49 protein-coding genes and 1 pseudogene (2 of these 50 running past the window's edge) are annotated in these 56,150 nt (G+C 68.7%); 17 read left to right on the forward strand and 33 right to left on the reverse strand.

The genetic code is table 11. The annotated features are described in order from the left end of the window. The 4 genes in view from tssM to tssJ are tightly spaced (at most 15 nt apart) and all read right to left on the reverse strand, a layout consistent with a single transcriptional unit that may run on beyond the window. Window positions 1-3,220: the 5' portion of a type VI secretion system membrane subunit TssM gene (tssM, locus tag DIE21_RS17315; protein WP_124498847.1), read on the reverse strand. The gene continues 410 nt to the left of window position 1, outside the view; only the first 3,220 of its 3,630 coding nucleotides appear in the window; its start codon is at window positions 3,218-3,220; the stop codon falls past the left edge of the window. Between the two features lies 1 nt (window position 3,221). Next, window positions 3,222-4,541 (reverse strand): DotU family type VI secretion system protein, encoded by a 1,320-nt coding sequence (locus tag DIE21_RS17320; protein ID WP_124498848.1) that lies wholly within the window; start codon window positions 4,539-4,541, stop codon window positions 3,222-3,224. A gap of 15 nt (window positions 4,542-4,556) precedes the next feature. Then, on the reverse strand, window positions 4,557-5,939 hold the full coding sequence (tssK, locus tag DIE21_RS17325; RefSeq protein ID WP_124498849.1) for a type VI secretion system baseplate subunit TssK: 1,383 nt from the start codon (window positions 5,937-5,939) through the stop codon (window positions 4,557-4,559). After that, on the reverse strand, window positions 5,936-6,451 hold the full coding sequence (tssJ, locus tag DIE21_RS17330) for a type VI secretion system lipoprotein TssJ (RefSeq protein WP_124498850.1): 516 nt from the start codon (window positions 6,449-6,451) through the stop codon (window positions 5,936-5,938). The genes tssK and tssJ overlap by 4 nt, the downstream gene beginning before the upstream one ends. Before the next feature lie 631 nt (window positions 6,452-7,082). On the opposite strand from tssJ, the gene DIE21_RS17335 reads away from it, so the two are divergent. Beyond that, window positions 7,083-7,469 carry a TssQ family T6SS-associated lipoprotein gene (locus DIE21_RS17335; protein ID WP_124498851.1) on the forward strand — a complete coding sequence of 129 codons (387 nt, stop codon included), beginning with the start codon at window positions 7,083-7,085 and terminating at the stop codon, window positions 7,467-7,469. Between the two features lie 47 nt (window positions 7,470-7,516). Further along, window positions 7,517-8,923 (forward strand): type VI secretion system-associated FHA domain protein TagH, encoded by a 1,407-nt coding sequence (gene tagH, locus DIE21_RS17340; RefSeq protein ID WP_124498852.1) that lies wholly within the window; start codon window positions 7,517-7,519, stop codon window positions 8,921-8,923. Window positions 8,924-9,106: 183 nt separating this feature from the next. On the opposite strand, the gene DIE21_RS17345 is transcribed toward tagH, so the two are convergent. The 12 genes from DIE21_RS17345 to DIE21_RS17400 all read right to left on the reverse strand — a co-directional run bounded on the left by DIE21_RS17345 (window position 9,107) and on the right by DIE21_RS17400 (window position 22,483). After that, window positions 9,107-10,552 carry an NAD-dependent succinate-semialdehyde dehydrogenase gene (locus DIE21_RS17345; RefSeq protein ID WP_124498853.1) on the reverse strand — a complete coding sequence of 482 codons (1,446 nt, stop codon included), beginning with the start codon at window positions 10,550-10,552 and terminating at the stop codon, window positions 9,107-9,109. Window positions 10,553-10,713: 161 nt separating this feature from the next. Beyond that, window positions 10,714-12,033 (reverse strand): cytochrome c, encoded by a 1,320-nt coding sequence (locus DIE21_RS17350; RefSeq protein ID WP_124498854.1) that lies wholly within the window; start codon window positions 12,031-12,033, stop codon window positions 10,714-10,716. A 15-nt stretch (window positions 12,034-12,048) separates the two neighbouring features. Continuing rightward, entirely contained in the window at window positions 12,049-14,268 is a 2,220-nt protein-coding gene (locus tag DIE21_RS17355) for a xanthine dehydrogenase family protein molybdopterin-binding subunit (RefSeq protein WP_124498855.1), read from the reverse strand. Window position 14,269: 1 nt separating this feature from the next. Beyond that, on the reverse strand, window positions 14,270-14,725 hold the full coding sequence (locus DIE21_RS17360) for a (2Fe-2S)-binding protein (RefSeq protein WP_124498856.1): 456 nt from the start codon (window positions 14,723-14,725) through the stop codon (window positions 14,270-14,272). Between the two features lie 129 nt (window positions 14,726-14,854). Continuing rightward, the gene (locus DIE21_RS17365; RefSeq protein ID WP_124498857.1) at window positions 14,855-15,154 is read right to left on the reverse strand and encodes a putative quinol monooxygenase; all 300 of its coding nucleotides are present in this window, start codon (window positions 15,152-15,154) and stop codon (window positions 14,855-14,857) included. A gap of 83 nt (window positions 15,155-15,237) precedes the next feature. Further along, window positions 15,238-16,296 carry an NADP-dependent oxidoreductase gene (locus DIE21_RS17370; RefSeq protein WP_124498858.1) on the reverse strand — a complete coding sequence of 353 codons (1,059 nt, stop codon included), beginning with the start codon at window positions 16,294-16,296 and terminating at the stop codon, window positions 15,238-15,240. A gap of 202 nt (window positions 16,297-16,498) precedes the next feature. Continuing rightward, on the reverse strand, window positions 16,499-17,119 hold the full coding sequence (locus tag DIE21_RS17375) for a TetR/AcrR family transcriptional regulator (protein WP_124498859.1): 621 nt from the start codon (window positions 17,117-17,119) through the stop codon (window positions 16,499-16,501). 123 nt (window positions 17,120-17,242) lie between these two features. Further along, window positions 17,243-18,253, reverse strand: a complete 1,011-nt coding sequence (locus tag DIE21_RS17380) for a DNA-binding protein (protein ID WP_124498924.1) — start codon at window positions 18,251-18,253, stop codon at window positions 17,243-17,245. Window positions 18,254-18,386: 133 nt separating this feature from the next. Further along, window positions 18,387-19,655, reverse strand: a complete 1,269-nt coding sequence (locus DIE21_RS17385) for an MFS transporter (protein WP_124498925.1) — start codon at window positions 19,653-19,655, stop codon at window positions 18,387-18,389. Further along, window positions 19,642-20,070: a chromate resistance protein ChrB domain-containing protein gene (locus DIE21_RS17390; protein WP_124498860.1), complete on the reverse strand. Its 429-nt coding sequence runs from the start codon at window positions 20,068-20,070 to the stop codon at window positions 19,642-19,644. Before DIE21_RS17390 ends, DIE21_RS17385 begins: the two co-directional genes overlap by 14 nt. A 260-nt stretch (window positions 20,071-20,330) precedes the next feature. Next, window positions 20,331-21,509 (reverse strand): chromate transporter, encoded by a 1,179-nt coding sequence (locus DIE21_RS17395; protein ID WP_124498861.1) that lies wholly within the window; start codon window positions 21,507-21,509, stop codon window positions 20,331-20,333. Beyond that, on the reverse strand, window positions 21,506-22,483 hold the full coding sequence (locus DIE21_RS17400) for a chromate resistance protein ChrB domain-containing protein (RefSeq protein WP_124498862.1): 978 nt from the start codon (window positions 22,481-22,483) through the stop codon (window positions 21,506-21,508). The genes DIE21_RS17395 and DIE21_RS17400 overlap by 4 nt, the downstream gene beginning before the upstream one ends. A gap of 382 nt (window positions 22,484-22,865) precedes the next feature. On the opposite strand from DIE21_RS17400, the gene DIE21_RS17410 reads away from it, so the two are divergent. Beyond that, the gene (locus DIE21_RS17410; RefSeq protein ID WP_124498863.1) at window positions 22,866-23,531 is read left to right on the forward strand and encodes a cation diffusion facilitator family transporter; all 666 of its coding nucleotides are present in this window, start codon (window positions 22,866-22,868) and stop codon (window positions 23,529-23,531) included. 183 nt (window positions 23,532-23,714) lie between these two features. Here the strand turns inward: DIE21_RS17410 and DIE21_RS17415 are convergent, their stop codons facing one another. Further along, on the reverse strand, window positions 23,715-24,905 hold the full coding sequence (locus DIE21_RS17415; RefSeq protein WP_124498864.1) for a helix-turn-helix transcriptional regulator: 1,191 nt from the start codon (window positions 24,903-24,905) through the stop codon (window positions 23,715-23,717). Window positions 24,906-25,186: 281 nt separating this feature from the next. On the opposite strand from DIE21_RS17415, the gene DIE21_RS17420 reads away from it, so the two are divergent. The 5 genes from DIE21_RS17420 (at window position 25,187) to DIE21_RS17440 (ending at window position 30,542) form a co-directional block, all read left to right on the forward strand. Next, on the forward strand, window positions 25,187-26,125 hold the full coding sequence (locus DIE21_RS17420; RefSeq protein ID WP_124498865.1) for an alpha/beta hydrolase: 939 nt from the start codon (window positions 25,187-25,189) through the stop codon (window positions 26,123-26,125). Beyond that, on the forward strand, window positions 26,122-27,249 hold the full coding sequence (gene ribBA, locus DIE21_RS17425) for a bifunctional 3,4-dihydroxy-2-butanone-4-phosphate synthase/GTP cyclohydrolase II (protein WP_124498866.1): 1,128 nt from the start codon (window positions 26,122-26,124) through the stop codon (window positions 27,247-27,249). Before DIE21_RS17420 ends, ribBA begins: the two co-directional genes overlap by 4 nt. A 172-nt stretch (window positions 27,250-27,421) precedes the next feature. Then, a complete protein-coding gene (locus DIE21_RS17430; RefSeq protein WP_124498867.1) occupies window positions 27,422-27,841 on the forward strand; it encodes a helix-turn-helix transcriptional regulator in 420 nt (139 codons plus the stop codon). 2 nt (window positions 27,842-27,843) lie between these two features. Next, on the forward strand, window positions 27,844-29,178 hold the full coding sequence (locus DIE21_RS17435) for a type II toxin-antitoxin system HipA family toxin (protein ID WP_124498868.1): 1,335 nt from the start codon (window positions 27,844-27,846) through the stop codon (window positions 29,176-29,178). Window positions 29,179-29,306: 128 nt separating this feature from the next. Then, window positions 29,307-30,542: an NADH:flavin oxidoreductase gene (locus tag DIE21_RS17440; RefSeq protein ID WP_124498869.1), complete on the forward strand. Its 1,236-nt coding sequence runs from the start codon at window positions 29,307-29,309 to the stop codon at window positions 30,540-30,542. A gap of 52 nt (window positions 30,543-30,594) precedes the next feature. Here the strand turns inward: DIE21_RS17440 and DIE21_RS17445 are convergent, their stop codons facing one another. After that, window positions 30,595-31,722, reverse strand: coding sequence for a 4-hydroxyphenylpyruvate dioxygenase family protein (locus tag DIE21_RS17445; RefSeq protein WP_124498870.1), 1,128 nt, complete (start codon window positions 31,720-31,722; stop codon window positions 30,595-30,597). 357 nt (window positions 31,723-32,079) lie between these two features. Between DIE21_RS17445 and shiA the strand changes: the two genes are divergently transcribed. After that, window positions 32,080-33,387, forward strand: coding sequence for a shikimate transporter (shiA, locus tag DIE21_RS17455; protein ID WP_124498871.1), 1,308 nt, complete (start codon window positions 32,080-32,082; stop codon window positions 33,385-33,387). 211 nt (window positions 33,388-33,598) lie between these two features. Continuing rightward, entirely contained in the window at window positions 33,599-34,900 is a 1,302-nt protein-coding gene (locus tag DIE21_RS17460) for a UDP-N-acetylglucosamine 1-carboxyvinyltransferase (RefSeq protein WP_124498872.1), read from the forward strand. A gap of 191 nt (window positions 34,901-35,091) precedes the next feature. On the opposite strand, the gene DIE21_RS17465 is transcribed toward DIE21_RS17460, so the two are convergent. Both DIE21_RS17465 and DIE21_RS17470 read right to left on the reverse strand, forming a co-directional pair. After that, on the reverse strand, window positions 35,092-35,505 hold the full coding sequence (locus DIE21_RS17465; protein WP_124498873.1) for a PIN domain-containing protein: 414 nt from the start codon (window positions 35,503-35,505) through the stop codon (window positions 35,092-35,094). Beyond that, entirely contained in the window at window positions 35,492-35,725 is a 234-nt protein-coding gene (locus DIE21_RS17470) for an AbrB/MazE/SpoVT family DNA-binding domain-containing protein (RefSeq protein WP_124498874.1), read from the reverse strand. Before DIE21_RS17470 ends, DIE21_RS17465 begins: the two co-directional genes overlap by 14 nt. 166 nt (window positions 35,726-35,891) lie before the next feature. Here DIE21_RS17470 and DIE21_RS17475 point away from each other — a divergent pair, with 166 nt between their 5' ends. Next, window positions 35,892-36,662, forward strand: coding sequence for an IclR family transcriptional regulator C-terminal domain-containing protein (locus tag DIE21_RS17475; protein ID WP_124498875.1), 771 nt, complete (start codon window positions 35,892-35,894; stop codon window positions 36,660-36,662). Between the two features lie 15 nt (window positions 36,663-36,677). Here the strand turns inward: DIE21_RS17475 and DIE21_RS17480 are convergent, their stop codons facing one another. The 5 genes from DIE21_RS17480 to DIE21_RS17500 all read right to left on the reverse strand — a co-directional run bounded on the left by DIE21_RS17480 (window position 36,678) and on the right by DIE21_RS17500 (window position 42,793). Further along, a complete protein-coding gene (locus DIE21_RS17480; protein WP_124498876.1) occupies window positions 36,678-38,978 on the reverse strand; it encodes an ATP-dependent DNA helicase in 2,301 nt (766 codons plus the stop codon). Beyond that, window positions 38,975-40,669 (reverse strand): VRR-NUC domain-containing protein, encoded by a 1,695-nt coding sequence (locus DIE21_RS17485; RefSeq protein ID WP_124498877.1) that lies wholly within the window; start codon window positions 40,667-40,669, stop codon window positions 38,975-38,977. Before DIE21_RS17485 ends, DIE21_RS17480 begins: the two co-directional genes overlap by 4 nt. A gap of 105 nt (window positions 40,670-40,774) precedes the next feature. Continuing rightward, window positions 40,775-41,662, reverse strand: a complete 888-nt coding sequence (locus tag DIE21_RS17490; protein ID WP_124498878.1) for a MipA/OmpV family protein — start codon at window positions 41,660-41,662, stop codon at window positions 40,775-40,777. A 207-nt stretch (window positions 41,663-41,869) separates the two neighbouring features. Continuing rightward, window positions 41,870-42,181, reverse strand: a complete 312-nt coding sequence (locus DIE21_RS17495; protein ID WP_034179544.1) for a hypothetical protein — start codon at window positions 42,179-42,181, stop codon at window positions 41,870-41,872. Window positions 42,182-42,481: 300 nt separating this feature from the next. Continuing rightward, the gene (locus DIE21_RS17500) at window positions 42,482-42,793 is read right to left on the reverse strand and encodes a hypothetical protein (protein ID WP_124498926.1); all 312 of its coding nucleotides are present in this window, start codon (window positions 42,791-42,793) and stop codon (window positions 42,482-42,484) included. Window positions 42,794-42,894: 101 nt separating this feature from the next. On the opposite strand from DIE21_RS17500, the gene DIE21_RS17505 reads away from it, so the two are divergent. From DIE21_RS17505 to DIE21_RS17515, 3 genes are all read left to right on the forward strand, one after another. Further along, window positions 42,895-43,143 (forward strand): hypothetical protein, encoded by a 249-nt coding sequence (locus DIE21_RS17505; RefSeq protein ID WP_124498879.1) that lies wholly within the window; start codon window positions 42,895-42,897, stop codon window positions 43,141-43,143. Between the two features lie 339 nt (window positions 43,144-43,482). Next, the gene (locus tag DIE21_RS17510; protein WP_124498880.1) at window positions 43,483-43,914 is read left to right on the forward strand and encodes a CBS domain-containing protein; all 432 of its coding nucleotides are present in this window, start codon (window positions 43,483-43,485) and stop codon (window positions 43,912-43,914) included. 68 nt (window positions 43,915-43,982) lie between these two features. Beyond that, window positions 43,983-44,483 carry a PRC-barrel domain-containing protein gene (locus DIE21_RS17515; protein WP_124498881.1) on the forward strand — a complete coding sequence of 167 codons (501 nt, stop codon included), beginning with the start codon at window positions 43,983-43,985 and terminating at the stop codon, window positions 44,481-44,483. Between the two features lie 46 nt (window positions 44,484-44,529). Here DIE21_RS17515 and DIE21_RS17520 read toward each other — a convergent pair whose 3' ends face one another. Genes DIE21_RS17520 through DIE21_RS17530 form a run of 3 tightly spaced genes read right to left on the reverse strand, consistent with a single transcriptional unit; the run spans window position 44,530 to window position 47,647 of the window. Continuing rightward, window positions 44,530-45,180 (reverse strand): DUF4142 domain-containing protein, encoded by a 651-nt coding sequence (locus DIE21_RS17520; RefSeq protein WP_124498882.1) that lies wholly within the window; start codon window positions 45,178-45,180, stop codon window positions 44,530-44,532. Between the two features lie 55 nt (window positions 45,181-45,235). Next, on the reverse strand, window positions 45,236-45,619 hold the full coding sequence (locus DIE21_RS17525) for a transporter (RefSeq protein ID WP_124498883.1): 384 nt from the start codon (window positions 45,617-45,619) through the stop codon (window positions 45,236-45,238). 36 nt (window positions 45,620-45,655) lie between these two features. Next, a complete protein-coding gene (locus tag DIE21_RS17530) occupies window positions 45,656-47,647 on the reverse strand; it encodes an ATP-binding protein (RefSeq protein ID WP_124498884.1) in 1,992 nt (663 codons plus the stop codon). Window positions 47,648-48,029: 382 nt separating this feature from the next. Between DIE21_RS17530 and DIE21_RS17535 the strand changes: the two are divergent. Then, window positions 48,030-49,057: pseudogene (locus tag DIE21_RS17535) on the forward strand (sigma-54 interaction domain-containing protein). 53 nt (window positions 49,058-49,110) lie between these two features. Here DIE21_RS17535 and DIE21_RS17540 read toward each other — a convergent pair. Together DIE21_RS17540 and DIE21_RS17545 are read right to left on the reverse strand one after the other, a co-directional pair. Next, window positions 49,111-50,910 (reverse strand): methyl-accepting chemotaxis protein, encoded by a 1,800-nt coding sequence (locus DIE21_RS17540; protein ID WP_124498885.1) that lies wholly within the window; start codon window positions 50,908-50,910, stop codon window positions 49,111-49,113. A 245-nt stretch (window positions 50,911-51,155) separates the two neighbouring features. Then, window positions 51,156-51,410, reverse strand: coding sequence for a DUF3562 domain-containing protein (locus DIE21_RS17545; RefSeq protein ID WP_124498886.1), 255 nt, complete (start codon window positions 51,408-51,410; stop codon window positions 51,156-51,158). A 99-nt stretch (window positions 51,411-51,509) separates the two neighbouring features. On the opposite strand from DIE21_RS17545, the gene DIE21_RS17550 reads away from it, so the two are divergent. Further along, complete coding sequence (locus tag DIE21_RS17550) at window positions 51,510-51,869, forward strand: hypothetical protein (protein WP_124498887.1); 360 nt, start codon at window positions 51,510-51,512, stop codon at window positions 51,867-51,869. 136 nt (window positions 51,870-52,005) lie between these two features. After that, the gene (locus DIE21_RS17555; RefSeq protein WP_124498888.1) at window positions 52,006-52,416 is read left to right on the forward strand and encodes a hypothetical protein; all 411 of its coding nucleotides are present in this window, start codon (window positions 52,006-52,008) and stop codon (window positions 52,414-52,416) included. 527 nt (window positions 52,417-52,943) lie between these two features. On the opposite strand, the gene DIE21_RS17560 is transcribed toward DIE21_RS17555, so the two are convergent. From DIE21_RS17560 to DIE21_RS17570, 3 genes are all read right to left on the reverse strand, one after another. Beyond that, entirely contained in the window at window positions 52,944-53,888 is a 945-nt protein-coding gene (locus tag DIE21_RS17560) for a universal stress protein (RefSeq protein WP_124498889.1), read from the reverse strand. 590 nt (window positions 53,889-54,478) lie between these two features. After that, the gene (locus DIE21_RS17565) at window positions 54,479-55,507 is read right to left on the reverse strand and encodes a DedA family protein/thiosulfate sulfurtransferase GlpE (protein ID WP_124498890.1); all 1,029 of its coding nucleotides are present in this window, start codon (window positions 55,505-55,507) and stop codon (window positions 54,479-54,481) included. 165 nt (window positions 55,508-55,672) lie between these two features. Continuing rightward, window positions 55,673-56,150 carry the 3' portion of a cupin domain-containing protein gene (locus DIE21_RS17570; protein WP_124498891.1) on the reverse strand. The gene runs 29 nt beyond the window's last position, so 478 of the gene's 507 nt are visible here — the last part of the coding sequence; its start codon lies beyond the right edge, outside the window; its stop codon occupies window positions 55,673-55,675.

Genomic DNA, 56,150 nt, shown 5'->3' on the forward strand with positions numbered 1-56,150 from the left:
AATAGACGTCGCGGATCACCGCGGCCTTCTCGAACGACGCAAGCATCGCGGCCGCCGACGGATCGGCATCCGCATTGCGGTTCGCGAAACGCCACGGGTGCGACGTCGTATCGACGATCGACTGCAGGTTCTTCTGGAAGAAATCGTCCATCAGGCCGCCCGGCGCGAACATCTGCGCGAAATCCGCCGGTGCGACGTCGCGCGACGATCCGCGCGCGAACGGATAGCGGCCGACGATCGCCTGCCGGCAGAAGTCGCCGACGTTCGCGCCGGCCCGCTGCGCGACGCTGCGCTGCTCGACGGTCGCGACGCTGCCGTTCGCGACGTTCGACAGGTCGTCGAGCACGTCGCGGAACGGCGTGGGCAGCCGCCCGGCCTGCGCGCGCAGCCGCGCGGGCGCGTCGGACGGCGGCGGCTGGGCGCCGCTGCGCAGCGCATCGTCGGTGGCCGTCAGGTACGTATAGAGCGCGTCGATCGACTTCAGCACCGCGTCGAACGCCTGCGCCTGGTCGCCGCTGCCCGGCGCGAACGCGCGCAGCCCGGCGAAGTGGCTGTCGACCACCTGCTCGGGGCTCGCGGGCGCCGCCGCGGACGGATTCGCGTCGCCTGCGCCCTGCCCCGCGAAGATCTGCGACAGCGAGCTGCGCGCCTCGTCGACCTTGTCCTGTGCGCGCGACGCGAGATTGCGCGCGCCGCCCGGCGCATCGCCGAGCGCCGTGTCGCGCGCAAGCGCGATCATCAGCCGGGTAAGCGGCGAATCCGCCGACGACAGCGCACGTGCGACCTGGATGCTCTGCGCAAGCGTCGCCGTGCGCTGCAGCTTGATGTCGGCGAGATGGTCGTCCCAGATCTTCAGGTAGTCGTTCAGGTACAGCTGCCGGATGTCGCGCGCCCACGCGGCGGCGTCGTTCGGCCCGGGAATCTCGGACAGCCCGAGGTTCAGCACCCACACCTCCTCGCGCCCGTACGCGTCGACCTCGCCGGCAAGGCGCGGCGAGAACACGTTGCGATAGCCGTTGCGCGTATAGAGGCCCGGCACGCCTTCCGACAGCGGCTTGCCGCCCTGGCGGCGGAACACCAGCGATGCGTCGGGCCCCACCGCGCGCGCGACGCTGAAATCGAACGCGGCAGTCGCCGGCCGCAGCGTGCGCGTGAGCTGGCGGTACAGCCGCTGCGAGAACGGCACCTGCCGCAGCCGGTCGCGCACGTCGGCCACGAGCCGCTCGTTCATCGGATACGGCGACACCGCCACCCGGTTGCCGAACAACGCGGCGAGATGCGCACGCAGCGCCGAGCGTTCGGCCGGCGAGAAGTCGGGCGGCAGCGAGCGCTCCATTTCCAGGTCGACGACGGCCTGCACGAACGCGGGATCGTAGTGCGCGCTGTCGTACAGCATCAGATAGGCCTTCAGCGCCGCATACGCGTAGTCGGTTTCGTCCGGACGCGCGTCACTCAGCGCGGCCTCCATCCGGCGCGCGGCGATCGGCAGCAGCACGTCGTCGAGCGCGCGCCGGTACACGGCGTCGACGGCCTCGTCGATCTTCTCGCCCTGAAAGAGGCCCCAGCGGTATGCGAGCGGCGGATGCGACCGGTCGACGCCGCCGGCATTCGCGAGCCCGCCGAGTGCGTCGAGTACCGGCAGCAGCCGCGCGACGTCGGCCGCATCCGAGAATTTCGCGCCGGCGATCTGCGCATCGACGGCGGGCACGCGCTGCGCGATCCGGTCGAGATACGCGCGATTGTTCGAATAGCTGCGCAGCCATGCGGCCAGCACGGCCACGCTCACGAGCGCAAGCAGCGCGTAGCCGGCGATCTGCAGCACGCGCCGCTTCTGATGCCAGCGCAGGTCGCTGCCGGCGAGCGCGGCTTCGCGGAAGATGTGCTCCTGCAGCAGCGACTTCAGGAAGAAGCTGCGCCCGGTCGAGCCGACCTGTGCGACCGGCGGCACGCCCTCGATCTTCAGGAAGCGCTTGATGCCGCTCATCACGCGGTCGAACGCGGTGCCCTCCTGCGTGCCGCTCGTCAGGTAGACGCCGCGCAGCATCGGCATCGGCTCGAAGCTCGACACGGAAAACACTTCGGCGACGAACTGCCCGAGCATGTCCTGCAGGTCGGCCACCTGCTGCGGCAGCAGGTACGCCATCTCGCGCTGGCGCGCATCGGTCTGCGCGGCGAGCAGCTCGGGCAGCCCGTCATTCAGCCGCTGGTGCAGCAGCCGGTATTCGCGGTCGAACGCGGCGCGCAGGTCGAAGCCCGGCGCCTCGCTCTGCGCGAGCGGGAACGTGAAACCCCACACCTGCGCGCATTCCGCGCGGCCGAAGCCGCCGAAATACTCGGCGAAGCCGGCCAGCAGGTCGGCCTTCGTCACGAGCAGGTAGACCGGAAACCGGATGCCGAGCTGCGCGCGCAGTTCGAGCAGCCGCTTGCGCAGCACCATCGCGTGCTGCGTACGCTCGGCTTCCGACGCGCCGACCAGGTCGGCGACGCTGATCGTCAGCATCGCGCCGTTCAGCGGCTGGCGCGTGCGGTATTTCTTCAGCAACTCGACGAAGCCCTTCCACTCGGCTTCGTCGAGCGCGCGATTGCCTTCGTGCGTCGTATAGCGGCCGGCCGTGTCGATCAGCACCGCGTCGTTCGTGAACCACCAGTCGCAGTGCCGGGTGCCGCCCACGCCGCGAATCGCCGCGCGGCCGAATTGCTCGGCGAGCGGAAAGCTGAGCCCGGAATTGACGAGCGCGGTCGTCTTGCCCGAGCCCGGCGCGCCGATGAACACGTACCACGGGAGCTGGTACAGATACTGGCGCGACATCCGGTCGAACCAGCGCGCCCGCCCCTTGCGCGCGGTATCGGCCTGCCCGAAGCGGACTTTCTTCAGCAGCGTCGCGGCCTCGTCGAAGCGGCTGCGCAGCTCGTCGAGCTGGGCCTTCGCCGGATCGTCGGCGGTGGCCGGCCCGGGCGCGGCTTCACGCAGCTGGTTCAGCAACTGCGCGTTCAGGCGGCTCGCGTGCCAGCTTCGCCACGCGACGCGCGCGCCCCACGCGCCGAACAGCACCGCGATCGTCACCGCGCGCGCCCAGGCGCTCTCGAGCGGCCGGACCTCGGCGAACGCGAACAGCGGCCCGGCGAGCCACACGAAGCACGCGAGCACGACCAGACCGGCAACGGTCCAGATCTCCCGCGACGGCAACGGCCGGACGAAACGGGCGACAGCCTGGTTCATGTCAGTGCGCCCCCTGCGTCGCGCCGACGGCGGCGCTGCCGGGCGCCGGCAGCAGCGTGATCTCGACGCGCCGGTTCAGCGCGCGGTTCGCGGGCGTATCGTTCGGCGCGACCGGATCGAGCGTGCCGCGCCCCTCGGCCGCGAGCCGCTCCGGATGGTCGAGGCGCGCGGCGATCATGCCGCGCACGGCCTCCGCGCGTTCGCGCGACAGGTCCCAGTTCGATGCGAAGCGTGCCGTATGCACCGGCGTGTCGTCGGTATAGCCGGTCACGCGCACGTTGCCGGGCACCTGGTTCAGCGCATCCGCGACCCGCGCGAGCACCGGCGCGTAACGGTCGATCACCGACGTCGAGCCGGACTTGAACAGCCCGTCGCCACGCAGCACGATCACGCTGCGATCGGCGTCGTCGCGCACCGCCACGAGGCCGGCCGCGATCTCGGGCGCCAGGAACTTCGCGACGCGCGGCACCGGCGCCGGGCGCGGCGGCGCCTGCGCGGGCTGCAGCTTCGGCACGTGCAGCCCGTCGATCGACGCGAACAGCTGGTCCGAATGCCCGGCCAGCGCGACGCGCAGACCGACGAACACGCCGAAGCCGATCAGCAACGCGAGCGCCGCGCACACCCACAGCGGCACGACGAAGCGGCGCGCCACGTCGCGTGTGACGACGTCGCGCCAGTGCGGCGACAACGCGGCATCGAATTCGCCGCGCACCGAGCGGATCGTGTGGGCCAGCTGCCGGCGCAGCGCGTCGAGCTCCGCGTGGCCGTTGTCGAGCACCCGGTAGCGGCCTTCGAAACCGAGCGCGAGACAGAAATACAGCAGCTCCAGCAGGTCGAGATGCTGGCGCGGCTGCTGCGACAGGCGTTCGAGCAGGTGGAAGAACTTCTCGCCGCCCCAGGTTTCGTTATGGAACGACACGAGCAGGCTGTGCGACGACCACACGCTGCCGCCCCACGGCGTCAGCGCGGCTGCCTCGTCGAGCGCCGTGCACAGACAGTAGCGCGCGCCGATGATCGCCTCCGACGGCACGCCGGCTTCCTGTGCGCGCGCCTCGAACTGCCGGATCTCGACGACGAGATGCTCGCGCAGCCACGCCGGATTCGGATGATGGACGGTCGAGCGGATCTGCGGCACCAGGTTGAGCAGCGGGTTCGCGGCCGCGACGAGCGGGTTCGTGCCGCTCGCGGCCCAGCGGCCCGGGCGCGGCTGCGTGGCCGTCGGCCCGGCCGCGCCGGACGCCGCGGCCGGATGCATGCCGCCCGGATTCGGCGGCACGAATCCGCCGGCGCCGGCGGAAATCGAATCGGAGGAAGAATTCATCGCGCTGCCCCGCCCTCACCCGCGTATCGCCCAGAACTCCATCGAGAGCCCGGGGAATTCGCCGGCGAAATGAAATGCGAGACCGCCGGAGCGCGCCAGCTGCTTCCACAGGTCGCCGCCCTTGTCGATCTCGAAGTACGTATGACCCGCGTGATACGGGATCTGCCGCGGCGCAACCGGCAACTGGCGCATCGTGATGCCCGGCAGCTGCAACTGCACCAGGTCGCGGATCCGCTCGACCGGGCCGAGTTTCGCCTGCGCGGGAAACCGCGCGCGCAGGCTGTCGGCCGGCACGTCCGCGCGCACCGCGAGCACGAAGCCGGCCGTGTCGCGCAGCGCGGGATCGGCGAGCGTCGCGACCCGGATGCCGTTGCCCGCGTCGCGCAGCTCGATCTGGATCGCGTTTTGCTCCAGCACCGTCGACAGCGACCGGCGCAGCTCCGTCATCAGTTCGGCGAAGCTCGTGCGCAGGTCGTCGTGCACGTAGACCGCGAGCGATTGCGGGCGCCGGCCGGCCGCCGTGAACGTGCTGAGGTCGCACGCGAGCTTCAGCCAGTCACGGAACAGCGCCTCAGGATGCGTCGCGACATCCTGCTGCGCATGCCAGGTCAGCGCCAGATAGCGGTTCACGAGTTGCAGCAGCAGGAAATCCGCGACTTCCGACACGCCGCCGCGCCCCGGTTCCGACAGGCGCTCGGCCAGCGCTTCGCTGCGCTGCGTCAGCAGTCCGTGCAGTTCGCGCGTGTACGCCAGCAACGCGGCATCGCGCTGCGCGACCAGGCGCGGCGGAATGTAGCCGTCGTCGACGAGCAGCCGCGCGTCGGTACGCCGCTCGACGATCCGCACGACGCCGAGCGCATGCCAGTCGCCGGTCAGCTCGGTGTCGAGCATCAGCCGGACGTTCAGGCGCCCTGTCTGCAGCAGCGCGGGGCCGAGCGCGACCGCGTTCGCGTCAGCCACTTCGTACTCGCGCACCACGTAGCGTGCGACGTCCGGGCCGCCGCCGCTGGCCGCGTCGGCACCGAACGACACCTCCTCGCCACCGCCGCGCCACAGCGGCAGCGCGAGCACGACCAATGGGTCCTTCACATCGGCCGGCACGTCGAGCGGTTCGGGGAGATCATCGGGATGCGACAGGTCGAACGGCGTGCCGTCGCGCATCACGCCCGCCGCCGCGCGCAATGCGACCTTGCCGAGCGCGAGCTGCTCACGGTCGATCTCGAGCGTGTCGAAACCCCAGTAGAACCCCTGCAGCGGCACGCAACGCAGCGCGACGTAGCGTTCCCAGTGCCGTTCGAGCTGCTGGAAATGCTGCGGCCGCAGGAACATCCCCTCGGTCCACACCACGCGCTGACGCAGTGCGACGACCGGCGTGGCGGACATGGTCGGTTCCGTCATGGGCGCCCCCGCGCGTCGTTCAACGCGAGACCGCCGTTCCTGACCGCGATCGACAGCTTGAGCTCGCCGGGCGACGTCTGCCAGAACTTGTATGCGTTGAGCTGCTTGGCGCGCGGCAGCGGCACCGTCAGGCGCCAGCGGTTCCTGTCGAGCATCCGGTATTCGGCGACGACGCCGATCGCACCGGCCTCGACATTGCCGCGGTAGTGCAGCGTGCGCGACTCGCCCGGCCGCAGGATCACGCGATCGGTGCCGAGCAGGTCCGCGCCGAGGATGTTCTCCGGCTTGTCCTGGAGCGAGAAGAAGTCCGCGCCATCGAACGCCGACGCCGCGCGCAGCTGGAACACCTTCAGCACGATCGGCGAAGGCTTGCGGTTGAGGTCAGGGTTGACGTCCGGCGCAACGTCGACCGTGATCGCATACGGCACTGCGGCGGCACGCTCCGTCGCGCCGCATCCGGGCAACAGCAATGCACATCCCAATACGATGAACCCGCTCGACCGCCATCGCATATTTCACCCTCGCAGCGCAATAATCCCCCCGCCAGTTTCCATACGCGAAACCGGAGTTCCGGACTAAAAAGGGACAATTAATTGACCGGTAATTATGTGGCTTGCATATCCTTTCGCTTGAATTGTATTCGGCAATTTATCCTTGTAAAAAGCCGGGTCAAATCGCCAATTACGAGCCGGGATCGAAATTGGGGAGATGACGATGGGTTGAATTGATTTCAGTCATTTTGAGAAGACGTGTTAATCCGACCGGTTCGCCGCGGCGGCCCGGTTCTATTGCATGGACACTTGCTGTATGGACGCGGAACCCAGGCTCGCCGGCTGTCGACGGTGGGTGGCTTACGCCCCGTGGGTCGTGCGCGGCTGTTTGCATTGCCCGAATGGACGGCCCGCCGTTTCGACCATTGACGGGCGCAGAGCAAACAACTGACGAATCCCAAAAGCACAGCGAACTATAGAATCGATTTTATGGATTAACAAGTCGAAAAGCCGGAATTGATTTGAGTGGTAACTCGAACGCAATTCGCCAATTGAAACAAAAAGTAACGGCGGCATCGGCCGGCATGATTGGCACTAAAATCCAACAGCGCTTGTGCGCCACCTTCCAATTACGCAAATATTTCATTTCAACATGAAAGGCCGCTCATCGATCGTGATTTGTCTCGGCGCCTTGTTGCTGGGAGTCGGCGGGTGCAGCACGTCTCCCACGCAGTCGGCGGCGCGCGCCGCGGTCGACAGCGCGCGCGCGGCCTACAGCGCCGGCGACTACGGACGCACGATCGCGATCCTGAGCCATGCGCAGGAAATCGACGGAGCCGATACCGATACGCAGGTCGCCGCGCACAAGCTGCTCGCGTTCAGCTACTGCGTGACGAACCGTATCGCGCCGTGCCGCGCGGAATTCTCGAAGATTCTGGACCTCAACCCGCGCTTCGACTTGTCCCCCGCCGAGAAGGGGCATCCGATCTGGGGGCCCGCGTTCGAATTCGCGCGCCGCAGACATGCGTCGTCATCCTGACCGAACCGGTTTCCCTGCGAGCGCTTCATGACCGAGCGACGTATGACATGCAACTGATCGTGATCGAACACGCCGGCGAGCCGGTCGAAAGCGACTCCTATGACGCCGTCGTGTTCCACCCGCCCGGCGGCACCATCGGGCGGGCCACCGACAACCATCTCGTGCTGCGCGACGACACCCGGCAGGTCTCCCGGCTGCAGGCCCTGCTGCAGGTCGGCGACGATGCGTGCCTGCTGAAGAACCTGAGCAGCGTGTCGACGATCGAGGTGAATCGCGAGCCCGTCGGCTATGCGCAGGAGCGCCCGCTCAATACCGGCGACATCATCCGCATCGGGCCGTACGTGCTGCGGGCCGAGCGTGACGACGGACATGAGGCGCCGGTCGTCGACATGCCCTCCGCTTCCAACGCCAGCCCCGCCCAGCCAGGCGCGCCGGAGATGGCCGCTCGCGCACACGGCGAGACGAAAGGCGCCGGCAACCGGCTGTGGGGCCTGCTGCAGGATCGCCTCGTCCCGCGCGGCAAGGCGGCGGACGCCGGCACCCGGTCCGGCACGGCGCGCAGGGAGGCTGGGCAGCCGGCAAGCCGCACCGCGCCATCGGCGCCATCGCAGCGCGACCTGAATCAGCTGTCGACTGATCCGCTCGACCTGTTCGCGCAGTCGTCGCCCGATATCGTTGGATCGGGTTCGGCGTCACCGGCCGAACGCGGCAAGGCGGATCGCGGCGAGTCGTCCGCGACGCAGGCCGACCACGCGCCCGAGTGGACGCAGCATGTGCGCGTGCAACCGGCGGCAGCGCACGCCGGGCCGCGGCCGGCCGACGCACCTGCACCGCAGGCTAGCCGCGTGCCGACGCCCGACGAACTGCTGAACGCGTTCTTCGAAGGCGCCGGACTCGATACCGCCGCCGAATCGCATCAGTGGTCGGCTGAACAGTTGTACATCGCGGGGCAGTTGCTGGCGCTGTTCGCGAACGGCACGGTCGAGCTGCTGTCGTCGCGCAGCATCCTGAAGCGGGAGGTGAAGGCGCACATGACGATGCTGCTCGATCGCGAGAACAACCCGCTGAAGCTGCTGCCGGACGGCGGCGCCGTGCTGCGCCAGATGTTCGGACTGCCGCTGCCGGGCTTCATGTCGCCGCAGAGCGCGGTCAGCGACGCGTTCCAGGATCTGCATGCGCACCAGATCGGCATGGTCGCGGGCATGCGCGCCGCGCTCATGGACCTGCTGACGCGCTTTTCGCCGCAGCGGCTGCGCGAGCGCGACGATGCGATGCGCTGGTACGAGAAGCGGGTGCCCGCGCTCTACAAGGCGAGGATGTGGGATCGCTACGCGGCGACCCATCGCGACACGGTGTTCGCGATCGAGGACGATTTCGCGTCGGTGTTCGGCAAGGCGTTTCTCGCGGCGTACGACGCGGAGGTGGAAAGCTATCGCGGCAGCAGTCGGCATTGAGCGGCGGGCGCCGTGTGTCCCGTGCTCGACGGAAGCGACCGCCATGACCGGGCAAAACCGACAGCGAACGAAGCAGAAAGGACCAGAAATAACAAGGCCGGGCAGAACGTCCGGCCAGGAGCAACCTGCCGTGCGCGCCGCGCAAACGGCGGCACGCATGCGGTCGACGCGGTCGAACGGTCGTCAGACCGCCATCACCGTCACCGACTTCGTGACGAGATACGGCTCCAGCGCTTCCGGCCCGCCTTCCGACCCGTAGCCCGAATCCTTCACGCCGCCGAACGGCATTTCCGGCCACGGCGTCGCGGGCTGGTTGATCCACAGCATCCCGACCTCAAGACGCTGCGTCAGCAGGTGCACGTTCGCGAACGAACGAGTGAACGCGTAGCCGGCCAGCCCGAACGGCAAACGGTTCGCTTCGGCGATCGCGTCCTCGAGCTTGTCGAAACCGCGGATTGCGGCGACCGGGCCGAACGGCTCGTTGTTGAACACGTCCGCTTCGAGCGGCACGTTCGCGATCACGGTCGGCGCGAAGAAGTTGCCTTCCGAGCCGATCCGTTCGCCGCCGGTCTCGATGCTGGCGCCGACCTTGCGTGCGTTGTCGACGACCGACGCCATCGCGGTCAGCCGGCGCGGGTTTGCCAGTGCGCCGAGCGTCGTGCCTTCCTCGAGGCCGTTGCCGACCTTCAGCCCTTCGGCGTGCTGGACCAGCGCGCGCGTGAATTCGTCGCGGATGCTGTTGTGCACGAGGAAACGCGTCGGCGAAATGCACACCTGGCCCGCGTTGCGGAACTTCGCGCCGCCGGCGGCCTTCACCGCCAGCGCGACGTCCGCATCCTCGGCGACGATCACCGGCGCGTGGCCGCCCAGTTCCATCGTCGCGCGCTTCATGTGCTGGCCGGCGAGCGCGGCGAGCTGCTTGCCGACCGGCGTCGAGCCCGTGAACGTCACCTTGCGGATCACCGGATGCGGAATCAGGTACGACGAGATTTCCGCCGGATCGCCGTACACGAGGCCGATCACGCCGGCCGGCACGCCCGCATCGACGAACGCGCGCAGCAGCGCGGCCGGCGATGCCGGGGTTTCTTCCGGCGCCTTCACGAGGAACGAGCAGCCGGTCGTGAGCGCGGCGCTCAGCTTGCGCACGACCTGGTTGACCGGGAAATTCCACGGCGTGAACGCCGCGACCGGGCCGACCGGCTCCTTCACGACCGTCTGCTGTGCGCCGAGATTGCGGGGCGGCACGATCCGGCCGTACACGCGGCGGCCTTCGTCGGCGAACCATTCGATGATGTCGGCTGCCGACAGCACTTCGACGCGTGCTTCCGTCAGCGGCTTGCCCTGCTCCTGCGTCATCAGCTGCGCGATCGTGTCGGCGCGTTCGCGCACCAGCGCCGCGGCCTTGCGCATCGTCGCCGCGCGCTCGTGCGCGGGCACCTTGCGCCATGCTTCGAAACCGCGCTGCGCCGCAGCCAGCGCGCGATCGAGATCGGCGATGCCCGCGTGGGCCACCTTGCCGATCGTCTTGCCCGTCGCCGGATTCACGACGTCGATCGTCTTGCCGCTCGCGGCATCGACCCACTCGCCGTCGATCAGCAGTTGTGTATCCGTATAAGTCACGTTAGCCATCCAGACACCCCAGTTTTACGTCGATAAAACGCGCGCTGCCGCAAACGGCCGCGCGCCGGTTGACAGAAAGAGCCGCGTTGCCGGGTGCGCTGCATCCGGCAATGTTCGACGACGGGCACGCGGCACGCCTGCCCGTCGTCATCCGCCATGTTCGGCCGCGCTCAGCGCGCGGCCGCCGTCGCCTTGCGGAGTTTCGCGACGTCCGCCGCCTGCACGGCCGGCGCGTTGTTGTTCCAGCCGGCGCGCATGAACGTCAGCACGTCGGCGATCTGCCGGTCGTTCAGCTCGTTCGCGAACGCCGGCATCGGGTACGCGGACGGCACGCCGCCGATCACGAGCGACTCGCTGCCGTTCAGCGTCACGTTGATCAGCGACGATGCATCGGCCTCGAGCACGTTCGGGTTGCCGGCGAGCGGCGCGAGCAGCGGCGCGTAGCCGCGGCCGTCCGCGCCATGGCAATGCAGGCAGTAAGCGTTATACACCTTTGCGCCCGGATCGTTCGCCGGCCGGCCCAGCGCGACCTGCGTCGCCTTCGGATCATAGCGGTAAGGCGGCGCGCCCGTGCCGCCCGCCGCCGGCAACGACTTCAGGTAGCGGGAAATCGCCGCCAGATCGTCGCCGGTCAGCGCCTGCGTGCTGTGGTTGATCACGCTGACCATCGAGCCGAACGCGGTCGCATGCCGGTTCGCGCCGGTCTTCAGGAACTGCGCGACCTCCGCGTCGCTCCAGCGTCCGAGCCCCGTATTGGGCTCGCCGGTCAGGTTCGACGCGAACCAGTTGTCGATCGGCGCGCCCGACAGGAACGCCGCGCCACCTTCGTCCAGCGCCTTCTCCTGGAAACCGGCGCCGCGCGGCGTATGGCACGACCCGCAATGCCCGAGCCCCTGCACGAGATACGCGCCGCGGTTCCACATCGCATCCCTTGACGGCTTGTCGGTGTACGGCTTCGTGTCGAGGAACACCGCGTTCCACAGCGCCAGCGGCCAGCGCATGTCGAGCGGCCACGGAATCTCGGACGCACGGTTCGCCTGCTTCACGGGCTCGACGCCGTGCATGAAGTACGCGTACAGCGCCTTCACGTCGTCGTCGCGCAGCTTCGCATACGACGGATAAGGCATCGCCGGATACAGGCGATGGCCGTCCTTCGCAACGCCCAGGCGCAGCGCGCCCGCGAACTCGGCTTCCGTATAGCCGCCGATGCCTGTTTCCGGGTCGGGCGTGATGTTGGTCGTGTAGATCGCGCCCATCGGCGTGACCATCCTCAGGCCGCCGGCGAATGGCGTGCCGCGCGGCGCGGTGTGGCACGCCACGCAGTCGCCCGCCTTCGCGAGATACGCGCCGCGTGCAACCAGCGCGCCGTCGGCCGGCGCCGATTGCGCGGCATGCGCCGCCGGGCCGGCCATCAGCGCGGAGAGCGCGATCATCGATGCGCGGAGCGTATGAGCGACGCGGTTCAAGCGGTTCAGGGTGGGGTTTCGCATGGTTCGACCCTCTCCTCAGGCCGTCTTCAGCTGGCTGCCGACCGGCAGCTTGCGCAGCCGCTTGCCGGTCGCGGCGAAGATCGCGTTCGACAGGGCCGCCGCGGTAGCCGCCGTACCCGGTTCGCCGATTCCGCCCGGCGCCTCGCCGCTTTTGACGAGGTGAACCTCGATCGGCGGCGTCTCGTTGATGCGCATCATCCGGTAGTCGGTGAAGTTGCTCTGCACGACGCGGCCGTCCTCGATCGTGATCTCGCCATACAGCGCGCCCGTGATCCCGAAGATGATGCCGCCCTGCACCTGCGCCTCGATCGTGCCCGGATTGACGGCCATCCCGCAGTCGACCGCGCACACGGCACGCTTGACCTGCACTTCGCCGTCCGCCACCGCGACGTCGATGACGATCGAGAAGAAGCTGCCGAACGCGTGCATTACCGAGACGCCGCGCCCTTGCCCCTTCGGCAGCGGCGTACCCCACCCGGCCGCCTTCGTCGCGACGTCGAGCACGTTGCGCGCACGCGGCGTCTTGTCGAGCAGCGCGCGACGGTATTGCACCGGGTCGGTCTTGGCCTGTGCGGCCAGTTCGTCGATGAAGCTCTCGACGACGAACGTGCTCCGCGTCGGCCCGACGCCGCGCCAGAACGCGGTCGGGATGTGGCGCGGCTCCTGGCGTACGTAGTCGACGAGCTGGTTCGGCAGGTCGTACGGAAGGTCGTTAGCCACCTCGACCGCGTCGGGATCGACGCCGTCCTTGAACGCCGGCGGCGCGAAGCGCGCGATGATCGACGAGCCGACGATCCGGTGCTGCCACGCGACCGGCTTGCCGTTCGCGTCGAGGCCGGCCGAGATCTTGTCGTAGTAGTACGGGCGGTACATGTCGTGCTGGATGTCTTCCTCGCGCGTCCACACGACCTTCACCGGCGCGTTGACCTGCCTGGCGACCTTCACGGCCTGCCCGATCATGTCCGTCTCGAGCCGCCGGCCAAAGCCGCCGCCAAGCAAATGGTTGTGCACGACGATCCTGTCGGGTGCCAGCCCCGTGAGCCGCTGCACCGTATCGCGCGCCCGTGTCGGCACCTGCGTGCCGACCCAGATCTCGCAGCCGTCGGCGCGCACCTGCACCGTGCAGTTGACGGGCTCCATCGTCGCGTGTGCAAGGAACGGCTGTTCGTAGACGGCATCGACACGCGTCTTCGCGTTCGCGAACGCCTTGCCGACGTCGCCCTCCTTGCGCGCGACGGCACCCTTGCCGTTGGCTGCGGCTTGCGCGAGATCCGCGACGATGTCCTTCATCGACACCTTCGCGTCCGCGCCTTCGTTCCATTTGACGACGAGCGCCGCCGCGCCGCGCTTCGCGGCCCACGTGTGATCGCCGACCACCGCGACCGCGTTGTCGACGCGCACCACCTGGCGCACGCCGGGAATCTTCTTCGTGGCCGACTCGTCGACGCTCGCAACCGTGCCGCCGAACACCGGGCTGTTCACGATCACCGCGTACAGCATGCCCGGCAGGCGCACGTCGAGCCCGAACCGGGCGGTGCCGTCGACCTTCTCCGGCGAATCCAGCCGCTTCACCGGCTTGCCGATCAGCTTGAAATCGGCCGGCTGCTTCAGCGCGACGTCCTTCGGCACCGGCAGCTTCGACGCGGCGTCGGCGAGCTGGCCGTACGAAGCACGCCGGCCGCTCGGCGGGTGCCGCACTTCGCCGTTTTCCGCGCGGCAGGCGGCCGGATCGACATGCCATTGCTTCGCCGCCGCCGCAACCAGCAGCGTGCGAGCGGTCGCGCCTGCACGGCGCAGCGGCTCCCACGCGTAGCGCACCGACGTCGAGCCGCCCGTCAGTTGTCCGCCGAGCAGCGGATCGAGGAACAGCTTCTCGTTCGGCGGCGCATGGTCGAGCGTGACGCTCGACAGCGGCACCTCGAGTTCCTCGGCGATCAGCATCGGCAGCGCCGTGTAGACGCCCTGGCCCATTTCCACTTTCGGCATCACCAGCGTGACCTTGCCGCTGCGGTCGATCTGCACGAACGCGTTCGGCGCGAATACGCCGGCACGCGCGCGTTCGTCCGCGTCGCCGCCGATCACCGAGCGCCGCGCGTCATCGCCCGCCGCCGGCATGCTGAAGCCGAGCAGCAGGCCGCCGCCCGCGGCCGCGCCGAGCGACATGCCCGCCTTGAGAAACGAACGGCGCGACACGCCCGCGCCGGCCCGACCTGCGTCGATCAGTCCTCGCGACATGTCAGTTCCCCTTGGCGGCGTGCTTCACGGCCGCGCGAATCCGGTTGTACGTGCCGCAGCGGCAGATGTTGCCGGCCATCGCCGCGTCGATGTCGGCGTCGCTCGGGTTCGGGTTCGAGGCGATCAGCGCCGTGGCCGCCATCACCTGCCCGGACTGACAGTAGCCGCACTGGACGACGTCGAGCTCGCGCCACGCGTCCTGGACCTTCTGCCCGGCCGGCGTCGCGCCGACGGCTTCGATCGTCGTGATCCTGCGGCCCGCGACGGCCGCGACCGGCAGCACGCACGAACGCGCCGCAACGCCGTCGAGATGCACGGTGCACGCGCCGCATTGCGCGATCCCGCAGCCGAATTTCGTGCCGGTCAGGCCGACGACGTCGCGCAGGACCCACAGCAGCGGCATGTCGTCGGGGGCGTCGACCGTGCGGTTCTCGCCGTTGATGTTGAGGGTGACCATTCAGCCTCCGGGTCCGGTGTATCGGGGAAGCGGCGCGACCGGCGCGCCGGGTTGTTCATCGCCACTGCTCGGCACGCAGCGGCTGCCGTGCGGCCCGTCGGACGAGCCGCGGCGGTGATTCAATGCGGGTTATTCGGCCGCGTCGATGCCCGACAGCACCTTGATGACGGGCGGCACCGAGAACCAGTCGGCCGACTTGATGCGAAACGCGGTGAAGTGCGGGCTCGCGAGGTGCGCGTCGAACGCGGCCTGGTCGTCGTAGATTTCGAACAGGTGCAGTGCCGGCGAGCCGTCCTGTTCGCGGAACAGGTCGTAGCGGCGGTTGCCGGGTTCGACGCGGGTCGCCGCGACCATGCTGCGCAATTCGGCCTCGACGGCCTGCGCGTGTTCGGGTTTCGGAAACACCGAGGCCATCACATAAAGCGCCATGTTTTTCACTCCTTGGGGAAATGGAATCGAGCATGCCATAGGCCGGCGTCGGGTGACGCCAGCGTGCAAACGGACGCGTCGCGTCAGGCCAGTTCGTCCGGCCCCACGCGCACGACGACCTTGCCGAAATTCCTGCCGGCGAGCAAGCCGATCAGCGCATTCGGCGCATCGGCGAGATCGGGAACCACGTCCTCGAGCGCCTTCATCTTGCCCTGCGCGATCCACTCGCTCATTTCCTTCAGGAACGGCGCGTAGCCGGTCGCATAATGATCGAGAATGATGAAACCCTGCATCCGGATGCGCTTGCGCAGGATCGTGCCCATCAGCGCGGGCACGCGGTCACGGCCGCTCGACACCGCGGTGTCGTCGTATGCCGCGTCGTTGTAATGCGCGATGATTCCGCACACCGGCACGCGCGCATGATCGTTGAGCAGCGGCCACACCGCGTCGAACACGGCGCCGCCGACGTTTTCGAAATAGACGTCGATGCCGTTCGGGCAGGCTTCCTTCAGCCTGGCCGCGAATTGCGGATCGCGATGATCGATGCTGGCGTCGAAGCCGAGCGCGTCCTTCACGTACGCGACCTTGTCGGCGCCGCCCGCGACACCAATCACGCGGCAGCCCTTCAGCTTCGCGATCTGGCCGACCACCGCGCCGACCGCCCCGCTCGCGGCGGCGACGACCACGGTTTCGCCGGGCTTCGGCTCGCCGATCTTCAGCAACCCGGTGTATGCGGTGAACCCCGGCATGCCGAGCACGCCGAGTGCCTGCGACGGATGCGCGAAGTCAGGGCCGAGCGGAATCAGATCGCTGCCGTCGGACAGCGAATAGTCCTGCCAGCCACCGCCCGCGACGACCAGGTCGCCTTCGCGATACGCACTCAGGTTCGAGGCGACGACACGGCTGACCGTGCCGCCGACCATCACGTCGCCGAGTTCGACCGGCGGCGCATACGATGGCGCGTCGCTCATCCGGCCGCGCATGTACGGATCGAGCGACAGCCAGACCGTGCGCAACAGCACCTGGCCGGCGCCTGGCACCGGCACGTCGACGGTCTCGCTACGGAAGTCGTTCGGGGTGGGTGCGCCGACCGGGCGCGCGTTCAGGATGATTCTGCGGTTTGCTGCCTTGCTTTGCGGCATGGGAACCTCCGTCAACAGGAATGGACGTGCCACGGGCACGATCGGATCAACGTTCGACCACCGTGATGCGCGCGGCCGCGGCCGTGCCGGCGAATCAGCCGGCGGAGCCGCAGCCTCGCGGGTCACGCAATGGGACTTCAGTGTGAGTAGACCGGTCGTCTAGGGCTCACGTAAAAACAAGGCGCGCCTGTGCGCGCCCGGGTTACGACTGCGCTCCATCTGGCTCGACGGGCGGCAGGTTCAGCATCCGCCGTGTTTCGAGCATCGCGCGCTCAAGCGGCGCGCGGTTGCGGTGAATCTTCTCCAGCAGCGTTGCGCCAAGCCACAGTTCGTAGAGAATCGCCGCCGAATGGGCCGGATCGTCGACGCCGCTCAGCGAACCGTCGGCCAGCCCGGCCTCGATCCCGCCCGCGAGCCGCTCGATGATCTGGCCGGTGCCGCGCCGCAGGACCGCGCGCATCGCCTCCGACAAGTCGGACACTTCCGCGCCGAGCTTCACCGCAAGGCACTTGCCTTCCGGATCGTCCGCGCACTGCGTGTGCAGCCAGTTGCCCCAGTACGTCATCAGCCGCTGCGCGCCCGTGCCGGCCTGATGCTTGAGCAGGTTGTCGAGATGCTCGAGATAGCCTTCGAAATACGATTCGAGCAGCGCCTCGCCGAATGCCTCCTTCGAGCCGAAGTAATGGTAGAACGAGCCCTTCGGGATGCCCGCCGCGGCGAGAATCTCGTTCAGACCGACCGCCGAGAACCCCTTGTGGAGCATGATCGGCTTCGCGATATTCAGGATGTGCTGGCGGACTTCGGCGCCTGAAGATGCATTCATGATGGCGTATGTTAGCAACGATTAGACCGGTCGTCTAGTAACGTCGAGCCGGCGAATTGAGCGGCACTTTACCTGAATCGCACCGCGTCGCGGATGCGTTGTCGCCGCACCGTCGCGCCCATGTCACGCAGGCTTCGGAGCGCGCTTCCTGGCGACCGGTTTCGCCGCACGCAGGCTGCCGCCGGCAGGTCGACCCGGCGCCCGGCGCACGGGCGCGCGGGCCGCGCGTTCGGCTCGCAGCGCGTCGAGCTCGCCGACATACGCGGCATTGGCCGCGCGAGCGCCGTCGAGCTGGCCTTCGAGCATGCCGCAGCGGTGTTGCGTGTCGGCCAGTTGCGCCTGCAGCGCCGCGAGATCCTTGCGGTGCTGCGAATCGCGCTGTTCGGCGCGCGTGGTGGCCGCGTCGAGTTCCTTTTGCAGCCGTGCGGCCGCGAGCCGTTCGCGGTCGATCTCCTGAAGCGCCCGTTTCTCGGATGCGCGCAAGCGCTCCTCGGCCCGGCCTGCATCGTCGCGCAGCCGGTCGAGCTGCGACGTGAAATCGGCGCGCGCCTGCGCGAGCGCGCGATCGGCTTCTGCATTGTCCAGCTTCAGCCGTTCGACTTCCGCTTGCAGCGCGCGGCGCGACGCTTCGTCGGCCGCCCTTGCCTGCTCGAGTTCCTGGATGCGCACCTGGGCCGCCAGCAACGCGCTCGTGCGTTGCTCCAGCGCGGTTTCGGTGCGGGACAGGTCGGCTTGCAGTGCGGCGACTTCCGCTTTCGCCGACGTCCGCTCGGCTTCGACTTCGGCGCGCAGTGCATCGAGTGCCGCGGCGGCATCGGTACTCGAACGGCTCCACAACGCAGCGACCAGTTCGCCCGCTGCCGCCTGCAGATCGGCCGGCAAGTCCGGATGCTCGATGCGCATGCGGCTCTTTTCCCGCAACTCGACCCAGAACTCGCCGAGCACCGCCGTCGGCGTGCTCATGCTGCCCTTGCGCACGAGCTGATACAGGCGGTTCGCGGTGGGCGTGATGCCGAAGCGGAAGAACATCAACGCGCAGACCTCGCGATACAGCTCGCGGGTTTTCGGGAAATCGGCCTTCAGGCGATCGATTTCGGCGATCAGGCGGGATTCGTCGGCAACGAAGTCGGACATGGCGGTTTGGTCTGGAATTTCGTGAATAATATAACGTAAACCGTTTGATATCCAATCGCCAGCCGAGATGAATTTGACATTATTTCTATAATGTTGAGATTCGTGGAGCGCCGATGTCTTGATCGGATATCCCCTATGGCCTGCCCCCTTCGTCCGGTTTGATGTGGCGGAAAGCGGCCAGCAGCGAAAGGTCATATACGATCTTCAGCACACCGCATGCGACCAGCGGCGCGCCAAGCCAGCCAAGGCCGAACAAGCCGCCAGCCAGCGTCGGTGCGATCGCGGCCGCGAGGCTGCGCGGCACGGACGTGAAGCTGGCGGCGGCCGGGCGCTCCATCGGCGTGACGACGGCCATCACATAAGCGGTTCGCGTCGGCACGTCCATTTGCGACAACGCGCTGCGCATGAGCAGAAGCGTCAACGTCAGCGGCAGCGACGGTGCCAGCGCCGCGCCGATCAGACAGACGCTCGACGGGATGTGCGTGAAGACCATGGTGTTGAGCAGGCCGATCCTGCGTGAGAGCGGTGCCGCTGCGAGCTGGGAGCCTGCGGCAAGCAGTCCGGTGCAAAAGAAGAACCGGCCCGCCGCGCTCACGGAAAATCCGAAGCGCTGCATCAACCAGAGCGCCAGCAGAGAGTTGACGACGAGGCCACCCGCGAACGCGTCGACACTGAACAGCAGCGCAAGCCGCGTGACGATGCGCCGCGATGGCCCGAGCGGAGGCGTGACCGTGGCCGCGTGCGATGCCGTACGCGGCAATCGGGCGTACAGCGCGCACACCGCGAGGCCCGTCACCGCATAAACGAGAAACATCGCGCGCATCGCGGCCAGCGGCGACATCCCGGTGTGCGAGGCAAGCCAGAGCGGCAGGCCTGCAGCGAGTGCGCCCAATGCGGCCGACACGGCGCCGACCAGGCTGTAGCGTGCAAACAGCGCGGTTCGCGCGTCGCCGGTCGCCGCTTCGGCAAGACGGGCCTGCTCGAGCGGCAGGAAGAGACTGACGTCGCCTGAACTCGGGTTGAGCGTGCCGACGAAGGCCACCACGAGCAGTGGCCACAAGGTCGACAGGCTGGCGAAGCCGATGCCGGTCGCGGCCATGAGGACGGCGGCGAGCGTCAGCACCCGGCGGTGCGGAAAGCGGCTGGCCACCATGCCGACCGCGATCGTCGCGACAGCCGACCCCATCAACGTCGAGGTGCTGATCAAGCCCACGTGGACCTGCGCGAAGCCGAGCAACAGCAGATACGCGGGGAGCAGCACCGCGATGAAGCCGTCACAGAACCCGCGCAGACCACGACTCGCGAGGATGATCCACGCGGCATGCTCGACACCGGCCGGAAGGAGCCGGCGCGAAAGACGCATTGCGAACGAGATGGCCACGCGGCCGCTAGGCACGTGCATCACGCCGACACCACGCGTAGAGCGCGTCGTACATCACCATCCCGTGCCGTAGCTGCTCGTGATCGTCGGCGAAGTTCCCGGAAAGCCCGATCGAGATGGCATACAGGCCCGTCGCTTCCGGCGCGAGATCGAGCCGCCCGGTATCCGCACCGCGCACGATCGTGGCAAGCTTGAGCAAGGCCGGCTCATGCAGCTGGTATTTGTCGAGGAACGCATCGAAGCTGCAGAACTCATCATGGTGCCCGAGTTCGACACCAGGCACGTCGTACGGAATCGCGCCCGTTTCCTCCGCCATGCGCAACACGTCCGTCCCCGGGACGTAGAGGAACTCGGGGGCCTTGTCGATAAACCGGGCGATCAGCCATGGGCAGGCGATTCGATCGATCTTCGGCCGTTCACGCGTGATCCATTTCATGGCGCTCCTCCTGTCCGAATGCAGGGAAGTTCCCGTGCAATCGCTCATCAGTCGTTCACGCGCACAATCCATTGCACGGCACTGCGCCTGTCTGGCGGTGCGGAGGACGTGGACGATGTGCCCGAACGGTCAGTCGTCGTCCTCTTCGTCCTCGTCGCCGGCCGGGCGGCTGACGATCAGCCTGCCATCGTCAGCCACGAGTCGGATCGCACGACAACGCTTTCATCTCGTACGTCATGGTCAACTCCCGGAAATGCGAGTCAATGGTGGAGCAGCGGGTAGGCCACCAGCCCGAAGAGTGCCGCGGCGGTCACGATCACCGGCTCCTGCAGCTTCTTGAAGCGCCACAGCAGCAGGACGGTCGCCACGGCGACGGCGGCGGTGGGTATGTCGACGATCGAGCGCTTCGCGATGACGAGCACGGAACCCGTGATCGCGCCGACGGCCGCCGCCGTGATGCCGTCGACGAACGCCTTGACGTCGGGCCGGTGCCCGTACTTTTTCACGTAAGGCGCAGGAATGATGGTGAACAGATAGCAAGGCAGGAACGTGCCGAGGGCGGCGACGCACGCGCCGGGCAGGCCCGCCACGATGTACCCGATAAAGCCGACCGTAATCACGACCGGCCCCGGCGTGATCATCGCGACCGCGACGGCGTCGACGAACTGCTTGTCGTTGAGCCAATGATGTTCGGTCACGACCCCGCCGTACAGGAACGGCACGATCGCGAGCCCCGACCCGAACACGAACGCGCCCGCTTTGGCGAAGAACACGCCGATCTGCGCGAGTTGCGGCAGATCGATGCCACTCAGCAGGCCGCTGGCTGCCGGCAGGTTGACGCCGGCGAGCGCGTTCAGCCCGCCCTTGTGCAGCCATTTTGGCGGGGCGCGCCAGAGCCAGCCGATCAGGCCGGCGACGATGAACAGCCACGCGATTTCCGACTCCGTGATGAAGGTCACGGCGGCAAGCGTCAGGAAGATGGCCCAAAGCAGCTTGTCCTGGCCGACGGTCTTGGTGGTGAGCTTGTAGGCGCTCATCGCGATGATGCCGACCACGGCGGCGCCTACCCCGTAGAAGACCGCCTGCATCCACGACAGGCCGCCGAAGTGCGCGTACGCGAAGCCGAGCCCAAGGACCATGAGGAACGACGGCAGGACAAACGCGAGCCCGACGAGGGTCGCGCCGAGAATCCGGTAGTGGACGAAGCCGAGATAGATCGCGAGCTGGGCGGCCATCGGCCCCGGTGCGAGTTGGGCAAGCGTGAGCCCTTCCTTGTAGTCCGCTTCCGTGATCCAGCCATGCCGTTCGACGAGATCGCGGCGCATGTAGCCGGCGAGCGCGACCGGGCCGCCGAAGCCGAAGGTACCGAGCCGCAGCATGTAGGCGACCAACTGGCCCAGCGAGTAGGCCGGTGCGTTGGTGGCGATGGTCGTGGTCATGAACGTCCCCCGGTTTCTCCCTTTCCATTCGATGCGAAGTGTGCGTACAGCGCGTCGAGCACCGCGCCCATCTGCTCCAGCAACTGGTCGTCGTTTTCGGTGCGTTGGCGCGTGCCGGCCATCACCGCCTCGAATCCGACCGCCTCGGGCGCGGCAGGCCCGCCGACGTCGAGCGCATGCACGATCTCGCCGAGCCGCAGCAGCGCCGGATCCTTGTCGAGCCCGAAACTCGCGAGCAATACCTCGAACGTCACGCGCTCGCCGGCGTGCGTGAATGCGGCGCCGTCGAAATCGAAGCCGAGCGCGTCAGGCGGGCAATCCGCCGGCGACGCGAGCCAGTTGAAGCGGGCTCGCGCATCGATGAAACGGCGAATCAGCCATGCACTGGCGACGCGATCGACCCACATGCGCTGACGTGTCGCCCAGGTGCGCCCTTGATATTCGTCGATCGCGAGCAGGCGGATCGCGCGCTCCGCGGCATGCGGCTCGCCCGGCGACAGCACGGTGTCGACGAGTGCGGTGAAGTCCTGCAACGCGACTTCGGCCCGGGTTGCCGAATCGCCCGGGAAATAGTCGATCGTCCGGATGGTGTCGAAATCCTTGCGCTGGCGGCGCAGCAGGCGCGTCAGTTCCGTCGCGGACTGGCCGGAAAGCGTCTTGCGGGCTTCCGCGAGCGCCTGGATGAAGCTGGCGTAATCCTCGTCGCGATCGAACAGCGCGCGAAATTCCAGCTCCTGAGACGCGTCGAGGCTTGGCGCCCGCAACAGGTGGGCGGTGCCGCCGCTTTCGGCGATCGCGCCAGCGAGTTCACGCAGCATGCTTTCGCGCGCCTCCGTGTACGGCAGCAGATAAATGCCGTCACGCAGCACCGCGCAGCCCTTTGCCTTGAGCGCACGCCAGAACCGCATGCGGGCCGTCGCGTTTTCCGTAGGCAGGGTCAGGACGAGGAGCGACCAGGTGGAGACAGTGTTCATGTAGCAAATGCTACTTTCGTGTCTCAAACTCTACAAGTTAACTTTTCGGGCGCGCCACCCGGGGCGGGTTCGGCGATTTCGCGCGAGAGGCGCCGTACTTCTCAAGCGCGCTGATCATGGTCGTGGGTCTGTTTGTCGGTTATCAGGGCGTCACCGCCTTGAGCTGATTTCGCCATGGCCGAGCTCGCTCACATCGATCGAGGTCGGCTTGCCGCTTGCGTGCATGCCGGCAGCCGGACGGTGTTGGCTATTACACCTCCAACAAGCAGGATTTGCGCGACCGTTTAGCGGGTCAACACGCGATGCCCGCTGCTGTCACGTATCTGCAATCGTCGGCCGGTAGCGTTCGAGGCTGCCCACGCTTTCGACAGACGAATACGCCATGCAGCGCACGTCGCGCGCCACGCCCCACGTTTATGCGGCCACGTCCCGCGCCCTCGCCGCCAGTCTCGCGATCAACCTGCTGTTGCTCGCCGCCGAGGCGGTCGCGGCGTGGTCCGCGCATTCGTCCGGCCTGTTTGCGGACGTCGCGCACGCGGCGATCGATTTCGCGGCCGACGCGCTGATCCTGGTCGCGTGCCGGCTCGACGCGCGGCTGCCGCCCGAGCGGCGCCCGACCTACGAGCCGCTCGCGCTGGCAGGACTCGGCGCGTTGCTCGTCGCGACGGGCGTACAGATGATCTGGCAAGCGGCAAACCGGTTCGACGCACCGCCCGTCGTGCAGCCCGGCGCGATGACGCTCGCGCTGATCGTCCTCACGCTGACCGGCAAGGCCGCGCTGTCGCGCTGGATGTTGCGCAAGGCGCGCGAAACCGGCTCGGCCCTGCTCGAAGCAAGCGGCTGGCATGTGCGCGCCGACGCACTGTCGGCGTTGCTGGCGGCGCTCGCGATGAGCGCGGCGTGGGTCGGCCTCGGCCGTCTCGACGATCTCGCCGCGCTTGCGATCGGTGCGATCGTGATCCGCACGGGTGCCGGGTTCATCCGGCGCGGTTGCGCGCAATGGCCGGCATTGGCGGCGTGGGTGAGCCGTTCGACGCGCGGGTCGTGACGATGCATGCGACATCGGCCCGCGCGATGACCTGACACACCCGATACCTGCCATCGGCTGCGCACGAGCCTCTCGTTCATGATGCCGTGATCGCTGTTCCGCATGCGCGTCGACCGCAGTCGATGTATCTGGGGACGAATCCATTCGATATCGATGCGGCGGCATGCGACGTACCGCCCCCGATCACCCCAGCGGCACCACGCTCCCGAGCAGGATCCGCACGAGCGTCGCCTGGCGTGTGACACCCGTCTTCGAGAAGATCGCGCGCAAGTGCGTGCGTGCCGTGTTCTTGCTGATCCCCGACTCCTCCGCCGCCTCCTCGAGCGTCAATCCGTTCGTCAGCAGCAGCGCGAGCGAGGTCTCGGCGGGCGTCAGGTCGAACAGCTTGCGGATGATTTCCTGCGCGCCCTGCGGCTTGCGGTCGGGATCGCGCAGGAACAGCGTGACGGCCGGCCGGCGCTTGTTGTCCTCCGACCAGTCGGACAGCAGCACGGTGCGCACCAGCAGCCCGAGGCGCGGCTTGTCGAAGCCGCGCGTGATCGGCATCGCCTCGACGATCGCCGCGGCCGTGCCGTGGTGTCCCATCACCGCGTGACGGATCAGCCGCTTGAGCGTGCGGTTCTCCTGCGCATCGGTCGCCTCGATCGTGCCGCGCGCAATCGTCAGACCGTTGTTCTGCTTCAGGATCTCGTCGGCGACGCTGTTCATGTCGATGATCGTGCCGTTCTCGTCGAGCGTGATCGTGCCGATCTGCATCCGGTTGATCGCGTTCGCGTAGATCGATCGTTCGACCTCGGCCGTGTCGAGCCGCGAATGCAGCTCGACCGCGCGCTTCAGATGCGGCAGCAGCAGCGCGCAGAGCGTCTTGTCGCGCGCGGAGAACTGCTTGGACGCATGATTGCGGCACACGCGGAACCGGCACTCGACGCCCGACGGCGTGCGCAGGTCCGCGCCGAGGATGTAGCGCACGTCCTGCGGTTTCAGGAACTGCTTGTACAGTTCGCTCGACAGCCAGCCCGTATCGCCGAACACATCGTCGACCGTGACCACGCGATCGGCCGGCAGGCCGACGAACGGATCGAGCGAATAGTAGTAGTTGTTGTACGACGCCTCGCCGTCGACCGGCACGACCGGGCCGAACTCCGATGCGTGCACGGACAGCGGCGCGCGGCGGTCGCTCGCGGCCGCGCGCAGGATCAGCGTCACGTAGTTGGCCTGCAGCAGCCGGCGAACCATCTCGAGCGCGCCCGCCCACGGCGGCGTTTCCATCGGCCCCTGGTAGATGCGCGCCATCAGCTCGCTGAAATCCGCGACGCCGATGTCGGCCTCCTCGCTTGTTGGCTGGCTCTCTTGCGGAGCCCATCTCGTCTCCATCAGCACGCTCCATCCTCCATGCAACTCGTTGTCGGTGCGACTCATCCGCGCCGCCATGATTAAGACGCGTCTTAATTCCGGCGTCATCGGGACATTCACTGAATGGTGAGCTTTGGCCATCCGGACGCGCGAACCATCGTCCAATCGGATGATGTGGCGCCCTGCCCGCTGCGCTGGAATGCCCGTCAGGCCGTGCCGGCAAGCGTCCGGCTCGGGCTCAGGGAAAACCGCGACGCGGGTTTACCTGATTCAGACCGCATCAGATTCAGACAGGAGTTCCCATGCCGCTCGACCCTCAGGCGCAGGCGCTGCTCGCCGCGCTCGCCCAAGCGCCCGCGATCGATTTCGATCGACTGACCGTGCCCGCGTACCGCGCGAGCCTCGCCGGCGGCAGCGCCTTCGCGCCCGGCGATGCGATCGCCGCCGAAGAGGACTGGCAGATTCCCGCCCCGGGTCGCCAGTTATCCGCACGACTGTATCGGCCCGACGCCGACGGGCGATTGCCGCTGACCGTGTTTTTCCACGGCGGCGGCTTCGTCGCGTGCGGTATCGATTCGCACGCGAATCTGTGCCGCAGCCTCGCCAAACGGGCGCGCACGCTCGTGCTGTCGGTCGACTACAGGCTCGCGCCCGAAGCACGCTTCCCGGCGGCCGCGCAGGACGCATGCGATGCCGTGCGCTGGGCCGCCGCCAGTGCGCGCGATCTCGGCGCGCGCGCCGATGCGATTGCCGTGGCCGGCGACAGCGCGGGCGGCAACCTGGCCGCGGTCGCCGCGCTGCAGTTGCGCGGTTCGGGCATCGCGATCGCGCACCAGTTGCTGCTGTATCCGGTCGTCGATTGCGCGACCGAGCATCCATCGTACGAATCGCTCGGCGAAGGCTATTTCCTGACGGCGGACGCGATGCGCTGGTTCAAGCGCCAGTATTTCGAAGACGGTGCCGACCGCGCATCGCCGCTCGCCAGCCCGCTCGCCGCGGCGGACCTGTCGGGCGTGGCGCCGGCCACGATCGTCAGCGCGGAATTCGACCCGCTGCGCGACGAGGCCGAAGCGTATGGATTGCGTCTCGCGCAGGCCGGCACGCCGGTGTCGCTCGTGCGCTGGCCGGGCCAGCTGCACGGTTTCGCGAGCATGCTCGGCGCGCTCGATGCGGCCGAGCGCGTGCTGACGTTCGGCGCCGACGCGCTGCGCCGCGCCTTCGACGCGACGGAGGCGCAATGACGCTCGCCAGTACGCCGGAAATCGTCGACGAGTTGCGGGCGGGGCGGATGGTCCTGCTCGTCGACGAAGAGGATCGCGAAAACGAAGGCGATCTCGTGATCGCGGCCGATCACGTGACGCCCGAAGCGATCAACTTCATGGCGCGCTTCGGGCGCGGGCTGATCTGCCTGACGCTGACCGCCGAGCGCTGCGAGCAGCTGAGGCTGCCGCCGATGGCCGATCACAACGGCACGCCGTTCGGGACTGCCTTCACCGTCAGCATCGAGGCGGCCGAAGGCGTGACGACCGGCATTTCCGCGGCCGATCGGGCGCGGACGATCCGCGCGGCGGTCCGCTCGGGCGCGCGCCCCGACGATCTCGTGCAGCCTGGCCACGTATTTCCTATCGCCGCGCGCCCGGGTGGCGTGCTGGTGCGCGCGGGGCACACGGAGGCCGGCTGCGATCTCGCGGCGCTCGCCGGGCTCACGCCCGCGTCGGTGATCTGCGAGGTAATGAACGACGACGGCACGATGGCACGGCTGCCCGAGCTGAAGGCGTTCGCCGCGCATCACGGGCTGAAGATCGGCACGATCGCGGACCTGATCCATTACCGCCGCGAGCACGAATCGCTCGTCGAGCGTGTCGGCGAACGGCCGCTGCATACGCCGTGGGGCCGGTTCCGCGCGATCGAGTATCGCGACACGGTGCACGGCGCACCGCATCTCGCGCTGGTGCGCGGCGAGCCCGATCCGTCGACGCCCGTGCTGACGCGCGTGCACGAATGCCATTCGCTGCTCGACCTGCTCGACGCCGAACCGTCCGCGCACTCGTGGCCGCTGCACGCCGCACTGCAGCGGATCGATGCGGCCGGATGCGGCGTCGCGGTGCTGCTCGACTGCGACATGCGCGGCGACGCGATGCGCCCGCCGCCCGCCGGCCATGCGCGCCGCGACGGCCGCGTGACGGGGATCGGGTCGCAAATCCTGCGCGAGCTCGGCGTAAGACGGCTGAACGTGCTGTCGAGCCCGTTCCGGCTGCCGGCGCTGTCAGGGCACGAGCTGGAAATCATGGCGTTCATCCCGCTCGGCGACGACGATCCGGAAAGCGCGCGCGCCGTGCAGGCAAGCCCGCTGCAGGCGGCGTGACGCGGCGCTGACGGGCGCGCGCCGCCCGTTCGTGCACCGATCCATGGATCTCCATTTGACAGGCTATCGTTTGTTTTTATGAAATACAGTCTCGGGTTTGTATTTTGACGATACATACCATAGACTGTATTTTTCGATTACAAGCGATCGCCTGTCATTTCGCGGAGAGCCCATGGCATTTCCTGTCCAGACCTTGAGCCAGTTGCGCCCGATCCTCGTCGGCTTCCGGAAGTCGGCGGGATTCACGCAGGCGCAGCTCGCCGCCCGCCTCGGCGTCACGCAGCAGTCGTACGCGCAGCTCGAAGCCCATCCGTCCGCGGTCAGCATCGAACGGCTTTTCAAGGTGCTGAACGTGCTCGGGGTTCGCCTGGCGCTCGATCCAGGCACGCCGGACGACGCAGCGGCGCCCGACGACACCGCATCCGCTCCCGCGCCCAAGCGCGCACCGGCCGCGCGCGGCCGCTCGTCCGGCTCGTCCGATATGCCGGTCCGTCCGCCGGCAGCCGCAAAGGCGCCATCCACCGGCGCGCGGAAACGGCCTGCCGCGGCGACACCCGGCAAGCCTCGGGACACCAAGCGGGAGGACTGGTGACGATGGCCCGCCGCCCCCGCCTCGACCGCCTCGACCTGTGGATGAACGGCATCCCGGTCGGATACTGGGAAGTCCGGCGCGGCGTCGAGCGCCTCGTCTACCTGCCCGCGTGGGTCGACGATCCGCAGGGGCGGCCGCTGTCGCTATCGCTGCCGTTCACGCCCGGCAACCAGCCGCACCAGGGCGCGATCGTCGCCGACTACTTCGACAACCTGCTGCCGGACAGCCAGCCGATCCGCCGCCGCATCGCGCAGCGCTACCGGCTCGGATCGACCGCGCCGTTCGAATTGCTTGCATCGATCGGCCGCGATTGCGTCGGTGCACTGCAGTTGCTGCCGCCCGACGAGACGCCGGTCGACCTGCAGGCGATCGACGGCACGGCGCTCGACGATGCAGCCGTCGCCGACGTGCTGCGCCACGCGACCGCGGCACCGCTGCCCGGCCACGCGGAGCCGGACGGCGAACTGCGGCTGTCGATCGCCGGCGCGCAGGAAAAGACCGCGCTGCTGCGCCACGGCAACCGCTGGCTGCTGCCGTCGGGCAGCACGCCGACCACGCATATCTTCAAGCTGCCGCTGGGGCGCGTCGGGAACATGCAGGCTGACATGCGCACGTCGGTGGAGAACGAATGGCTGTGCTCGAAGATCGTCGCCGCCTATGGCCTGCCGGTCGCCGCGTGCGACATCGGCCGGTTCGACGACCAGAAGGCGCTGATCGTCGAGCGCTTCGACCGCCGCCCGTCCCGCGACGGCACGTGGATCCTGCGGCTGCCGCAGGAGGACATGTGCCAGGCGACCGGCACGCCGTCGGGGGCGAAATACGAATCAGACGGCGGGCCGGGCATCGCGACGATCATGGGCATCCTCGCGAATTCCGTCGATGCCGCGCGAGACCGGATGAACTTCTTCGTCACGCAGCTCGTGTTCTGGGCGCTCGCGGCCATCGACGGCCACGCGAAGAATTTCAGCATCGCGCACCTGCCGGGCAATACGTATCGCAGCACGCCGCTGTACGACGTGCTGTCCGCGCATCCGATCATCGGCACGCGACGCAACCAGCTGCCGCCGCGACGCGCGCGGCTCGCGATGGCCGTGTGCGGGAAGAATCGCCATTACGTGATCGGCGACATCCAGCCGCGTCACTGGATCGCGCAAGGCAGCCGCGTCGGCCTGACCGAGGACGACGTACGCGCGGCCATGGCCGACGTGGCCGCACGCACGGAACCGGTGATCGCCGACGTCGCATCGCGCATTCCGGCGGATTTCCCGGCGGACGTGGCCGATGCGATCTTCGACGGGATGCGCCGCCAGGCGCGCAAGCTCGGTGCGGCCGAGTAGGCGGTGCGTGCACGGGCCACGCACCGGCGGCGGGTCGTCGGCCGGCACCGGGTCGTCCACGTGGACGATGCGGCCCCGCGCCGACTCGGGACAATGGTCGCCGTGCCCATTCCCGACGCCCGCCCGACATGGAACCCGCCGCCCTCGATACCGCGTTCAGCCCGCTGCAGATCGGCCCGCTGACGCTGCGCAACCGCCTGATCAAATCCGCGACCAACGAAGGGATGACGCCGAACGGCGTGCCGTCGCGTGCGCTCGTCGGGTTTCATGAGCGCATCGCCGAAGGCGGCGCCGCGCTGACGACCGTCGCGTACTGCGCGATCAGCGACGACGGCCGCACGTTCGTCGACCAGGCGCGGCTCGATGCGCCGACGGTCCGGCAATTCCGCGCGCTCACCGACGCGGTGCATCGCCACGGTGCGGCGGCATCCGCGCAGATCACGCACGGCGGCTGCTTCACGTTTCTGCCGTCGCTGTCGACGAAACGGCCGTTGAGCGCATCGGGCGGGTTCAACAAGGTCGGCGTGATGAGCGGCCGCTTCCTGAAGCAGGCGATGACGCGCGACCAGATGACCGTCGTCGCCGACGAATTCGCGCATGCGGCGCGACATGCGCGCGATGCAGGCTTCGACGCGGTCGAGATCCACATGGGGCACGGTTATCTGCTGAGCCAGTTCCTGTCGCCGCTGTACAACCGCCGTCGCGACACGTACGGCGGCGATGCGGCGCGTCGCGCGGCGTTTCCCGTCGAGGTGCTGCGCCGCGTGCTCGATGCGGTCGGCCGCGATCTTGCCGTGGTCTGCAAGATCGGCGTGACCGAAGGCGTGCGCGGCGGTGGAACGGCCGACGACGCATGCGAGATCGCGCGGCGGCTCGAGGCCGAAGGCGCGCACCTGCTCGTGCTGAGCGGCGGGATGAACGTCGAATCGGTGTGGCAGCTCTTCGGCAGCCCGCTGCCCGGCGATGCGCGCGCGAACGCCGGCAACGCGATCGTCCGCGCCGCGATGGCGCTGCAAAAGCTTGCCGAGCCGAAGATGGGCGCGTTTCGGGAGATGTATTTCCTCGAGCATTCGAAGCAAGTGCGCGCGGCCGTCCGGATGCCGCTCGCCTATCTCGGCGGCGTGCGCTCGCGCGAGAACATCGCGCTGGCGATGCGCGAAGGATTCGACGCGGTGGCGCTTGCCCGCGCGCTCGTGTTCGAGCCGGGTTTCGTCAACGGACTGCGCGACGGCCTGCTCGCGCAGTCGGGCTGCACGTCATGCAACCGCTGCGTCGTGTCGATGTACACGCCCGGGGGTACCGCGTGCGTGCTCAAGGCGCCGAACGACCCGGCGCCGAACCGCGTGCCGGCCGTGGGTGCTTGAGGTCAGGCCGCGGCGAATCGGCGGCCGCAACGACTGCCGCGCGCCCTGCCGTTCAGCCGGCGTCGCGTGCGCGGGCCAGCGCCGCGAGGTTCCCTTCCCCGAATCCGTGGTGCCCCTGCCGCTGCACGATCTCGAAGAAGATCTCGCCGGGCCGGCGCTTGACGAAGGTCTGGAAGAACAGGCGCGGCACGCCGTCGCTGCCGATCTCGCCGTCGACCAGCACCGCGCGGCGGCGCAGCGCATCGAGATCGACGCCGTGCCCCGGCAGCCGCGCATCGACTTCGTCGTAATAGCGCGCCGGCGGCTCGATGAATTCGACGCCGTTCGCGCGCAGCGCGTCGACACTCGCCAGGATGTCGTCGGTCGCCAGCGCAACGTGCTGGACGCCTTCGCCGGGATGGTCCGGCAGATACGCGTGCATCAGCTCGGTGCGCCGCGTGCCCTCCTCATAGACCGGAATCCGCACCGCACCGCACGGCGACACCATCACGCGCGACTCTTCCGACACATGCCAGTGCGCGTCGATTTCGTGGATTTCGCGGAAGTGCAGCAGGTCGTGGTAGAAGTCGAGCCATTCGCGCATGCGCCCCGCGCCGACCGTCTGCGTGAAGTGGTCGACCTGCTGCAGGCCCGTGCCTGCGCAATCGAGATCGGTATGCGCGGTCGCGATGTCGATCGGCCGGAAATCGATGTCGAAGATCGAGATGTCGCCGACGCCGCCGCGCTGACCGTCCCGCCCGCGCCAGCTGTCGACGAAATAGAGGTGCGAATCGCCGATCCCCTGGATCGCCGGAATCTTCAGCTCGCCGACCCCGACCCGCTCCCCCTCGAACGCCCACGCGCCGAGTTCGATCGCCCGCTCGAACGCGCGCCGCGCGCTGGCCACGCGCAGCCCGATCGCACAGACGCCCATCCCGTATTCCTCTGCATAGCGCGCGGCGAACGAATCGGGTTCGGCGTTGATCAGGAACTGCATCTGCCCTTGCCGGTACAGCGTGACGTCCTTGCTGACATGGCGCGCGATCGCCTTGAACCCGAGTTGCTCGAAGCGTTGCGCGAGCGCGTCCGGCACCGGCGCCGCGAATTCGACGAATTCGAGTCCGGCCATCCCGAGCGGATTGGCGGCCGGATCGGCAACAGGCGGCGTATCGCTGGACAGGGGGTGGGAATTGCCGGGCATTCCAGTCTCCGGGGGCATGCAATCGATGGGGATGACACCCGGTGCGGGCGGCATGCCCGGCCGATGTGACGGCCGGACATCCGCCCGATCCGGGCGCGGTTTTGATGGTCCCGATTTTAACCAGATCGTTCACGGCGGCACACCCTGGCCGAACGGGATATCGGCCCCTCGCCTAGTGCAAACCCGAAAATCGTTCGATAATCGCACACAACCGAACGATAATCGCGCAATTTAACCGATCGGCCAATTGCCGTGATGGGGCGCGCGCCCTATTCTCCGTTCACCCTTCGACTTCAATGCAGCATCGGACGCGGCGCCGCCACGATTCCACGATGCGCCGTGCCAGGAGACTTCGCCATGACCCCAACCTTCGACACCCTCGACGCCGCCGCCGGCGCCCGCGCGCGCAACCAGGCCCGCAAGGCCGCGATCGGCAGCTTTGTCGGCGCCGTCGTCGACTGGTACGACTTCCTGCTGTACGGGATCGTCGCCGCGCTCGTATTCAATTCCGAATTCTTCCCGAAGGTCAGCCCGACCATGGGCACGCTTGCGGCATTCGCGACCTTCGGCGTCGGCTTCCTGTTCCGCCCGCTCGGCGGCGTCGTGTTCGGCCATTACGGCGACCGGCTCGGCCGCAAGCGGATGCTCGTGCTGACCGTGATGCTGATGGGGCTGTCGACCGTCGCGATCGGCCTGCTGCCGAGCTTCGCGACGATCGGCTGGTGGGCGCCCGTGCTGCTGGTGCTGATGCGTGCGATCCAGGGCTTCGCGGTCGGCGGCGAATGGGGCGGCGCGGCGCTGATGGCCGTCGAAAGCGCGCCGAAGCAGAAGAAGGCGTTCTACAGCAGCGGCGTGCAGGTCGGCTATGGCGTCGGGCTCGTGCTGGCCACGGGCATCGTGTCGATCCTGAACCATGCGTTCGGCGAGGCCGCATTCAAGGCCTGGGCGTGGCGTGTGCCGTTCGTGCTCAGCATCGTGCTGGTCGCGATCGGGCTGTGGGTACGCAAGAACATGGACGAGTCGCAGGAGTTCGTCGAGAAGGTCGAGCACTCGAACCGCAAGCTGCGCCTGCCGGTGCTCGAAGCGCTGACGCGCCATCCGAAGGCGTTCCTGCTGATCGTCGCGCTGCGGCTCGCCGAGCTGTTCACGATGTACATCGTCACCGCGTTCGCGCTCAGCTATTCGACGACGAACCTCGGCATGTCGCGCGACCTGTTCCTGAACATCGGCCTGCTGGTCGGCGCGGTGAGCTGCGTGACGATCCCGTGCTTCGCGTGGCTGGCGGACCGCTTCGGCCTGCGCCGCATCTACCTGATCGGCGCGCTGATCGGCCTCGCGTCGGCGGTGCCGTTCTTCGTCGCGCTGGAGTCGCGCTCGATCGCATGGATCGTGGTGTTCTCGATCCTGTTGGCCAATGCCGCGCACGACATGGTCGTGAGCGTCCAGCAGCCGCTCTTCACCGAGCTGTTCGGCGCCGAATACCGTTACAGCGGCGCGGGCGTCGGCTACCAGTTCGCGAGCGTCGTCGGCGGCGGCTTCACGCCGTTCATCGCGGTGGCGCTGGTCAGCATGGCCGGCGGTTCGTGGCACCTCGTCGCCGGCTATCTCGCGGTGGGCTGCCTGATCTCGCTGGTGGTCGCCGCGCGGATGCGGGCGGCGCAGTGACGCAATGACCGGATGGCCGGCCCGATACGCGGCCGGCCATTCCCGCACCGGCTGCCCTCTCCGGCCAGCCGGACGGGCGCCGCCCCCACCCAACGTCAAACACGGTCAATCCCGTGCGCGGAAACCCTTTTTCCCCTCTGAACATTCCACGCCGCCCGCCGACCAATGGCATCATAGGGGCCTACGTCAGTCACCGATACGCCCCCATATCATGTCGAATCTCATCGTCCACGGCGGCACCCCGCTGCGCGGGGACATCAAGCCGTCCGCGAACAAGAACGCCGTCCTGCCGATTCTGTGTGCGACCCTGTTGACCGATCAGCCGCTGCGCCTCGTCGGCGTGCCGGACATCACCGACGTGCGCAAGATCCTCGACATCTTCCGCACGCTCGGCAGCGACGTGTCGGTCGACTTCACGACGGGCATCCTCGAGCTCCACCATCGCAACACGACGTTCGACCCGGCCGTTCACCGCCTGCCCGAGGCGATGCGCTCGTCGATCATGCTGATTCCGCCGCTGCTCGCGCGCTTCGGCGTCGCGCGCCTCGAGAACGACGTGAAGGGCTGCACGCTGGGCGTGCGCGAAATCGATCCGCACGTCGAGGTGTTCGAGCGCTTCGGCGCGCATATCGAGCGCACGCCCGATTCGCTGATCGTCCGTGCCGACGGCCCGCTGACGGCCAACGATCACTGGCTCGACTACGCGTCGGTGACGACCACCGAAAACTTCGCGCTGTGCGCGACGGCGGCGAGCGGCACGTCCACGCTGATGAACGCGGCGTCCGAGCCGCACGTGCAGGAGTTCTGCCAGTTCCTCGCGATGATCGGCGTCGCGATCGAAGGCATCGGCACGTCGCGCCTGTGCGTGACGGGTGGCGGCAAGCTCGGCGGCGGCGAATTCCGCTTCGCCGAGGATTTCCACGAAATCGCGACGTTCCTTGCGCTCGGCGCGATCACGGGCGGCGACATCACGGTGCGCAACTCGTCGCCGGAGCATTTCCCGCTGATCGACCGCACGTTCGCGAAGTTCGGCGTAAACGTCACGCACCGCGACGGCTGGTCCCGCGCGGAACGCGACGGCCCGCTGCGCGTGCGCCGGCCGTTCACGCAGAACATCCTGACCAAGGTCGAAGCCGCGCCGTGGCCGTACCTGCCGGTCGACCTGCTGCCGATCTTCATCGCGCTCGGCGTGCGCGCGGAAGGCAGCGCGATGTTCTGGAACAAGGTCTACGACGGCGCGCTCGGCTGGTCCGGCGAACTGTCGAAGTTCGGCGCCCACGTGCTGCTCTCCGATCCGCACCGGCTGATCACGTTCGGCGGGCTGCAACTGACGCCGGCGCGCGTCGAGAGCCCGTACATCATCCGCGTCGCGATCGCGCTGCTGATGGTGGCCGCGAGCATCGAAGGCCGCTCGGAAATCATGAACGCGCTGCCGATCCGGCGCGCGCACCCGCATTTCGTCGAAAACCTGCGTTCGGTCGGCGCGAACGTCGAGTGGACGAGCAGCGAGTAATGTCATGCCGGATGCGGCGCGCATGATGTCCGCGCCGCATTCGCCCCTCCCGCTCTTCACGTTCGATCGGCGGCGGCGACGTGCCGCGCGGATCCAGCTTCAGCCATCGGCCGTCGGCCGTCGGCGGGTTCGTATCGGCCGTCCGCCCTCGTCATTCCCTTGCGCGCCGGCGTGCCCGGAATCGCCGACGTTCAGGCAAACGGATTTCGCAATACCGGGCCACCGGCCACGCGCAAGCCGTCGTGCATGTCCTCGGTGTACAGATATTCGCAGCCGTCGATCGAGGCAGTCGCCACGATGCACGCGTCGTGGAAGGACAGGCCGTGCCGCTCCGCCAGTCTTCGCGCGAGGTCGTGTATATCGACCGTGATCGGCACGACATGGCACAAGCGCCTGACCGGCTCAAGAAACTGCCCCACCTCGCGCCAGGGCATCCGCAATTTGCGGCTGCAAACGCTGGCGACTTCGTTCAGTACCTGAACGCTGATGGTCGGCCGTCGAAGGAATAGCGCCTCGGCACGATTCGCCTTGGTTTCGTCCTCCGACAGCAGATAAGGCACGACATTGCTGTCGACGAACGATTTCGCCGATTCAATCCCGCTCATTCGCGTCGTCCCGGCTGAACTTGAAGTCGGCGGGCAGCTTGCCCCTGAAACGCCTCAACCGCTGCAGCAGCTCGTCGGGCCTCGGCTTGCGACTCACCGCGAAAACGCGCGGGCGGTCGACCACGATTTCGATATCGTCGCCTTCACGAAGCTCCAGTGCGTCGACCACACTCGCCGGAAGACGGACCGCCAGGCTATTACCCCATTTCGCGACCTGCATGCGAGCCTCCATAGATATACGTGAATGATTGAATGTCCTCAATGCGAGTCCGCGCAGTTGGCCGAATGGGTGGCTCAGGGGCGTCGTATGTCGCATTACCTCGCAGGTCGCGCGATAATCGCCCACGCCCGCGCGAATACCGCGCATCCACCTGTGCGCACCGACGATGAAAAAGCCCGACCTCGACAGACGCGACTGGATTGCCGGCCTCGAAAAAGGCCTGATGATCCTCGAGGCGTTCGACAGCCAGCACGCGCGGATGACGCCCACCCAGGCCGCCGCCCGCACCGGCCTGACGCGCACGGCCGCACGCCGCTACCTGCTGACGCTCGAATCGCTCGGCTACGTGTACACCGACGGCAAGCTGTACGGCCTCACGCCGCGCGTGCTGCGGGTCGGCTGGTCGTACTTCGATTCCGCCCGTCTGCCGCGCACGGTCCAGCCCTATCTGCAGCAACTGAGCGCGTCGCTGAACGAATCGGCGTACGTGAGCGTGCTCGACGGCTGGGAACTCGTGTTCATCGCCCGCAACGGCGTGTCGCGCGTGATGACGACGGGCTTCGTGCTCGGCGCACGCGTGCCGGCCCCGCTGACGTCACCCGGTGTCGTGCTGCTTGCGCATCATCCGGATCGGGAGGCCGTCCGCGCGTGGCTCGACGACACCGAGCTCGCGCCGTTCACCCCGCACACGATCACCAACAAGGCACGCCTGCTCGAACAGGTCGACCATGCGCGCGACGCGGGCTTCGCGGTGATCGAGCAGCAACTGCAGGTCGGCGTGCGCGGCATCGCGGTGCCGCTGAAGAACCGTCACGGCGAAGTCGTCGCCGCGCTGAGCACGAACATGCCGATCGGCGCCGAATCGACGGACGCGGCCGTGCGGCGCGTGCTCCCGCATCTGCAGGAAGCCGCGCTCGCGATGCTCAACGTGCTGTAGGAACGCCGGTGCCGGTCACCCGATCCGCCACCACCTCGGCAGCAGGTCGCGCACCTCCCGCCGCCGGTAACGATCGTCGATCAGATGCACGACGCCCTCGTCGTGCTCGGTGCGGATCACGCGCCCGGCCGCCTGCACGACCTTCTGCAAGCCCGGATACAGGTACATGTAGTCGTACCCGTTGCCGAAGCGCGCATCCATCGCGCGCCGCATCTGTTCGTTGACGTCGTTGACCTGCGGCAGCCCGAGCGTCGCGATGAACGCGCCGATCAGCCGCTCGCCGACGAGATCCACGCCTTCCGAGAACGCCCCGCCCAGCACCGCGAAGCCGACCCCGCGCCCGCCCGCGTCGAAGCGCGCGAGAAACGCGTCGCGCTCGCTTTCGGCCATGCCGGGCGCCTGGGCCCACACGGGCACGTCCGGATGGCGCGCCTGCATCAGCGCGACGATGCGTCCGAGATAGTCGAAGCTGCTGAGAAAACCGAGGTAGTTGCCGGGCCGCGTCGCGTATTGCGCGGCGATCAGGTCCACGATCGGTTCGAGCGAGCGGTCGCGGTCGCGCCAGCGCGTCGATACGTGGCTTGCGACGCGCACGGTGAGTTGCTCTGCGCGAAACGGTCCGTCGACGTCGAGCCAGCCCGTGCCGGTCGGCAGCCCGAGCGTGTCGCGATAGAAATGAAACGGGCTCAGCGTGCCGGAAAACAGCACGGTCGCGCGCGCGGCTTCGTAGCGCGGCGCGAGAAAGCCGGCCGGAATCACGTTGCGCACGCACAGCGTCGACTGGATGCGGCGCCGGCGCCCGGCCGGCGCGACGCCGTCGAGCCCCGACTGGCGCGGCAGCGGCTCGCCGTGCAGCGTCGCGTCGAAGATCGACGCGCTGTCGAACGCATCGGCGAGCACGCCGAACTGGATCGCCTCGAAATGAAAGCGCAGCAGCGCGTCGCCGTTCGCGCGCGGCGCATCGGTCAGGTGTTCGCCGATCGCCGCGACGAGGTTCTGCACGGCCGACACGATCGGCCCCGGAATCTCGGGGTACGCCGCGTAGCGCCCGGCCTGCGCGCGATTGACCGTGCCCCACGCGCGCGCGAGCCGGTCGAACGCCTTGCGTAGTGCCGCCGGCGCCGCCTCGCGCGCGGCCGCGAACGCGAACGGGTCGAGCGATGCGCTGTACATCTTGCGTGCGCGATCGAGCAGGTTGTGCGCTTCGTCGACGAGCACGCCGACACGCCACTGGTTCTGCTGCGCGAGCGTGTGCAGCATCGCGCTGCCGTCGTAGTAGTAGTTGTAGTCGCCGATCACCATGTCCGACCAGCGCGCCAGCTCCTGCGCGAGGTAGTACGGACAGACGTCGTGCGCGCGTGCAGCCTCGCGCACGGTGTCGCGATCGAGCAGCCCGGCGCCGATCGCCGCGTCGCGCGCGGCCGGCAGCCGGTCGTAGAAACCTTGCGCGAGCGGGCACGATTCGCCGTGACACGCGCGGTCCGGATGCTCGCACGCCTTGTCGCGCGCGACGAGCTCCAGCACGCGCAGCGGCAGCGCCGGCGTGCCGGCGCCGAGCGTCGCCGCCGCCTCGAGCGCAAGCGCGCGGCCGGGCGTCTTCGCGGTCAGGAAGAACACGTGATCGAGCTCGCCCTCGCCGCACGCCTTCAGCAGCGGGAATACCGTGCCGAGCGTCTTGCCGATGCCGGTCGGCGCCTGCGCCATCAGGCAGCGTTCGTCGCGCGCCGCCCGATAGACGGACACCGCCAGCTCGCGCTGACCGCTGCGGAATTGCCCGTGCGGAAACGTCAGCGCACGCAGCGCCGCATCGCGGGCCGCGCGATGCGCGGTCTCGCGCTCGGCCCAGCCGACGAAGCACGCGCACTGCTCGGCGAAGAACGCGGCGAGCGCGCTCGCGCCGAGCGTTTCCGTCAGCACGGTCTCGCGCTCGGACACGATGTCGAAATACACGAGCGCGACGTCGATTTCAGCGAGGCCGCGCGCATCGCACATCAGGTGCGCATAGACCTTCGCCTGCGCCCAGTGCAGTGCGCGATGATTGGCCGGCATCGCCTCGAGGCTGCCGCGATACGTCTTGATCTCCTCGAGCCGGTTCGCGACCGGGTCGTAGCCGTCCGCGCGCCCGCGCACGGTGAGCGTGCCCCAGGTGCCGCACAGTGCGATCTCGGTTTCGTAGCGCGCGCCGCGCTTCGACGTGACGGCGCCGTGGCCGGCGATGCCCTCGAGCGCGGTCGGCGCGGGCGTGAAGCGCAGGTCGAGATCGCCGCGCCGCGCGGTGAACTCGCACATCGCCCGCACCGCGACGACATAGCTCATGCGGACAGCCCCGCGGCTTCGGCCTGCGCGACGTCCGCGCCGGCCCATTCGACATCGACGACACGCACCGGAATCCCGTGCGCGATGCAGTACGCGAGCCAGCGTGTCTGGTTGTCCTGCAGCCGGTCGCCGGGGCCCTTCACCTCGATCAGCTCGTAGCGCCGCTCGCCCGGCCAGAAACGGACGAGGTCGGGCAGCCCCGACCGGTTGCCGCGGATATCCGTGAGCAGGCGCGTGAACCACAGCCGCAGGTGCTCCGGCGGCAGGCAGGCGAGCGCGTCGTCGAGCAGTTCGTCGGTCAGCACGCCCCAGAACACGAACGGCGATTGCAGCCCCGTCTTCGTCGTGAAGTGCCGGCGAATCGTGTCGCGGTACGCGCCCGATTCGAGCTGCGCGAAACAGGCGGCGAACGCGTCCGTGCGACGCACCGCGAAATCGGGCGCGTGCAGGTCGGCCGGGCCCCGCTGGAACGGGTGGAAGAACGCGCCGGGCACGGCCGCGAACACCGGCTCCCAGCACAGCAGCCCGAACAGCGAATTGATCAGCGTGTTCTCGACGTAGTGAACCGGCGCATCGGGTTGCGCAAGATGGTCGCGCACCGCGAATTCGACGCTGACGAACGCTTCGGGGCGCACCAGCACGAGTGTTTCGCGCGGCACGTCAGGCGCGCGGCCCGCGCGTTCGACCCGCTGCCCGAGACGGCGCTGCAGGCGCGGCAGCATCCGCTCGACACGCTGGCGCTCCTCGTCGCTTTCGAAGCCGCCGCGCGCCTCGAGCGCCAGCGCGAGCGCATCGCAATCGCGTCCGCAGCGTTCGAGCACGCGAATGCGCCGATGCCGGCTGCCCGGCCAAGCGCTGCGCGCATACGCGTCGAGCGCGGCGGTCCAGTCGGCGCGCCGCTCGCAGGTCTGCCCGAGTGTGAACAACAGCTTCGCGCGGCGCGTCGCGAGCCACGGCTGCGCGCAGCCGACCGCGTCGATCGCCTGCAGCAGGTCGTCGAACGGCAGCTCGTCGGGCCACGCGTCGAGTGCTTCGCGGCAGGTCTGCAGCGCGAGATACGCATCGACGTCGGCGCGCTGCTGGAACGCGCGCGACGACGGCGCGAACGGCACGCTTTCGTACTGGAACACGCCGAGATCGGCGAGCACGAATTCGCTCCAGTCCTGATGAAGATTGCCGAAGAACATCAGCCGCAGCCGGTCGCACAGCGCACCGACCGTCACGCGCAGCACGCGATCGCCGGCCTGCGCGCACCACGCGTCGAGCGGCTGCGCGACGTCGTGCGCGGGCCGCAACCGGTCGAGCCAGGCGGGCTTGCGCTCGCCCGCGTGCGCGGCGAGCGACGGGAACACCTTCAGCAGATCGGCCTTGGTCGACAGCGCGAACAGCGCGTCGAGCGTGAGCGCGGGCGCCGGATCGACCCAGCCGAGTTCGACGAGCGGCGCGGCCGCGTCGAGCGTGCCGCCGATTTCGTCGTACACGAGCTTGCTCGCCCGGAAGTCGGATCCGCTACGCATCAGCATCCGCACGAGCAACGCGCGCGACGCTTTCGGCAACTGCGCGAACTGCGCGAGAAACGCGTGTTCGTGCGCGTCGAGCAGGTCGTCGTAACGCTCGCCGAGCCAGGCCAGCGCGCGTTCGAAATTGGTCAGGTAGTAAAACGCCGGGGGCGTCGGCGAGGCTGGCGTCACGGGGATCGATCACTGTACGTTTGTACAGGTCGGAATCATATCAAATGTGACGAAGAATGCCGCATGCCGCGCACCGCCCGGGCGCCCCGCAGGGCTGCTGTCCGATCAGAACTGGTAATTCACCGACATGTCGAACACGCCGTTCGTCGACTGCTGCGTGATCGGGCTGCGCCTTGCGCGGCCGACGAGCTGTTCGATCGCGCCGTCGATCGTCACGAACCAGTGCTTGTTGACGAACCACACCATCGTCACGCCGGCGCCGAACGACTTCATCCCTGCGCCCGACGAATAGGCCGGCAGCCCCGAGCGCGCGGACGCTCCCGGGTTCACGCCGAACCAGCCGTTCATGTAGCGCGAATCGGCGAACGACACGGTCGGTCCGGCGAACCAGAAGAAGCGCTCGTTGCTGCCCGGCATCGGCATGTACGCGGAGAAATCGCCGACCCAGCCGTTCGAGCCGCCGATGCTGCGCCGGACATCGGCGCGCAGCACGAGCGGGAAATCCTTCGAGATCACGTAATCGGCCGCGAGCTTCATCACCGGCGCCGCGTTGATGTTGTCGAGCCCGTTCAGGTGGTCGAGATCGTCGGCCGAGCGGCGTCCGAGGTCATAGCCGACCGACACGCTCACGCGCCAGTTGGGCCCGCGCAGCACGTTCGCGCCGAGCCCGTCGCCCGTCGACAGGAAGAACAGGTCGCGATAGCGCACGTCGAAGTTCGGGCCGCCCATCACGCGGTAGCGATCGGAGCCCGCGTAGCGCGGCTGCAGCGTCATCGCGGCGCCGACGCTGACCTGCCACGTGGGGACGGTCGGACTGAACAGCTTCTGCAGCGGGACGCCCGCCGAGTATTGCCATTCGCCGAGCGGCGAAGGCGTCTGGGCCGACGCGTCGCGGGCACCGGCCGCCGCCAGTGCCGCCAGTGCCGCGAAGGCCGACAGGCCGGACACGAACCGGCGGGTGCCGGGTGACAACAACGGGCGGGCAACGATCATCAAGGCGGCCTCCGTCGGTTGCGCGAAACGAACCTGAGGGAAAGCGCGTCGCAGCCCGACCGGCTGCAACGGCAGGCAGCCGACGGTGCGAACGTAGCGTGCGCTGAATTAACGAACATCCTACGCGACGCGCGCGAAGCCGCAAAGCGCCCGTTGAGCACGGGCACTTTGCCGGTTTCAGGAACACGTCGGCGGATGGTTGCGGAATCAGAAACGCTCGACGTGATAGTCGCCGGCGAGCGCGGCCGGACTGCGCGTCGACATCATGCGCGAGAAACCGTCCGCGAGCCGCCCGAGCGCGAGCTGCTTCTGGCTCGCGTCCCAGTGCGTGTAGGTGTCGTAGGCGGCGTCGTCGAACGACACGGTAACGGCGACCGGGCGGCCGCTCGCGCGAAAGCCGATATGCAGCACGCCGCCCGGCAACTCCTCGATGTGATAGCGCAACGAACGCGACTCGAAATAGCGGCCCAGCACCTGAGCGATCGCGCGCTTGTCCGGCGATTGCACGTGAATGTCCATGATGGTCCTCCTTTCAGTGATCGCGCGGCCGGCCGCGGTTCGCTGCGCCCGCCCGGCATCCGCATCGGCGGCGGCCGCGACGGCGGATCGCCCTGCGGCAGGCCCGGCGGCACGGGCGGATCGACCGGATCGTCGTGCTCGGGCAGCGCCGGGTCGGGATCGACGTCGGGCGTCGGTTCGGGACGGTGCAGCATGGATCGCGTGTTCATGTCACTCCTGCGCGGCGGCTCGCGCGTGTCGATTGGCGCGGCGACCGTGCGCAAGCAGCGTGCCTGATCGTCGGTGCAGCCGCTCGGCCGGTCATGCGTCGTAAGCCGCCATCACCCGCCGGAGCGGGCGCCCTTCGGCGGCGAGCCGCACCGCGAGCGCGAACGGATCGGACGGCGCACACGGCGCGACCCGCGCCCGCTGCACGCACTCCGGCCTCGCGTACACGGCATGGTTCAGCGCGCGGACTGCGTCCTTCCCGTCGAACATGCGCCGCTCGGGCCGATAGACCCGCGATTCGCGCTTCCTGGTCGCGAACCGCTCGCACACTTGACTGCGCACGTGACTGACATCGCCGCCGCACACGTTCGCGTCGTAACGTATCCTTTCCTTGGGTGCGTTCATCACGATGCCCTCTCGTCCACGCCGGCGGCTGCAAGCGTCATGCCGCGCACCGGCACGGGTATGGCGCTTGCACCCGTCGTTACCAGCAAGGAGGTCCGAACATGACCGTTTTCGCCACCGGCCGCCGCGACGCCGTGTCACCGGCTGCCGGCCTGCTCCCCCGCGCCGCGCCGCGCAAGCCCTCCGACGACAAGACGGAGAAGCGTATCGACGAAGGGCTCGAGGAGACGTTCCCGGCCAGCGATCCGCCCGCCGTTGGCGGTGCGACCCGTATCGACCCCGCCAGGCCGTCCGGCAAACGCGACCGTCGCGTGCCCGACGCCCCGCCACCGCCCCGCGATCACGGCTGACGGCGGCACCCGGCCCCCGATGCGCGGCAGCGCAGCCGGGCCGGCACAACCGGAGTGAACTGATGAAACGCATGGAACGTGCATGGCACGAGGTCAGCGGCGCCGCGGGCGTCGCGGCGCTCGCCGCGATCGAGAGCGCGCTGGTGCTCGCCATCGTCGTGCTGACGGGCGTCGGCCACTGACATCATCGCTCGCGGCCCGGCCGCGGCTGCCGCCGTGGAAGATGTACAAGCCGACTGGCAAATTTCTCCGTGGCCCGGCCGCGCAGGGCCGGCGCGTGCCGCTTGAACGCGGCACGCGTCCTGCTTCCGGATCGTCTCGCTCACGAAGGAGGCGTTCATGTATCGCGTCAACGAGATCATGTCGCGCGACGTGGTGTGCGTCGCGCCGACCGACACGATTCGCCATGCGGCTGGATTGATGCAGCGATTCGATATAGGCGTGCTGCCGGTCTGCGACGGCACCGAGCTCGTCGCGATCGTGACGGACCGCGACCTCGCGGTGCGTGCACTGTCGCACGGGCATTCCCCCGACACCCCCGTGAAGGCCGTTGCATCCGCGCCCGTGCAGTGGTGCGTCGAGGACGACGGCGTCGGCGACGTCCAGCAGCGGATGGCCGACGTGCAACTGCACCGGATGCCGGTGCTCGACGCCCAGCACCGGATCGTCGGCATCGTGTCGCTCGGCGACATCGCGACGCGCGCGGGCGGCCCGGCCCGCGACGAGCTGGCGAATACGCTCGAGGACGTGTCGTTGCCACGCCGCCGCTGACCGGCTGCCCGTCACCCATGCGGCCCGCGATTCTCGCGCACCGCGCCGCTTCGACCAGGAGATACGCGATGACAACGGACAGACCGTCGCGCACGCATGCGCGCATTGCTGGCGACAGCGGCAGTTCGGCCGGCGGGCCGGGGCCGGACGTGATGGCCGCCGGCACACTGGAGGACGACCACGTGCTGACGATGGACGGCGACGACATCGGCAAGGTCACGAACATCATGCTCGACGTCCGCTCGGGCCGGATCGCGTATGCGGTCGTGTCGTCGGGCGGCTTTCCCGGGATCGGCGACAAGCTGTTCGCGGTGCCGTGGAACGTGCTGACGCTCGATGTCGAGCGCCGCTGCTTCGTGCTGCCGGTGCCGACCACGCGCGTGCGCGAAGCGCCGGGCTTCGACAAGGACCGCTGGCCGGCGATGGCCGATCCCGCGTGGGCCGACGCACTGCACGCATACTACGGTGCGGCGCCGTACTGGCTGATCGAGGAAGGAGAAACGGCGCTCGACGCGCCACCTTACGAGGCGTCGCCCGGTGGCCCGGAGAGCGACACGCGGCGGCACTGACCGACGCGCGGGTTTGCCGCGCGGATCAGTGCGCTGCCTCACTGTCTCAGTGCGCAGCCGCGATCGAATGCTCGAGCGCGCGCGCGGCGCTCAAGTGCGCCTTCAGCGTCGGCAGCGTGCTGGCCGCGAACGCGCGAAGCTGCGGGTCGCGCCCGTCGCGCGCCTCGGCCTGGTAGAGCCTGATCGCTGCGTCCTGCGCGTTCGGTCCCGCCAGCGCGATATAACCCTTGTCGAACGCACGGCCATTCCGGGTGCGCAGCACCGTCACCGCCGGATCGACGAGCATGCGTGTCTGCACGGGCACGCCCTTTTGCGCGCCGAGCCGGCGCAATTCCATGCTCATGCGCCCGTGATCGTCGAGCATCCGGCGCGCGAAGGCCTTCACGTCCGGATTCGACGACCGATCGAGCGCGAGCTGGCTCGCCTGCGCCACCGTCTTGCCGACGATGGCGGCCTTGTCGACGAATTCGGCGTCGATGCCGCTCGGCCGCCGCGTCATGTCCGCCTCGTCGGCGGTCTCGCCGGGGCGGATGACACCCGGCGCGACATGAACGGACGACGCGGGCGGCGCCTGCGCCTGCGCCTGCATCGGCATGAATGCGGGCGCGCCGAGCACCGCGAGCACGCCCGATACCAGCATGCACGCGGTGCCGGCCAACGCGACGACTCGGCGCGGGTTCCCGTCGTTCGCTGTCATCCGGACCTCCGTATCCGTCGACGAACCGGCCCGGCCGAACGCTGCTGCCGGTCCGTCATGCGGGACGATGCGCGGACGTGAGGAAATCGGTCCACGCACCCTCGACGTGCTCGATCGACAACGCACCGAGCCAGAACAGCGCGGCCACGCGGCCGTGAACCTGCACGTCGATGTCGCTGGAGGTCAGCCCGCGCCCGGCGACGCGCGCCGCCCGGATCCGGGACGCGAGGGTCGCATCGCGGATCCAGGCGCCGACGGCCGACGCCAGGCTCGCGAGCTTCGTCCGCACGTTCGCGTCAGCCGATGCGTGGCGAGGCGTCGCGATCCACGCGCACGACAGCCTCGGCATGCTCGCGATCGGCACGATCGGCGGCATGCGCCCGAGGCGCGTCGGCCTGCCGCCGGTGCCGTCGCGCCGCGTATGGTCCGATCCCTTCATCGTGCCTCCTCGTGGGTGTGCGGATGCCGCTGCGGGTCAGCGGCGCCGTCCGGTTCGCGCCGCCGCATCGGCAGACGACACGTCGACGATCACGCCGGCGAGCGTCGGCATGTCGACCGGCTTGCACAGATACGCGTCGAAGCCGGCGGCCATCACGCGGTTCCGGTCCGCCGTGCCCGCATGCGCGGTGACCGCGACGACGGGCAGGCGCCCGCCGCCGCCCGGCAGATGGCGGATGTGGTCGAGCAGCCAGTAGCCGTCGCCGTCCGGCATCGCGAGATCGGACAGCACGACGCTCGGGTGCTGCTGCGCGACCACGTCGAGCGCGTCGTGCCCCGATTGCGCGGTCGACACCTGGGCGCCGAGCGTTTCGAGCGCTGCCGCAAGGCTCGCGCGCGACGTCGCGTCGTCGTCGACCACCAGCACGCGCCGGCCGTCGAGCGCGACCGCCGTGGACGCACCGCTCGGCCGCACCGGGTGGTCGGCCGGATCGTCAGTGCCCCAGTCCACCGGCAGCATCACGGTCACGGTCGTGCCGCGTCCCGCGCCCGCGCTCGTCGCCTCGACTTCGCCGCCGTGCAACCGCGCGATGTTGCGCACGATCGACAGGCCGAGCCCGAGGCCGCGTTTCGGCGACGCGGACGCACCTTCCGGCCGGTTGAACGTATCGAACAGATGCGGCAGGCGTTCCGCGGAAATGCCCTGCCCCGTATCGGCGACCGACAGCCGCACGCGCGCGCCGGCCCGGGTCAGCGACACCTTGATGCGGCCGCCGGACGGCGTGAACTTGATCGCGTTCGACAGCAGGTTCGACAGCACCTGGCGCAGACGCTCGCCGTCAGCGGAGATCACGCAGTTGGACATCGCGCACTGGGTCGACAGTTCGAGACCGTTCGCCTCCGCCGTCGCGCCGAGTTCGCGCACCACCTGACGCACGACGCGCACGAGGTCGACAGGCGTGCGTTCGAGCCGCATCCGGCCGGTCGCGAGCGACGACGCGTCGAGCAGGTCGCCGACCATGCGCGACAGCGACCGCGCACTGCGATCGATCGCGTCGATCGCCTGATGCGCGAGGTCCTGGCCGTCGGCGCTGCGCAGCACCTCGACCCAGCCGTAGATCACGTTCAGCGGCGTGCGCAATTCGTGCGACACGGTGGCCAGCAATTCGTCCTTCAGCCGGTTCGACTCGTCGGCCTGCACGCGCGCGTCGCGTGCACCACGCAACGAGCGCAGGTCGCGCCGCTCGTCGCGGCGGCGTTCGTGCGCCTCGCGCAGCGTCATCGACAGGCCGGTGCAGTTGCCTTGCGCGTCGACGATCGGCGACGCCGCGAAGGTCGCGCGAAAGCAGCCGCCGTCGCGGCGCAGGCACAGGATGTCGAGCGGCCCGGCGGGCATGCGCGGGTTCGCGAACGACACGGGAACGGGATGCAATCGCAGCCAGCGCGGCGCGATCAGTGTCGTGACGTCGTGCCCGATCGCCGCCGCCGCATCGATGCCGAAGAGCCGCCGCGCGGCCGGGTTCCAGCTCGTGATGCGCCGTGCGGCATCGAGGCCGATGATCGCGTCGGGCGATGCATCGACCACGCGGCGCAGCAGGATGTCGTCGAGCGAGCGCGCCGCGGGCGCCGGTTCCCGGCGCGGCGTGCGCGTGCCCGCATCGTCCGCTTCCGCACCCTCGGCCCCGCGCAGCCGGTCGTTTGGGAACAGCGGCCTGACGGCCATCACGAGCACGCATTCGACGAAGCTGATCGCGATGAAGGCGCCGGCCTGCGCGAGCCATGCAGGCAGCGGCGCATCGCGCCACCACAGCGCGCCGACCACGGCCACGCTCGCGGCGGTCGCGGCCAGGCCGCCGGCGAACGAGGTCAGCCACGCCGCGGCCGCGACACCGACGTAGAAAGGCAGCGGCGCAAACGGTTCGTGCACGCCGACGAAGTGAATCGCCCACGCCTGCAGCGCGGACGCCAGCCCGACGGCCAGCACGACCCATGCGCCCTGCCGAAACAGCCCACGGGTAAAGGTCCTCATCATTTCCCTGCATCGCGCCGGCAACCGTCGCCCGACGGGATGCCGCCTCGGCGGTCGGCATCCGTCAAGCGTGCCGCGCGAGCCTAGTGGCTGCCGCAACGCGCGTACCCGCGGTATGACGATTGACGACTTCGCCGCGCAAGCCGCACCGGCAGCGTCGCTGCCGCGTCGCCTGGCCGCGTGCCGCCCGCGCGCGGCACGGGCTTGCAGGCGCCTTTCGATTTTTCATTCGGCGGGTGTAAAAAGGCATCGATGGGCTATGCCGGCCGCGGCATGCCGGCATCGCGATGCGGCGATCGCGTATTTCTTCCGGTGTCGCAGCGGGAATTGGAATTTTCTATATTGCGGCACCTTCCGGGCCCTTCCGCTGTCGATAATAAATATGGCAACGAGGGAATGCGCGATGCCGATTTTCAAAACGGCCCGCTTACGCCTATGGCTGAATCCGCAAACCGTCCGAAGCAACGCGCCGACGCGCGCCGGCTGTCCGGCCGCTCCACGGCGATGCGCACGCTGCTCGGCCGTATCGAGAAAATCGCTCCGACCCGCGCCAGCGTGATGATCGCCGGCGAAAGCGGGGTCGGCAAGGATATCGTCGCGCGACGGCTGCACGACCTCAGCGCGCGCCGCGACGGGCCGTTCGTGCCGGTCAACTGCGGCGCGATTCCGGCTGACATCGCCGAAGCGCAATTGTTCGGTCACGAGAAAGGCAGCTTTACCGGCGCCATCGCGCAGCGGGAGGGTGTCTTCGAAGCCGCGTGCGGCGGCACGCTGCTCCTCGACGAGATCGCGGAAATGCCCGCGGCGCTGCAGGTGAAGCTGCTGCGCGCGCTCGAATCGAACACGATCGTGCGCGTCGGCGGCACCGAGTCGGTTCCGCTCGACGTGCGCATCCTGTCGGCGACCCGCCACAACCCGGCCGAAGCCGTGCGCGACGGCCGGCTGCGCGAGGATCTGTTCTACCGTCTCGCCGCGTTCGCGCTGTATGTGCCGCCGCTGCGCCAGCGCAACGGCGACGTCGAGGCGATCGCGCATGAGTTCGTCGAGGCGCTCAACGCGCGGCACTGCTCGCACAAGCGGCTGACCGACGCCGCGATCGCCGCGCTATGCGCGTATTCGTGGCCCGGCAACGTGCGCGAGTTGCACAACACGATCGAGCGCGCGTACATCCTCGCGGACGACGGCATCGACGTCACGCTGCCGAAGCCGACGATGCTGCCCGACCAGACGTCGGACGACGCGATGGCGCTGCCGCTCGGCGCGACGCTGCACCACGCGCAGCAGCGCTTCATCGCGGCGACGCTGGACCACTTCGACGGCAACAAGCCGCAAGCGGCGAAAGCGCTCGGCATCAGCCTGAAGACGCTCTACAACCGGCTTGCGCTGATGCGCGACGGCGGCCACGCCTGAGCGTCGCCGCGCGCGTGGCGCGCACCTGCCCGACTTGCGTCACCCGGCACGGGTCACGCGACCTTGAACTGCCCGACCGTCGTCGCGAGCGCGTTCGCCTGCGACTGCAGCGCGGTCGCGGCCGCGGTCGACTGCTCGACGAGCGCCGCGTTCTGCTGCACCATTTCGTCGAGCTGCGTGACCGCGCGGTTCACTTCCTGAATGCCGCGCGTCTGCTCGTTCGCCGCGTGCGTGATCTCGGAGATGATGGTCGTCACGTTGGCGACGTTCGACACGATCTCGCGCATCGTGTCGCCGGCCTGGCGCACCTGCCCCGACCCGGCCGACACACTCGCCACCGTCGACTCCACCAGCACCTTCACCTCGCGCGCGGCCTGCGCGCTGCGTTGCGCGAGGCTGCGCACTTCCTGCGCGACGACCGCGAAACCGCGGCCCTGCTCGCCGGCGCGCGCCGCTTCCACGGCCGCGTTCAACGCGAGGATGTTGGTCTGGAACGCGATCCCGTCGATCACGCCGATGATGTCGCCGATCCGGCCCGACGCTTCCTCGATCTTCTCCATCGTCGCCACCACGTCCGACACGACCACGCCGCCGTGCGACGCGATCCGCGATGCCGCGGCCGCGCGTTCGTCGGCCTGGCCGGCAGCCGCCGCCGACTGGCCGACCGTCGCGGTGATCTCCTCCATCGACGCGGCCGTTTCCTCGAGGCTCGCCGCCGCCGATTCGGTGCGCGACGACAGGTCCTGGTTGCCCGCGGCGATTTCGTTCGCGGCCGTGCGCACGGATTCGCTCGCGTCGCGGATCTGCCGCATCACGTCGTTCAGCTTGTCGACGAAGCTGTTGAACGAGCGCGCGATATCGGCGACCTCGTCGCGGCCTTCGACCGGCAGGCGCTGCGTCAGGTCGCCCGTGCCCGAGCCGATCGACGCCATCGCCTGACGCACCTGCGACAGGCGGCGGAACGCGGTCGTGGTAATCGCCCCGACGATCAGCGACGCGACGCCGACGATCACCACCAGCGTGATCAGCGACGCGGTCAGCAGCGAGCGCATCCCGGCTGTCGCTTCCGGCTTGTCGAGCAGGACCAGCGCATACCAGTCGGTGCCCGGCACGGCCCGCGCGCGCACCAGCTTCGCGTCGCCGCCGACGCGCACTTCGACCGGCGCGGTGGCCGCGGCCAGCGACGCGGCGCCCATGCCGCCGAGCTCGGGCGACACGTCGGCGACCGGCTTCAGCGTGAGCTTCGCGTCGGGATGCGCGACGACGTGGCCGCTGCTGTCGATCAACATGCCGAAGCTCGCGGGCGTCGGGTGGATCGACTTCACGTTCGCGATCACGCTGTCCATCGCGACGTCGGCCGCGACGACACCCTTCAGCGCGCCGTCACGCAGGATCGGCACCGCGAACGTGACGACCAGGTTGCCGGTGCCCGCGTCGACGTAAGGCGGCGTGACGACCGGCTTGCCGGCCTGCGCGGCCTGCTTGTACCACGGGCGGCCGGTCGGATCGTAGTCTGGCGGGATGCCGGTCGGGTCGGAGAAACGAAACGCCTTGTCCGCGTAGCCCGCGTACACGTTCGTGAAGCCGCCGGCCGCGGCCATCTGCTTGAACACCGGCAGCGGATCGAGCGACAGCGCGGCATCCTGCAGCGACGCGATCATCCGGCTCCTTGTCGCGACCCAGTCGCCGATGCCGACCACATGGCCGCTTGCGACGGATGTCAGGTTGCGGTCGATTGCGTCGTCGTTGTACGCGTGTGCGATGAAGTAATTGATCAGCGTGGTGGCAACGAGCGCGAATACGACGATGGCGACGCACGCCGCAAGGATGCGGGTCCGGATGGACGAGAACATGGCAACGACTCGGTGAGGGAGCGCGAACGCCCGGTGAACGAATTCACCGGGTAAACGGCATTCGCGCCGCTTACTTGAGGCCGTTGCGTCAATTCAACGAAACATGTGAAGAAAAAGGCTGCCGGCACGCAAGCGCGTTGCCGGCACGTGCGTGCGGCGGTTGCCGATGCCCGCTGCACGCCCTACATGGACGAAGCCGGCCGCGGTCCGGGAGCGCCAGTGGCGTTGGCCGCGGCGAGCGTTTCTCACAATCGGTGGCTGGGACTCGTATCCGGCTTCTCTTGCGGCGTGCCGGGCGATGTGTCGCGTTCGAGTTCGTCCTGTCTGCGCATCCGCTCGCGCAGGTGACGAATCGCGAACACGTGGATGTAGTCGTGCACGCGGGCATCGGACGACAACGCACGTACTTCGTCGTCGAGCATCGTACGCAACTGGTCGTCGCCGATTGCGCGTTGTTCGGCGACGGCCTTCAAAGATTCAAGCAAATTGTCCTGTGACATCGACGGGCTCCTGACGGTCGAGGAACGAAAGGAAAAGATGACGCTACCGGAAGCTTAGAGACTGGATGGCCGCCCGGCGTGCGATGCGCCGAAGCGTGTTTGCGCGCGATCAACGGCACATTGCGTGCCGCCGCACCGATCCGTCGCTGGATCGGTCCGCGCGCGGAATTCGCGGCCCACATGACCCGCGAACGACTGGAAGGATTGCCGCGCCACCCCGGGGCGCGGCACCACGCGACCGCGCAGACGATTGACCGTCTGCGCGACGCTGATGCATTGACGACGTTAGACCGGCCGAAATCCTGCGTCAAGCGACGCGCGCAGGCCGCAATTCGTCTGCTCGAAGGCACCGGATCGCGGTGCCGGGCATCGCCCGCCGGCCCGCCGCCCCCCCACCGGCGCGGCCGATCGCCGGTCCGGCGTGTCAGCGGATTCCGATACGCCGCACGCAATGCCTGACAGCGACTTCAGCGCGCGCCGATTGGCAGCGCAGTGTCGGTGACGGATACTGATGTCATGAACGATGCGTTCATACCCGGTCATCGCTCAGCCGGCCGTCGAGCCGGCACGCGGGGTCCGACGCAGGAGACCAATCATGGCTCATCGCAACTTCCCGGCCCGGGACGGACAGCGGCGCACGCGCACGCTGTCCGCGCCCGGCGTGCCGGCCGGTATCCGCCCGCCCGCGGATCTCGACGCGTTGCTCGTGCTCGCGCGCGAATCGGGCCTGCTCGTCACGCTCGACGGGCAGATCGGCCGCGAAAAATACCAGAGCGTCGCGGGGTCGGTGCTCGCGCTGCAGCGGTTCGCCGCTGCCCTCTGCGCGCGGGCCGACGCCAATGTGCCGGTCGTTGCGGGGCCGCGCCGCAAGACGCGCCCCGGCTGGCCGCGGCTGCGCAATCGCATGCCGGGCGGTCGAGGACGGCTGCATGGCGTGCGTCGGCGCGCACGCGTATGCCGCGGCGCCGGCCACCGGCGCGACCAGCGAGCGCCATGCGCCGCGTGAACGCCTGACGGCAGCGCCTGAACACAGCCGACGCGGCACGGGGCCGCGTGATGGCGCGCCACCCGGTCGGTAGCGAGCGCCGCGCGCGGCAACGCATCGCATGCCGCGATCCACGCCGATCCGCGGTCGTGCGATCACGTGTCATCACTGCCGTTCCACACGGCGGCATCGACGGGAAAAATACCTGCGAGGAAAGTAGTCTGCACGGGGCCAGGAAAGCGGACGGGGTGGAATCCACCCCGTCCGTCGTTCCAAGGCAGCCGCCGGCTGCCTACCCTCGTGCCGGAGAGTGCTTGATCGGCTCACGCGCCGCGCGATGCGTGGCGCGGTGCCGGAAATCGGTTGGTCGCACGGCGCCGGACACGTGTCGGTTCGTGCGTCTCGGACCCGACGCATCGCAGCGCACGCCGCGTACGGACGACAGCGGGTCCGCCAAGCGGACGCCGTGTCAGTGTGTCACGCAAGGCGCACGACGTTTCTGATGCAGGTCAACGAAGGTCCGCTTCGCATCCGCCGCAGCGCGATCCTCACGCCTCGCCGCGCACGAGCAGCACCGGCACCTGCGCGAGATGCGCGACCCGGCGCGCGACGCTGCCGATCAGCCAGGCGGCGATGCCGCGCCGGCCGTGCGTGCCGACCACCAGCAGTTCCGCATGCCAGTGCACCGCATCGCGCATCAGCGCATGGGCGACGTCGTCGCTGGTCGGACGGGTTTCGACGATGCCGCGCTTGGTCGGGTTCCCCGTTGCATGGAACAGCGGGCCGATCCGCGCCAGCGCATCCTCGCCCTCCGCGCGATACGCATCCTCGAGCGCGCGCACCGGCACGATATCCGTCAGACGAACCGCGCGATCGACGACATAGGCCGCGTACAGGAGCGTCGTCGGCGCCGCGAAGCCGAGCCCGACGCGTACCGCGTGCAGCGACGGCTCGCTGCCGTCGACCGCGAACATCAGGCGCTGCAGCGGCCCGTCCGACGGCCGCGCATAGTCGGCGGGCACGATCAGCAGCGCGCAGCGTGCCCGCGTGGCCAGCGTGTCGGACACCGCGCCTTCGACGAGCCGAAGCAACCCGTGGTGCGGATTCGCACCGACCACGAGTACATCGGCATGCCATGCCGAGGTGTCGTTCGCGAGTGCATTGGCCACCGTGCCGCCCGTGACCGACGTATCGACGATCACCTGCTCGACGGTCACGCCACTGCCGGCGAACTGTGCGGCGATGCGCTCGAGCGTCGCCTGCGCTTCGCGCATCATTTCCTCGCGCGCCGATGTCAGCAGCGCGTCGACGCGCGGGATGTCGGGCAGCACGAGACGCGGATTGTCGATCGCGCAGACGATGCGCACCCGCATGCCGGGACGCAACAGCGTTCGCGTATAGCGCGCGGCGGACAGCGACTCCGGCGTCAGGTCGACGGCCAGCGCGATTCGCTCGAGCGGCATGATGATCGGAATGGTCGGGGTGGATTGCATGGCGAAGGTCTCCTTGCGGACGCGTCGTCGCGGCCGACGACCGGAGCTTCGCGCGGCAGCGACACGCGGCGGCCGGACGGACGGCGCGGTCGCAGGAATCGGCGGATGGCCACGCGAAGCGCGGACAAGCGATTCAGACAGCATATGACGTCCGGCCCGCGCGTGCATGATCGTGATCAAATACCCGTGCGGGCCGCGATGCGCCGCGTGCGCGTGTACGGCGCGCGGCGCGGCGACTTTCGCTTACGACTTCGTCGACGCGGGTGCACCCGCGCGGTTCGCATGGCGTCACTCCGACTGGAATCGCCGTGGATTATCGGCATTTTCCGGAGCAATCCGGAAACGGATCGGGCCTTTCACGGAATACGCCCGTGCGGCCCGTGCGACGCGGCTGTGCGCGTGGCGGGCTGCAACGGGATCAATCGCTTTCGGCGCGAACGAACGCGCGTCGAATGTGCGCAATCAAGCGTCCGCAATAGGCAGGCGGGTCTATAAGAATAATCGGAGGTTTGGCGCCAGCCGTTTTTGCGCGAATGAGAAGCGTGAAATCGGCGGCGGAATCGGGACGTGCGCGCCATGCCGCGCACGATTTATTTGGACAACGTCGCGCGCACCGTATATTCGCCTTCGATCGCGACGCCGTGGTCCGGCCGCACGAAATACCGCGACGCATCCAGATCGGCCGGCAGCGGCTCGACCGGATAGCCGTGCTTCTCCCACGCGTCGAGCCCGCCCTTCAGCGCCCGGATGTTGTGGAGCATTTTCTTGCGCTGCATCTTCGCGATCAGGCGCTTCGCGGTGGCCTCGTTCGGGCACACGCAATACACGACGATCGGCCGCTTCAGCAGCTCGGGATCGAGCAGGTCCGGCGAATCGAGATCGACCGGCACCGCGCCGGCGATCCGGTACGGCTCGCGTTCGCGAATCGCGCGCGGCCGCGCGTCGAAGATCAGCGGCGGTTCGTTCGACGTCATCATCTCGACGAGCTGCGGCGGCGAGATGCGCACCTGCGCGAGGTAGCGGCGGAACTGCACGCGGCGCACCCAGCGGTACAGCAGGAACGTGATGAAGATCGCGAGGAACGCGTCGAGGATCGTGCCGCCGCTTGCGCGCACCCACAGCACGAACTGCACGATCTGGTCATGCACGGCCGCGCCGCCGACGAGCCAGAACGCGGCCCACAACGACGCGCCGGCCAGATCCCAGAACAGGAACACGCCGATGCCGATCGCGGTCGTGCCGAGCAGCGGCGCCGACACGAGGCCGAGACCCGGCAGGAATTTGGAGAGGACGAGCAGCGGCGCGCCGTATCTTTCGAACACATTACGCGCGAAGCGCAGCGTCGTGTCGAGCGACAGCGAGAAACGCACGAGACCGTTCAGCAAGCGCCGGCCGCGCGTGCGGCCCATGAAGAACCACATGGAATCGGCGAGCATCGTCGCGCCGATCGCCGCCGCGAACATGCTCGCCCAGGACGCCTGCCCCATCGCCGCCATCGTACCGCCGAGGATCAGCATCGGCACGGCCGGCACCGGCACGCCGAGCTGCGTGATCAGTACGCTCGCGAACACGGCCCACGGGCCGAGCGACGAGGGAATCGCAATGGGAAAGTGCCACACGGAGGCGCTCCTGGAAGACATGCGGACCGTGCGACGGGGGCGCCGTCGATACGGCAGGCAGCGATCGCCGCGGCACGCCCGCGGCTGATCCTGCACCACGGTGCATTCTAAACGGGTTTGGCCGGGACCGCGCGGAACGGCCGCCGTCGGAGGCGGCCGCCACGCTCACGCGTCGGGGCGCTGCGCGAGTCCCGCGACGTATTCCGTGTATTCAGGAAACGCGGCGGCCAGTGCCGTCGCGTCCGCGAGCTCGAACTCCGCAAACTCGAACCCCGGCGCGACCGTGCAGCCGACGAGCGCGACGTGTTCGGGCGACGCGCAGCGCGCGCCGAACCAGCGCCCGGCCGGCACGACGGCCTGGAACACCGTGCCCGGATGCGTGAGCGGGTTGCCGAGCCGATGGATCGTCAGGCCGTCATGCTCGTCGAGCACCCACACTTCGAGCGGATCGCCCGCGTAGAAATGCCAGACCTCGTCGGAGCGGATCCGATGCCACGACGAATACGCACCGTCGCACAACAGGTAGTAGATCGCGGTCGACGCCGCGCGCGGCGCGCCGTCGGCCGGACGCACGACCGTATCGGCCGCGCGGTAGGTTTCCCGGAAATAGCCGCCCTCGGGATGCGGCTGAAGATCGAACTGG

Origin of the sequence: Burkholderia sp. Bp9140 (assembly GCF_003853425.1) — a bacterium.
Taxonomy (GTDB): Bacteria; Pseudomonadota; Gammaproteobacteria; order Burkholderiales; family Burkholderiaceae; genus Burkholderia.

Excerpts from the sequence above, each read along its gene's own strand:
- DIE21_RS17320 (WP_124498848.1), bottom strand. The coding sequence starts at position 4,541 with ATGAATTCTTCCTCCGATTCGATTTCCGCCGGCGCCGGCGGATTCGTG.
- tssK (WP_124498849.1), bottom strand. The coding sequence starts at position 5,939 with ATGACGGAACCGACCATGTCCGCCACGCCGGTCGTCGCACTGCGTCAG.
- tssJ (WP_124498850.1), bottom strand. The coding sequence starts at position 6,451 with ATGCGATGGCGGTCGAGCGGGTTCATCGTATTGGGATGTGCATTGCTG.
- DIE21_RS17335 (WP_124498851.1), top strand. The coding sequence starts at position 7,083 with ATGAAAGGCCGCTCATCGATCGTGATTTGTCTCGGCGCCTTGTTGCTG.
- tagH (WP_124498852.1), top strand. The coding sequence starts at position 7,517 with ATGCAACTGATCGTGATCGAACACGCCGGCGAGCCGGTCGAAAGCGAC.
- DIE21_RS17345 (WP_124498853.1), bottom strand. The coding sequence starts at position 10,552 with ATGGCTAACGTGACTTATACGGATACACAACTGCTGATCGACGGCGAG.
- DIE21_RS17350 (WP_124498854.1), bottom strand. The coding sequence starts at position 12,033 with ATGCGAAACCCCACCCTGAACCGCTTGAACCGCGTCGCTCATACGCTC.
- DIE21_RS17355 (WP_124498855.1), bottom strand. The coding sequence starts at position 14,268 with ATGTCGCGAGGACTGATCGACGCAGGTCGGGCCGGCGCGGGCGTGTCG.
- DIE21_RS17360 (WP_124498856.1), bottom strand. The coding sequence starts at position 14,725 with ATGGTCACCCTCAACATCAACGGCGAGAACCGCACGGTCGACGCCCCC.
- DIE21_RS17365 (WP_124498857.1), bottom strand. The coding sequence starts at position 15,154 with ATGGCGCTTTATGTGATGGCCTCGGTGTTTCCGAAACCCGAACACGCG.
- DIE21_RS17370 (WP_124498858.1), bottom strand. The coding sequence starts at position 16,296 with ATGCCGCAAAGCAAGGCAGCAAACCGCAGAATCATCCTGAACGCGCGC.
- DIE21_RS17375 (WP_124498859.1), bottom strand. The coding sequence starts at position 17,119 with ATGAATGCATCTTCAGGCGCCGAAGTCCGCCAGCACATCCTGAATATC.
- DIE21_RS17380 (WP_124498924.1), bottom strand. The coding sequence starts at position 18,253 with ATGTCCGACTTCGTTGCCGACGAATCCCGCCTGATCGCCGAAATCGAT.
- DIE21_RS17385 (WP_124498925.1), bottom strand. The coding sequence starts at position 19,655 with ATGCACGTGCCTAGCGGCCGCGTGGCCATCTCGTTCGCAATGCGTCTT.
- DIE21_RS17390 (WP_124498860.1), bottom strand. The coding sequence starts at position 20,070 with ATGAAATGGATCACGCGTGAACGGCCGAAGATCGATCGAATCGCCTGC.
- DIE21_RS17395 (WP_124498861.1), bottom strand. The coding sequence starts at position 21,509 with ATGACCACGACCATCGCCACCAACGCACCGGCCTACTCGCTGGGCCAG.
- DIE21_RS17400 (WP_124498862.1), bottom strand. The coding sequence starts at position 22,483 with ATGAACACTGTCTCCACCTGGTCGCTCCTCGTCCTGACCCTGCCTACG.
- DIE21_RS17410 (WP_124498863.1), top strand. The coding sequence starts at position 22,866 with ATGCAGCGCACGTCGCGCGCCACGCCCCACGTTTATGCGGCCACGTCC.
- DIE21_RS17415 (WP_124498864.1), bottom strand. The coding sequence starts at position 24,905 with ATGGAGACGAGATGGGCTCCGCAAGAGAGCCAGCCAACAAGCGAGGAG.
- DIE21_RS17420 (WP_124498865.1), top strand. The coding sequence starts at position 25,187 with ATGCCGCTCGACCCTCAGGCGCAGGCGCTGCTCGCCGCGCTCGCCCAA.
- ribBA (WP_124498866.1), top strand. The coding sequence starts at position 26,122 with ATGACGCTCGCCAGTACGCCGGAAATCGTCGACGAGTTGCGGGCGGGG.
- DIE21_RS17430 (WP_124498867.1), top strand. The coding sequence starts at position 27,422 with ATGGCATTTCCTGTCCAGACCTTGAGCCAGTTGCGCCCGATCCTCGTC.
- DIE21_RS17435 (WP_124498868.1), top strand. The coding sequence starts at position 27,844 with ATGGCCCGCCGCCCCCGCCTCGACCGCCTCGACCTGTGGATGAACGGC.
- DIE21_RS17440 (WP_124498869.1), top strand. The coding sequence starts at position 29,307 with ATGGAACCCGCCGCCCTCGATACCGCGTTCAGCCCGCTGCAGATCGGC.
- DIE21_RS17445 (WP_124498870.1), bottom strand. The coding sequence starts at position 31,722 with ATGCCCGGCAATTCCCACCCCCTGTCCAGCGATACGCCGCCTGTTGCC.
- shiA (WP_124498871.1), top strand. The coding sequence starts at position 32,080 with ATGACCCCAACCTTCGACACCCTCGACGCCGCCGCCGGCGCCCGCGCG.
- DIE21_RS17460 (WP_124498872.1), top strand. The coding sequence starts at position 33,599 with ATGTCGAATCTCATCGTCCACGGCGGCACCCCGCTGCGCGGGGACATC.
- DIE21_RS17465 (WP_124498873.1), bottom strand. The coding sequence starts at position 35,505 with ATGAGCGGGATTGAATCGGCGAAATCGTTCGTCGACAGCAATGTCGTG.
- DIE21_RS17470 (WP_124498874.1), bottom strand. The coding sequence starts at position 35,725 with ATGCAGGTCGCGAAATGGGGTAATAGCCTGGCGGTCCGTCTTCCGGCG.
- DIE21_RS17475 (WP_124498875.1), top strand. The coding sequence starts at position 35,892 with ATGAAAAAGCCCGACCTCGACAGACGCGACTGGATTGCCGGCCTCGAA.
- DIE21_RS17480 (WP_124498876.1), bottom strand. The coding sequence starts at position 38,978 with ATGAGCTATGTCGTCGCGGTGCGGGCGATGTGCGAGTTCACCGCGCGG.
- DIE21_RS17490 (WP_124498878.1), bottom strand. The coding sequence starts at position 41,662 with ATGATCGTTGCCCGCCCGTTGTTGTCACCCGGCACCCGCCGGTTCGTG.
- DIE21_RS17495 (WP_034179544.1), bottom strand. The coding sequence starts at position 42,181 with ATGGACATTCACGTGCAATCGCCGGACAAGCGCGCGATCGCTCAGGTG.
- DIE21_RS17500 (WP_124498926.1), bottom strand. The coding sequence starts at position 42,793 with ATGAACGCACCCAAGGAAAGGATACGTTACGACGCGAACGTGTGCGGC.
- DIE21_RS17505 (WP_124498879.1), top strand. The coding sequence starts at position 42,895 with ATGACCGTTTTCGCCACCGGCCGCCGCGACGCCGTGTCACCGGCTGCC.
- DIE21_RS17510 (WP_124498880.1), top strand. The coding sequence starts at position 43,483 with ATGTATCGCGTCAACGAGATCATGTCGCGCGACGTGGTGTGCGTCGCG.
- DIE21_RS17515 (WP_124498881.1), top strand. The coding sequence starts at position 43,983 with ATGACAACGGACAGACCGTCGCGCACGCATGCGCGCATTGCTGGCGAC.
- DIE21_RS17520 (WP_124498882.1), bottom strand. The coding sequence starts at position 45,180 with ATGACAGCGAACGACGGGAACCCGCGCCGAGTCGTCGCGTTGGCCGGC.
- DIE21_RS17525 (WP_124498883.1), bottom strand. The coding sequence starts at position 45,619 with ATGAAGGGATCGGACCATACGCGGCGCGACGGCACCGGCGGCAGGCCG.
- DIE21_RS17530 (WP_124498884.1), bottom strand. The coding sequence starts at position 47,647 with ATGAGGACCTTTACCCGTGGGCTGTTTCGGCAGGGCGCATGGGTCGTG.
- DIE21_RS17540 (WP_124498885.1), bottom strand. The coding sequence starts at position 50,910 with ATGTTCTCGTCCATCCGGACCCGCATCCTTGCGGCGTGCGTCGCCATC.
- DIE21_RS17545 (WP_124498886.1), bottom strand. The coding sequence starts at position 51,410 with ATGTCACAGGACAATTTGCTTGAATCTTTGAAGGCCGTCGCCGAACAA.
- DIE21_RS17555 (WP_124498888.1), top strand. The coding sequence starts at position 52,006 with ATGGCTCATCGCAACTTCCCGGCCCGGGACGGACAGCGGCGCACGCGC.
- DIE21_RS17560 (WP_124498889.1), bottom strand. The coding sequence starts at position 53,888 with ATGCAATCCACCCCGACCATTCCGATCATCATGCCGCTCGAGCGAATC.